Origin of the sequence: Candidatus Photodesmus anomalopis (assembly GCF_000731785.2) — a bacterium.
Classification (GTDB): Bacteria; Pseudomonadota; Gammaproteobacteria; order Enterobacterales; family Vibrionaceae; genus Vibrio; species Vibrio anomalopis.
Map to the genome: position 1 here is coordinate 1 of NZ_JGVJ01000015.1, position 57,311 is coordinate 57,311.

Here is a 57,311-nt window from a genome sequence, read left to right on the forward strand (position 1 = left end):
TATTAAAGAGCTTGCTTTCTTCTTTTACTAGAAAGAATCAAACATTCTAGCTAGATCCAACTCTGTGTCAAATACTTTTTATAAAATTTATATATGTAAATAAATTACTTTATTTAAAATAGCTATTATATGTTTTTTAGCTTCTGAATTACTGCCTTTGTATGAGGCTTTATCCCTCTCCAAAATAGAAAACTTGGTAGCTGTGAGCGGATTCGAACCGCTACGCCTTAACGGCAAGTGATTTTGAATCACTCATGTCTACCAATTCCATCACACAGCTAAACTTACAGTCATCCCCTATTTTTTTACTATACTAGTATAAAATATATAGAAATTAATGATGAATAAAATAATATAGCCTCAAGTGCTAATACTTTTACATACCAACTTGAGGAATTATATGTAATCACTAAAATATTACAATAGTAAAGCAAAATGATTCTCTTTAAAATTTTGCTTTCTTTTACACTAAATTTTATTGAATTATAGTATCTTTACTATACCTGTTAAATGATCTTTTAAATATGAATAAAATAAATTCACTTCCTCCTGCTGGATTGATACGTCGTTTGGGAGCACTTTTGTATGATTCTCTCATTATTCTTGCGATTGAAATTATTGCAGCTGGTATCGTTATTGCAATTATTTTTGCATTGCATTCTTTAGAGATAGTACACTATGGTGAATATGGTGATCCTGCAGGGTTGTTAGATAAACATCCTATATTAAGTCAATTGTTTGCAATTTATTTAAGCATAATATGGATCTGCTTTTTCCTTTTTTTTTGGGTAAAAACAGGTCAAACTTTAGGCATGAAAACTTGGAGAATACAATTGCGTAACCAAGATGGGAGAAGTGTAATTACAATTTCACAAGCTTTTATTCGATTAGCTACATCTGTGTTTGGTATTGCAAATTTTTCTATGCTTTTTAACATGCAACAACAAAGTTTTCATGATGTTCTCTCAAAAACCCAAATTGTGGTATTAAAGGATTAATATGCTTTGGTAATTTTACTATTTAAATTTAGCTATATAATCAATATTCCTTCTTTCTTTTTTATATATTTTTCTTTAATAAAATTATAGCTACAAGTAAAAACATAACGTTAGGTGCAATTGCAGCAAAAACTGGTGGAATAGAATAAACTAAACTGAAAGGAGAAAGAAATTCACCCGAAATATAAAAAATAAATCCTGCAATTATTCCAAATAGCATCTTTGTTCCCATGGTAACGCTACGCAATGGACCAAAAATAAATGAAAAAGCCATTAACATCATAACTGCAATAGTAAAAGGCTGACTTCCTTTTCTCCAAAGTGCTAATCTATAATGCGAAGAATCTTGTTCTGAATTTTCTAGATAAGTTATGTAATGATATAAGCCACTAAAAGATAATTCTTCAGGTTTCATGGTTACCACTGCTAACTTATCAGGAGAAAGAGGGGTATTCCAATGATAAATTGGTAATATTTTTTTTGAAATATTGCTTCCATTACGCATATCAGTAATTTGAGCATCCTTCATTTCCCATGTATCATCATTGCTAATGAAGTTAGCTTCCTTTGAAGATATAACTAATGTGAGATGTTTTTTATCATCAAATTTCCATATTTTTAAATTATGAATTTTATTAAATTCTACTTTACCCATAAAAATAAAGTCGTTACTATCTCTGGCCCAAACAGCAGTACGCAATAAAATTAAATTACCACCAGAAATTGCAATCGCTCTTAAATCACGAGCCATTTTTTGTGCTTGTGGGACTCCCCATTGACTAAAAATAGTCATAATAAACATTAATGGTACAGCGGTTTTAAGAACTGATACACCAATATTTAGCTTAGAAAACCCTGCAGCTTGCATAACAACTAATTCAGAATTTTCTGCAAGGACTCCAAGACCAATTAATGACCCAAGCATCACTGCCATAGGAAAAAACATTTCTAGATCACGAGGAATACTTAGTATTACAAATAATAAAGCTTGCAATAAATCATAGTTTCCTTCACCTACTTTTTTTAATTGTTCTACATATTTAATAATACTAGATAAACCAATAAAAGTGATTAGTACAAGCAAAATGCTTGTACTAATTGTTTTGCCAATATATACATCTATGATTTTAAACATGTATTTAAATTACCCTATCTATCTTTATTTTATCTTTAAGTTTTCTTACTAATACAGTATCCATACAATTTAGTACTACAGCAGAAACTAAAAGCCCAAAATTAATTGGCCACATACCAACAAAGATAGGAATAGATCCCTCTTCAATCGCTGATTTAATAGCACTGACTGATAAAAAATAAGTTAAATAAATTAATATTGCTGGTCCTATTTTTACAAAACGTCCCTGACGAGGATTTACTGAAGATAAAGGAATAGCTAATATTGTTAATAAAGGAACAGACACTACTACTGATAAACGCCATTGCAACTCAGCTTGAGCCTCTGCTGTAGAGTTAGATATAAGGTCTAACGTTGGAATTGCTTTCCATTCTTTTCCTTCAGTTTGTATAACACGTCGTCCTATTATCCCCTCGTATTCATCAAATTCAGTAATATGATAATCAAGATGATTTGGTATCCCTTCATAGCGTGTTCCTTCATACATAGTAATCATATAACGACCATCATCAGTAATTTTGATATCACCAAAATTAGAGAATATTATACTTGGCAAAATTGAATTTTTTGGACGAATCTGAGCAACAAAAACATTTTTTAATTTTTTATCTTGAATATCATCAATAAAAACTACTGAAAACCCATCAGAAATACGATGAAAACTTCCTTTTCTTAAAAGATCTACACTATTCCCTGATATGTATTGCTCCATTAATTCTGCTTCTCTATTTGCACTCCATGGTGCTAACCAAAATGAATTAAATGCAGCTATACAACCAGTAATAATTGATAAATATAATGCAGAACGCATTAAAAAATGATTACCAATACCCATTGAATTCATAACAATAATTTCGCTTGAAGTATATAAACGACCAAAAGTTAATAAAATACCGAGATACAAGCTAAATGGTAACATGAATAATCCAACTGCTGGCATGTTAAGAGTAACAATTGATAGAATCATTTTAGCAGGAATTACTCCATCTGATACTTCTGCTAAAACCTGTATAAATTTTTGACATAGAAAAACTAAAAAAAAGATAAAAAATATTGAAAGTTGGCTTTTAAATGTTTCATAGGTCAAATATCTAATAATAATCACAATGAAAGTACCTACATAAAACTTGTTTTTTAAACATTAAATCACTATATTTCTAAATCTTCAGTTTTGTTAGTATTTGCTAGCTTAGATTCTTGCTTAAGTACTGTGCTGGTTTATAGTATTTAGAATAAAAGTATTATCTAACATTTAGTTCTATTTGTCTTTAAGATGTCGGAGTAAGTAATGAAGTTTAGCGTTAAAAGTGAAAGTCCAGAAAATCAATGCAGCGCATGTATCATTGTTGGTGTTTTTGAACAATGTCATCTTTCTTTAGCAGCTCAACAAGTAGATAGAATAAGCGGAAATTATATTAGTTCCTTACTTAATCATGAAGATTTAAAAGGTAAACTAGGAGAAACGTTACTTTTATATAATGTACCATCTCTACTTTCAAAACGAGTTTTACTTGTTGGTTGTGGAAAAAAGTCTGATCTTGACCAATACCAGTATAAAAAAATCATCCAAAAGATGATCCAAAAATTAAATAAGATAGGTTCAAAAGAAGCTATATGTTTTTTAACTGATCTTTCTGTTAAAAAGCAAAATACTTACTGGAAAATCCGTCAAGCAATTGAAACTATTCAAGATAATCTTTATTCATTTGAAAAATTTAAGACTACTATACCAAAATTTTCACATCGATTAGGTAGATTAGAATTTAACGTATTGAATTCTAATGAATTAGTAGAAGCTGAAAAAGCAATGACTCATGCTCTTGCTATTGCTTCTGGAATAAAAGCATCAAAAGATCTTGGTAACATGCCACCAAATATTGCAAATCCAACGTATTTATCTTCTCAAGCTCTCAAGATGGCTAGCAAGTATGATAATATTATTACAACTATTATTTCTGAAAACGAAATGAAAGAACTAGGGATGGCAGCTTATCTTGCTGTCGGTTATGGTTCTAAGAATGAATCTAGCATGTCTATTATAGAATATAAAGGGAATCCTAATGCTAAGGCAAAACCAATCGTGTTAGTAGGGAAAGGACTTACTTTCGACTCTGGAGGTATTTCTCTCAAACCAAGTGAGAAGATGGATGAAATGAAGTATGATATGTGTGGTGCTGCCTCTGTGTTTGGTACAATGAAAGCATTAGCGAGATTGGATTTACCAATCAATGTAGTGGCTATTCTCGCTGGTTGCGAAAATATGCCTAGTAGCGACGCTTACCGACCTGGCGATATACTTACTACAATGTCAGGTCAAACAGTGGAAGTACTAAATACTGATGCTGAGGGCCGACTAGTACTTTGTGATGTACTCACTTATGTTCAACGTTTTGATCCTGACTGCATAATTGATATAGCGACCTTAACAGGTGCATGTGTGATTGCACTCGGTCATCATGTTAGCGCTCTAATGTCTAACCATCATCCTTTAGCTTGTGAATTGATAAGTGCTTCTGAACAAGCAAATGATCAAGTATGGCAACTCCCAATCTTAAATGATTATCAGGAACAGATTAAAAGCAAATTTGCAGATATTGCTAATATTGGTGATCGTTCTGCTGGGGCTATTACTGCTGCTTGTTTTTTATCTAGATTCACTAAAAAGTATCATTGGGCACATATTGATATAGCAGGTACAGCTTGGAAATCAAAAGGTTCAACCGGTCGACCAGTATCTATGCTTGTTCAATTCTTACTAAATCGTTCTAAAGCAGTGAACAAAAAATAGATTATATCTAGCTAGTTTAAAAACTTAGGGAATCGACTACTACTTCAGCAATGTTTATTCTCTAATTTATAATTTTTTTTACCAGTATCTTGTACTTACTTACATACTTTTAAATTTAGGAAGTTTTATTTCTAAGCTAGCTTTCAAAAAAGTAAGTTATATTAATACTTATATAGTATATATTATTAATATCTCCTTTCTAGAACTTTTAAAATAAAACTATTCTATTGGATTAAAATAATATTGAATTCTATGGAAAAAATATATAAACCAGAGTTAATTGAAGAAACTTTATATACCAATTGGGAAAAAAAAGGCTACTTTAAGCCACATGGTGACACTTCAAAAGATTCTTTCAGTATTGTCATACCGCCACCGAATATTACTGGAACTTTACACATAGGTCATGCATTTCAAACTACCATCATGGATACTTTAATTCGATATCAACGTATGAAAGGGAAAAATACCCTCTGGCAGGTTGGTACTGACCATGCTGGTATTGCTACTCAAATGATTGTTGAACGTAAAATTGCCAGAGAAGAAAACAAAAATAAATATGACTTTGATCGTGAAGATTTCATAAAAAAAATATGGGAATGGAAGAAAGAATCTAGCTCCACAATCACTGAGCAACTACGTCGACTTGGAGCTTCTGTAGATTGGGATCGAGAACGTTTTACTATGGATAAAGGCTTCTCTGAAGCTACAAAAGAAGCCTTCGTACGTCTTTATGAAGATGATCTTATCTACCGAGGTAAACGTCTGGTTAATTGGGATCCAAAACTATGTACAGCAATCTCTGACCTTGAGATAGAACATAAAATTCAAAAAGGTTATATGTACTATTTCCGTTATCCGTTAATAAATAGAACAATGACAAAACATAGTCAAAATTATGTCATTGTGGCGACAACAAGACCAGAAACTATATTAGGTGATACTGCTGTGGCAGTTAATCCAAAGGATTTTCGTTATAAAGATCTAATTGGTAAAAAAATCTTGCTTCCAATCACTAATCGATTAATTCCTATTATTGCTGATGATCATGCTAACATGAAAAAAGGTACAGGTTGCGTAAAAATTACACCAGCACATGACTTTGATGATTATGAAGTTGGACAACGTCATAATTTACCAATCATTAATATCTTAACTTTAAATGCCTGTATTAGAACTTCATCTGAAATTTTTACAACTGATGGAAAAAAAAGTAGTGTATATAATACTGAACTTCCAAAACAGTATCATGGAATGGAACGTTTTTCTGCACGAAAAGCCATTGTTTCAGAACTTAAACATTTAGGTTTAGTTGATAAAATCGAACAACATGACATAACAATTCCATATGGTGACCGCAGTGCTGTAGTTATCGAACCAAGACTTACTAATCAATGGTATGTTCGAACAAAATCTCTTGCTAAACCTGCTATTAAAGCAGTAAAAAACGGTCAGATTCGATTTTTTCCTAAACAGTATGAAAATATGTACTTTTCTTGGATGGAAAAACTTCAAGATTGGTGCATTTCTCGTCAACTTTTGTGGGGACACCGTATCCCTGCATGGTATGATAGTCAAGGAAAAGTGTATGTTGGTCGCACTGAAAATGAAGCAAGAAAAAAAAACAATCTTAATTCTTCTATCATATTACAACAAGACAATGATGTCCTTGATACTTGGTTTTCTTCTTCTCTTTGGATATTTGCTACACAAGACTGGCCCCAAAATACTGAAAACTTCAGGATGTTCTATCCTTCAAACGTTCTAGTATCAGGTTTTGATATCATATTTTTTTGGGTTGCACGAATGATTATGATGAGCTCGTATTTTATTAAAGATAAAAATAATAATTCGCAAGTACCTTTTAAAGTAGTTTATATGACAGGACTTATACGTGATGAAAACGGTCAAAAAATGTCTAAATCAAAAGGTAATGTTCTAGATCCAATAGATATAATTGATGGAATCAGTTTAGAGTCTTTAGTAAGTAAACGTTGTGATAATCTTATGCAAACTAAACTAGAAAAAAAAATAGAAAAAAATACACGGCAAACCTTCAGAGAAGGTATTACTCCTTACGGTACCGACGCATTACGTTTTACCCTTGCAGCGATAGCTAATACTGGCCGTGATATTCACTGGGATATGAATCGTCTTAAAGGTTATCGTAACTTCTGCAATAAACTATGGAATGCTGGCCGTTTCGTATTAATGAATGTAAAACATAAAGATTATAATTTTAAAAAAGATAAAAAATTTGAATATTCATTGACTGATAAATGGATTCAATCTCAATGTGAAATAACAACAAAAAATTTCACTTCGCACATAGATAACTATCGTATAGACCTAGCCGCTAACAGTCTATATGAATTTATCTGGAATCAATTTTGCGATTGGTATCTGGAATTCATTAAATTTGTTTTAACAAAAGGACAAGAAAGAGAAAAAGAAGCAGCACGTTATACCCTAATTACAGTGTTAGAAAAAACACTCCGTCTTACTCATCCTATTATGCCTTACATTACAGAATCCATATGGAAAAACATCAAACCACTTATGTATGGCATTGAGGGAGATACTATTATGCTTCAAAATTTCCCTCAATATGAAGATTCAAAATATAATCAAGAGGCAATTAATAATACTGAATGGATAAAAAAATTTATCATTAGCATCCGTAATTTACGTTATAAATATAAAATTTTACCAAATAAAAAACTACATGCTATTATGAAAATTAATCCAGGAGAAAAAAAATATTTAGAAAATAATCAAAATTTATTATTATCATTTTCTAAATTAAAGAAAATCGAACTTATTAATGAACACGATAAGCTCCCTCCATACGTAACAACAATGCTTATTGGTAAATCTGAATTATTTATTGTAATGGAAAATCTTACTGATAAAAGGAAAGAACTTATAGAACTAAATAGTAAAATGGAAAAAATCCAAATTAAAATTAAACACATTGAAAAAAAATTGGACAATACAAATTTTCTTTCAAAGGCACCAAAGGAAATTATAATAAAAGAAAGAAAAAAACTTAAACATTATGAAGAAACAATAATAAAACTTAAAGAGCAAAAGATAGTTATTAATCAAATAATAACTGTATAACTGTTTTTTTAATCTGCCAACTTGAACTTGCACTGTAGTTTAATAATGAAATATGATGAATTTACGAACATACATATTGTTTATGACGTTAGTTCTCCAAAATATTTTTGTTTTAAACTGGATTAAAAAGATAGAAAAAACCGATATCAAGTTTCTTTTAACTTTATTAAGAAATTTGATTAATGTTGTTTTTTTTACACTAATATCAACTCAAATCTTAGCCAAATCAGACAAATCTTTACAAGATGAATGCTGTTCCAACAAACAATGTGTAAATGCTAAATTGCCATTGATAGACTCTAATACATCATCAATTCAAATTGAAGCTAATTCATTAGAAGCTTTCAATCAAAATAAGGTAAAGTATTCTGGAAATGTTGTTATTGTTCAAGGTAACAAGCAAATTAAATCAGATACTGTAACATTATATGAAATAAATAAAAGGATTGTGGCACAAGGCAATGTTAATATTAACGATGGTAAATTAGATATTTTTTCTGATAAAGTAGTTAATTATTTTGATACTGATTTTATGCTAATGGAAAACAATAAATACAATTTCCTATGTAAACCAGGACGAGGAGAAGCTTATAAAATATCAAAGATAGATAAAAGCACCTACATCATGGAAAATGCTTATATAACCTCTTGTTCAGAAAAAAATAATACTTGGAAATTAAATGCATCACGAATCGTGATAGATCAAAATAAAGAAGAAGCTACTTTTTACCATCCTCGATTTAAAATTTATAATTTTCCTATATTCTACTTACCAATCCTAACTGTACCTATTAGCAATACTCGAAAGACTGGTTTTCTATATCCAAATATTTCTTACGGTTCCAAAAATGGATTCACAATAGAAACTCCAATTTACTGGAACCTTTCAGAAAACTATGACTTAGAAACTACATTAATACATATGACAAAGCGTAATTTACAATTTAATAATAAATTTCGTTATTTATCTACATTTGGTTCAGGAACCATACACTTGGAATTTTTACCAAAAGATAAAAAACATCCAGAAAAAAAGAAGCGTTGGGGGCTACTTTATAAACACGAAGGCAACTTCCAACAAGATTGGAAATTAAAATTTAATTACTTAAAAATAAGCGACAATAATTATTTCTCTAATGTAAACTCAAATATTGGCAACCAAGAAAATAATCAAATTCAAGAAAGCAAAATAAGTTATTATTCAGATAAGTGGGATATTTCATTGCTAATACATAACTTGCAACCATTTACTGAAAATGATATTCCATATCGCATAATCCCTCAGTTTAATTTTAACTACTATGCACCAATGCTAATGAAATTTTTAGATTTTGATCTAACGGGACAAATATCAAAATTTAATGCTAATAATAAAAAAGCCCCATCGACAATACGCATACATATTGAACCAGGGTTAAAGGTACCAATTAGTAATAGCTGGGGTGTTTGGATTACTGAAGCACGATTACTCGGAACATATTATCAAGAGAAAACAGCTCCCTCTGCTCACTTAAAGAGACAAAAGAAACAAATTACTCGGCTTATACCGACATTTAAAACTCGTGGAAGTATTATTCTTGAACGTCATATGAAAACCTTTAAAAATTACATACAAACCTTAGAACCAGAAATTCAGTACTTATATATACCAGAGAAAGAAAAATCTAATAGTTCTTATGACACGACCTTTCTACAAACCGACTACTATCATCTTTTTCGAAATAGAAACTTTAGCAGTATTGATAAAATTGTTGGAAGTAACCAATTTAGTTATGCTGTATCTTCACGATTTTTTAATAATTCTTATAAAGAACGTCTAAATATTTCGTTAGGTCAAATTTTTTATCTGAAGAAAAACTTTACTAATGTTCAGTCAAATATAAGTTCTTCTCACTATTCTAGTTTATCTGCTACAATGGATTTTAACTACGATGATAATTTATTCTATCATAGTAATTTTCAATACGATACGAATAGTAAAAAAATTCAATTAAGCAATTTTACTTTAGAATATCAATTTAATAATGGATACTTACAAACTAGCTATCGTTATATTAAACCTAGTTATATTGAAAAAATTCTTGCCTATGGCTATTCTAAAGACAGATTAAAAGAGTTAAGTCAATCTAAAATATCACAACTAGGATTACTCACTGCATATCAAATAAATCATAAATGGCAGGCCAATGCACAATATTTTTTCGATCTTACAACCAAGCAAGCATTAGAATGGCTTACAGGTCTAGGCTATCATTCAAATTGTTGGTATGTTGCTCTTACATATAGCAAAGAACTAAAAAATCAAAAAACTAAGAACAATAAAAAACCTAAATATGAAGACCGTTTCAATCTTAAATTTGGTATTTTGGGGTTTGGAACAAACTCTAATTTGAAGTTAAATAACAGAATTATTGGTAATGAATTTACCAGTAGATTAGGTTATAGTCATCCATTTTTATTGAAGCAATCTACAACTTAATTTTTTTTTATACCCCATAAATATTTTATCACAGGAGTACATCATATTGTGGAAATACATATTCTTTAGCTTTATTTTTCTTGCTAAAATAACGTTAGTAACTGCACAACCTGTTGAGCTAGACAAGATCAAAGTCATTGTTAATGAAGGTATAATACTCCAAAGTGAAGTTAATAAAAGACTTAAAATACTGAAGAATAGCATCAAAAAAGATAAAGATACAAAATTTCATTTTCAAAAAAAAACTTCAATTGAGCAAATACTAGAAGAACTAATTATTGAAACAATTCAACAACAAGAAGCTAAACATATTGGAATAAGCATAAGTAATGACTATTTAAACGATGTGATTACTAACATTATCAAAAATAATCGATTTAACATAAACAATCTAACTGAAAAAGACCTAAAAGAACAAATTCAAAAGAATCTTATGATAAAAGAAGTACGTAATATATTAATTCCTCGTCGTATCAAGATATTACCTATTGAACTCAAAAACTTAATTGCTTCACTTTTAAATGAAAGGGAAGAATTAGCTCAATATAAAATTATTCATATTCAACTTTGTTTTAACAAACAATTAAATAAAGAACAAATTCAAAATAAAGCAAAAATGTTACTTAACCAGCTGAAAAAAAGCACACAACCAAAATCTACATTTTATGGCTGTTCAAAAGAACCTCAAGTAATAAAAAATAATAGAGGATGGATAGGTATAAAAGAAATGCCAACTATATTTGCTAATCAAATTAAACAAGCGAAAATAAATAAAGGAACTATAATTGGACCATTCCAAAGTAGTATTGGTTTACATATATTAAAAATAGAAGATATAAAAGACCCTAATCAAGTTATTGTAACTGAAGTAAATGCTCGTCATATTCTCATAAAACCAACATTAATCTCTGATGATGATGAAATCAAAAGAAAACTTAACGGATTTATCTATAAAATTAAAACAGGAAAAGCAAATTTTGAGAAACTTGCTCGAGAACATAGCCAAGACCTAAATTCTTCTGCAAACAATGGTGAGCTCGGATACCAAAGTACTGAATCATACTTGCCTGAATTTCAAGATAAAATTAAATTATTACCTATCGGTCAAATCAGTAAACCATTTAAAACTACGCATGGTTGGCATATCTTAGAAATATTAGATCGAAGAAAAACCGATCATACCGAATTATCAATAAAAAATAAAGCCCATCAAATTTTATTTGAACATAATTTTAACTTAGAAACACAGGAATGGTTACGAGAGATTTATGCAAATTCTTTCATTGAAATAATTCAGGATAAATATGAGCATTAAACGTATTATTATTACATCAGGAGAACCTGCAGGTATTGGTCCAGATCTTGCGTTATTCCTTTCGACTGAAAATTGGTCACATCAACTAATTATTTGTGCAGATAAGACTTTATTATCTAAACGTGCTCAATTATTGGGTATTGATGTGAATCTAATCAATTATGAAAGTAATATGAAACCTATTATGCAAAAAGCTGGTTCTTTAATTGTGGATCATATCCCCCTAAATGATATTGTTATTGCAGGGAAAATTAATCCAAACAACAGTTGTTATGTATTAAATATATTAGAAAAAGCTATTTTAGGTTGCATGAATAATGAATTTGACGCTATTGTTACCTGCCCTGTACATAAAGGAGCAATTAATCGTTCTGGTTTTTCCTTTAGTGGACATACTGAATTTTTAGCAGAAAAATCTAATACATCACTAGTTGTCATGATGTTGTCAACTAAAGGTCTTAAAGTTGCGTTAGCCACTACGCATATCCCATTATCTCAAGTATCTAAAACATTGACGAAAGATAAATTAGAAAAAACTATTCGTCTTCTTAACAGAGAATTAATTAAAAAATTTAGGATAAAAAGCCCTTCCATTTATGTATGTGGACTAAATCCACATGCAGGAGAAAATGGATTTCTTGGCAGAGAAGAAGTTGAGATGATTATCCCAACATTAGAAAAGATTCGTCAAAAATATGCAATTAATTTAATCGGACCTTTACCAGCTGATACAATTTTTAATGATAAATATCTAAAAAAGGCAGATGTTATACTTGGTATGTACCATGACCAAGTACTCCCTGTATTAAAATATAAAGGTTTTTCTCGTTCAGTTAATATTACTCTTGGTCTTCCTTTTATAAGAACTTCAGTTGATCACGGTACTGCACTTGAATTTGCAGGGAAAAGAAAAGCAATTAATATAAAAAGTCTTAGGACAGCAATTAAATATGCAGTAAATTTAGGGGAGAATCATCTTAAGATATGAAAAAAAAAATATACCTAGGACATAAAGCTCAAAAACGTTTTGGACAACACTTTTTAAAGGATCCTCATATTATTAAAGATATAGTTTCCTTAATAAATCCAAAATCAGAAGAAAATTTAGTAGAAATAGGTCCTGGCTTAGGTGCTATTACAGAAGCGATTAACCAAAAAATTAATTCTTCTTTTACCGTAATTGAACTTGATGATAGTCTAGTTCAACGCTTACGTAATCATCCTACGTTATCAAATAAATTAATCATATATCCAACAGATGCAACATGTTTTAACTTTGCTAGATTAATAAAAAAAAATAAAAAATTGCGTATCTTTGGTAATTTACCATATAACATATCCACTCCCTTATTATTCCATTTATTTAAATTTCATACCAATATTCAGGATATGCATTTCACATTACAAAAAGAAGTCGGAGATCGACTAACTGCGAAACCAGGTAGCAAAGCATATGGCCGATTAACTGTAATGGTGAAGTATTACTGTCAGCAAATACTTCCATTATTAAATATCCCATCAACATCATTTTTCCCTGAACCAAAAATTGATTCAGTATTTATTCAATTAGTATTACATGAAAAATCACTAAATTCAGAAAATAATCTTATTTGGCTAGATAAACTTTGCCGTAATGGTTTTAATCAAAGACGAAAAACTATCCGAAATTGCTATAAAGAATTACTTGATATAAAAGCATTTAAAACATTAGGTATCAATCCAGATATGAGACCAGAAAATTTAACCTTAGAAGAATTTATAGCAATGGCTAATTGGGCAAATTTAAACTGCAAATTAAACAATTAGATTTTTATTTATCCTTACCCAATTTTTACTAGGTAAGTGATTTTATTACATAGCATTTTATAATGTTTATTACCTGTCTAATTTAATATCTCTACTATATTTTTTGGAAAATATCATGTCTAATTACATTATAGGTGATATTCAAGGTTGCCTAAACGAACTTAAGTTACTAATCAAAAATATACCATTAGATTTTAATCAAGATACATTATGGTTTACAGGAGATCTTGTAGCACGAGGACCTAATTCTCTAGAAACCCTTAGATTTATAAAAAATTTAGGGAATAAAGCTAAAGTAGCTTTAGGAAATCATGATTTGCATTTACTAGCTATATACCTTGGCATAAAAAAAATGAAAAGACAGGATAATATTGCTGCTATTTTTTCGGCAAAAGATAAAGAAGAATTAGTGAACTGGCTGCGAACTCAATCTTTAATGATAGAACATGATGAGTTTATTGTATGCCATGCTGGGATTTCACCAGAATGGAATCTTTTTACAGCAAGAACAGCTGCCAGAGCAGTAGAAAAAGAACTTAAAAAAAAAAGCTGGTCTTGGATTATAAAAAACATGTATAGAAACACCCCAAATTCTTGGAGCAATACTCTAACAAAAAGTGAACGATACAGATATATAATTAATGCATTTACTCGAATGAGATTTTGCTATTCTGATGGAAAACTTGATATGAATCATAAAGCTTCACCAAATAAAGTAAAAAACAAAAAACTTAGCCCCTGGTTTAAACTTCCATCAAGACAACATTTAAATAAAACCATTCTATTTGGCCATTGGTCAACATTAGAAGGTTATAAAGATAATAACGTAATCAGTTTAGACACAGGTTGTGTGTGGGGAGGAACTTTGACAATGCTTCGTTGGGAAGATAAAACGTTCTTTATGCAAAAATCTATAAAAAAAAACACGTGTCACGTGTAATACTTTTAATTGAAAATAGATGGATAAATTTAGTACCTTTTTTTTGAAAAAAATGAGCATTTAGTGTGCTTATATATTACGTTCTAAAATTAAAAATGTCATATCATAAGAATTTCTTTTATCTGCAAAATGGTTTTTTTTATAAACTATACTCCACCCTGTTCCCCAATCTGGAAAGTAAGCATCTCCATGAAGATTACAATTTACATGTGTTAAATATAACCGTTGAGCTCTAGATAAATAAGATTGATAAATAGAAGCACCACCAATAATCATAACCTCATTAACATTTTCACCTAACACTTCTAAAGCCTCATCAAGTGAAAAAGCAGTTAATACCCCTTCTATCCTTAATTTTTTATCACGAGTAAGTACAATATTTTTTCGTTCAGGTAATACATACCCAATAGATTCAAAAGTCTTTCTTCCCATAATAATGGGTTTACCAATAGTACATCGCTTAAACCAAGAAAAATCAGCAGGAAGATACCAAAGCATTTTATTAGCATTTCCAATAGTTCGATCATTGGTTATTGCAGAAATCATGCTAATTAACATTAATATTTTTTTTATTAACCTAATTCTTAATAAAGATTTAATTAACTGAATTTTCTTTAGAAACAGTTCTTATTTCAGAAAATAATTCCCCTAATACATTAGCTAATTTACTACAAAGTTCTTTAGTCCCTTGATTTTTAAGTGAAGAAATTTTAAAATAGTTCCCCTGCCAATTTAACCTTTCTAAGATACCCTGAACCTTTTTATTAACTTCTTTTTTTGGTAATAAATCGACCTTATTAAACACTAACCAGCGTGGTTTATTTACTAATTTTTTACTATACTCTCGAAGTTCATTAATGACCATCAATATGTCTCTTTCAGGTTGAGATTCATTAATAGAGTCTATATCAATCATATGTAACAGTACTCGGCAACGTTCAAGATGCTTCAAAAAACGAATACCTAAACCTGCACCATCAGAGGCACCTTTTATCAAACCAGGCAGATCTGCAATAACAAATCTATTCTTAGAAGAAAGATTAACTACACCTAAGCTAGGAATTAATGTAGTAAATGGATAATCTGAAACCTTTATTTTAGCTGAAGATACTGAGCGAACAAAAGTTGATTTACCTGAATTTGGCAATCCTAACATCCCTACATCAGCTAAAAGAAGAAGTTCTAAACGAAGCTCTCTTATCTGACCTTTAGTACCTAAAGTTCTTTGATATGGTACACGATTAACTGAAGATTTAAAACAAGAATTACCTAAACCGTGTAAGCCTCCTTTAGCGACAATAAGTTTTTCACCATGTTCAATCAGTTCTCCAATAATTTTGTTACTGTAAACATCAACAATACGTGTTCCAATGGGAACGCGTAATATCTTATCTTGTCCACTTTTACCAGTACAATTTCTGGAACCACCATTCTTTCCATTTTCTCCTAAATAAAAACGTTGAAAGCGATAATTGCTTAGTGTATTGAGGCTTTTATCAGCAAGGATATAAATATCACCACCATTGCCACCGTTACCGCCATCAGGTCCTCCCTTAGCAATAAACTTTTGACGCAAAAAACTGACGGCACCACTACCACCTGAACCAGCTTCAACTTTCACTATTGCTTCATCAACAAATTTCATTTTTTATACTCGAACTTTTAATAAGTTCAATACTTTTAAAAATCTATAACTTTATTATTATATAACCTGCATAAAAAAAACCCACCTAAAATTAGGCAGGGTTTTAGTTAATCTAAATAACAATAAATCTAAAAAGATTCAATGCTAATAAATTTTCGTTTTTTAATACCTTTAATTCCAAATTTAACCTTACCACAGCTAAGAGCAAAAAGAGTATGATCCCTACCAATACCAACATTTATACCAGCATGAAATTTAGTACCACGTTGACGAACTATAATACTACCTGCTGATACATACTCACCACCAAAACGCTTTACACCAAGACGCTTGCTTTCTGAATCTCGACCATTACGTGTAGAACCTCCAGCCTTCTTATGAGCCATCTCTTCTAAACTCTCCTAGTTAGTAAAATATCAATTAATCAATATCAGTAATCTTTACTTCTGTAAACCATTGACGATGACCTTGCTGCTTACGAGAATGCTTACGACGACGGAACTTAACAATTTTAATTTTATTATCACGACCGTGCTGTAATACCTCTGCAAATACTTTAGCACCTTGAATAATAGGAGTACCAATAGTGATACCTTCACTGCTATTAGACACTAATAGGACGCTGTTAAACTCTAAAGTAGAACCAGATTTAGCATCTAATTTCTCTAAGCGAAGAGTTTGTCCTTTAGTTACACGGTGCTGCTTACCACCAGATCGGAAAACAGCGTACATAATTTAAATTACCCCGCTTTAAAATCTACCTAAAAAACACCTACTAGAATAATAGGTACGCACTGAACCTGAACGATTTTACAGAAATATGGTTCTTGTGACAAGCTATATTTTTAAAAAAAACTGCTGAAAAATGAATTGTATAAAAATTAGAAATTACTCAACTGTAGTAAGGTGTGAATAAAACATCTTTAGTGTATTATTTACTAGTTACTAGCAAAATAATACATAATACTATATCAAAATCTAACTTTAATCTGGATTTATAATGGATTTTAAAGATATCCAAATGCTTACTGCTAATGATATGGCAATAGTCAACCAAATTATTCAAAAACAATTGAATTCTGATGTAACCTTAATAAAACAACTAGGATACTACACATTAACTGGTGGTAAACGTCTGCGTCCTATGTTAACAATCTTATCTAGTAAAGCTCTTGGTTACAAAGGGGAAAGTCATACAATATCAGCTGCATTTATAGAATTTATCCATACTGCTACACTTTTACACGATGATGTAATTGATAAATCAAATATGCGTCGTGGTAAGGAAACAGCAAATTTTAGATTTGGCAATGCTGCTAGTATTCTTGTTGGTGATTTTATTTATACTCGTGCATTTCAAATGATGACTGAATTGGGATCTTGGAAGATCATAAAATTAATGAGCAATGTTGTAAATATTATTGCCGAAGGCGAAGTTCAACAATTAATGAACTGCAATAACCCTAATATAACTGAGGAAAATTATATGAAAGTAATTTATTCTAAAACCGCACGTTTATTTGAAGCAGCGACGCAAATTGGTGCTATTTTAAATAACGCTCCCCATTCTATAGAAATAGCATTAAAAAAATATGGAAAATACTTAGGTGCTGCCTTTCAATTAATTGATGATGTAATTGACTATACTTCTAGCAATATAGATATGGGTAAAAATACAGGAGATGACCTTTCAGAAGGGAAACCAACATTACCCCTTTTACACGCTATGAAAAACAGCACACCAGAGCAAGCTTATATCATTCGTCAGGCTATCGAAAAAGCTAATGGAATCAAAAAATTAAATGAGATCTTAGTGACTATGAAAAAAACCCGCTCCTTAGAGTATACAAGGAAAAAAGCACATAAGGAAGCGAATAAAGCTATAGCTGAACTATCAATTTTACCTGAATCCATGCATAAAGAAGCCCTAATACAGCTTGCTCATATTTCAGTTAATCGTAAAAAATAAAATAATTAACAATTAACAAAATCAATTCCGATTTTAATATCGTTATTTAATGTTTCTAACATTCCATTTAATAAATGTTTTTCATAATTATTTAATTTCCCATAATCTAAAAATGATTCAATACCCTCTTTACCCAATTTTACTGGTTGAGCAAAAAATTGTGCATGCTTCCCTTTTCCCTCTACATAGGCACATTCAATTATATTTTTTTCTCCTTGGAGTGCTTTAATAAGTTTTAAACAAAAACGACATGCAGCTTCTGCCATAGAAAGAGTAGCACTGCCACCAGAACATGCCTTTGCTTTCACCACTTCAGTACCAGCTTGTTGAATTTTTCTTGTTAACATTTCGGATTCTTCTTGGGTAAAATCAACACCCTTTACTTGAGAAAGCACAGGCAATATAGTACTATCTGAGTGTCCTCCGATAACTGAGACATCAATATCACATGGATCTCTACCTTTTAAGCTAGAAATAAAAGTTTCAGAACGAATTACATCTAATGTTGTTATACCAAATAAACGACGCCTATCATAACCCCCAACTTTTTTAAAAATTTCTGCAACAATTGGTACCATCATATTTATAGGATTAGTGATAATACCTAAGAAAGCTTTTGGACAGACTTTTGCAATCTCTTCAGCTAGAGAACTCACAACACTCGCATTTACATTAAAAAGAGCAGAACGTCCCATACTTGGATTACGATAAATACCTGCTGCAATTAAAATAATATCAGCATCTTTAAGTGCTTTTGTTATGTCTCCTTCAGAATACCCATTAATGGATATCAAAGTTGGAATATGACTTAAATCTACTGCTACACCAGATATTACTGGATTAATATCATATAATGCTAAATTTGAACCTGATGGAAGATGCTTTTTAAGCAACAATGCTAATGCCTGACCAATACCACCAGCAGCACCAATAATAGTTATTTTCATACACCTTTTCTCCATTATACTAACAAATTATCATCTTCTCTTGACCTTAGAAAGGTATATATTAATAAACCATCAACTAATAAATTAAAACAGATTTAACTAGAAAATATTTTAAATCTGACACCTATATTACAAAATAAAGAAATCGGTAGACAATATATGTTATAACTATCCATTATTTTTATATCAAGTTTTATGAAAGCATTTTAATTTTTAAAAGTGGTATTTTTATGACTAAACACCTATTCACTTCTGAATCTGTATCAGAAGGTCATCCAGATAAAATTGCAGACCAAATTTCTGATGCTGTTCTTGACGCTATTTTGACACAAGATATCAAAGCTCGAGTGGCTTGCGAAACCTATGTCAAAACAGGAATGGTAATGGTTGGTGGTGAAATTACGACCTCTGCCTGGGTTGATATTGAAGAAATTACTCGTCAAACTCTTCGAAAAATTGGTTATATTCATTCTGATATGGGGTTTGATGCTGACTCTTGTGCAATCTTAAATACTATTGGAAAACAATCTCTAGATATTAGTCAGGGAATTGATAAAGCGGTTCCTAAAAAACAGGGTGCTGGTGACCAAGGCATTATGTTTGGTTATGCAACCAATGAAACAGAAATGTTCATGCCAGCTCCAATTATGTACTCTCACAGATTAGTAAAAAAACAAGCTCAAGTTCGCAAAAATGGAAAACTTAATTTTTTACGTCCTGATGCTAAATCTCAATTAACATTCCAATATTATCAAAACAAAATTATTGGTATTGATACAGTTGTTCTTTCTACTCAACACTGTGATTCAGTTTCATCATCGTGTCTCCATGAAGCAGTAATGGAAGAGATCATTAAGCCTACTCTTCCCTCTGAATGGATTAATAAAAATACTAATTTTCTGATCAATCCAAGTGGACGATTTGTTATAGGTGGTCCAATGGCTGATTGTGGTTTAACGGGTCGAAAAATTATCGTTGATACTTATGGAGGTGCAGCTCGTCATGGTGGTGGTGCTTTTTCTGGCAAAGATCCATCGAAAGTTGATCGTTCAGGAGCATATGCAGCACGTTATGTTGCTAAAAACATCGTTGCAGCTGATCTTGCTGAACGCTGTGAAATTCAATTATCCTACGCCATTGGTATTGCTAATCCTACATCTATTATGTTAGAGACATTTGGTACAGAAAAAGTACCTAAAAAAACTATTATTGAAGCAATACATCAACACTTTGATCTACGCCCGTATAGTTTACAAGAAATGTTACACCTTTTACAACCAATTTATAAGGAAACTTCTGTATATGGTCATTTTGGTCGTGAAGAATTTCCTTGGGAATCAATTGATAAAGCACCTCTACTTAAACAATTTGCAACTACAAGATAAGTATTTATATGTTTATATAAATACTTATGGATAGAGTACTAACTAATTTTTTCATTAAGAACAAAAAAACTAATACCTGATTAGTCTATTTAAAATAATGTGGAGAAAGTCGTGATAAAACTTGGAATTGTAATGGATCCTATTAAATTTATTAATATAAAAAAAAACTCTACTTTCTTCATAATGCTAGAAGCACAACGCTATGGTTGCCAAATCTATTATATGGAAATGAATGATCTATATTTTGAACAAGGTATAGCTATGGCAAATAGTAGAATACTCACACTGCAGGAAAATCTTAAAATTTGGTATACATTCCATTCAAAACAAACTATTGAACTATCTGAACTTAATATCATTTTAATGAGAAAAGATCCTCCATTTAATACTGAATACATTTATGCAACGTATATTCTAGAACACGCAGAAAGAAAAGGTACATTAGTAATTAATAAACCACAAAGTTTACGCGACTGTAATGAAAAAATATTCACCACTTGGTTTCCAGAGCTAACTCCCGCTACACTAGTCACTAGTTCATCTGAAAAAATAAAAGCATTTCAAAAAAGACACGGTGAAATTATTTTAAAACCTCTTGATAGTATGGGTGGTGCCTCTGTATTCCGAATAACAAAAAATGCGTTGAACTTGCCAGTAATTATTGAAATTCTTACTAAGAATGGAAACAATTATGTAATGGCACAAGCTTTTATACCCGAAATTGCTAATGGGGATAAACGAATTTTAATAATTAATGGTGAAGTAATCCCTTATTGTTTAGCACGTATTCCTGCTTATGGAGAAATAAGAGCTAATTTAGCTATCGGAGGTATTGCTGAAGCAAGAACACTAAATGAGACTGATATTAAGATAGCTGAAAGTGTTTCACCAGTATTAAAAGAAAAAGGTTTAATATTTGTAGGACTAGATATTATTGGGGACAAGTTGACAGAAATCAATGTTACCAGTCCTACCTGTATTAGAGAAATTGAGTTAGCATTTAATATCTCTATTACTAGGAAATTTATGGATGTTCTTCTAAGCTTAATAGAGAAGCAAGGTTAACACTATTTATAACTTTATTGAAATACAGGCAACTACGATTTACATTTAATCTGAAATTTAAGAATCGTACTTGATATCAATATAGACAAAAATAATCAATTAGTTTACAATGACTTTCTTTTTTATAGAAAAGGTCAGTGTTTATCTTTACGTTAATCTATAATGGATTGTGGTATATATCTTTGAAAACGATTCTAAGAACCTAAAATGAATAGCTCCATCGCACTATTTACTATTTTCTCTTACCGTTATGTAGTTAAGCTTTCTTAAAATATTATAAATATTCAGTTTATGACTTATTGTAAGATATTTTATATTGTACTGACACTTCTCATTTTAGATTAAACAAACTTAAAAAAAGAATATGTCTAGAACAGTGATAGCTTTTGATTTTGGAACTAAAAACATTGGTACTGCTATTGGTCAGGACGTAACACATACTGCTTCTCCATTACAAGCGTTGAAGGCTAATAATGGTATTCCAAATTGGAATGAGATCGATAAACATATCAAAACTTGGAAGCCTAATCTCTTAGTTGTTGGCTTACCTATTGATCTGTACGATAAAGACTTAAGTAATCTAACTTTGAAAACGAAAAGGTTCGCAAAATACATGCAAAATTACTTTAAATTGCCTGTTGAACTTCATGATGAAAGATTTTCAACTACTGAAGCACGATCATTACTATTTGATAGTGGTGGTTATAAAGCACTAAGTAAAAATAATGTGGACTGTCAATCAGCGGTGATTATTCTAGAAAGCTGGTTTGAGCATAATTAATTCGTTGAGAAATTTTTAACTAGACACATTGTTTTAAAACAAGTCGTTTTCTATTAGATATTTTAGACTTAAATATCATTTTTTTACTATTAATAACTACAATAAACAAAATTAATATTGCTAGTTTTTACATTTCTTAAGATCTATGGTCAATATAAAAAAAAATATCCAAAACATCACCTCAAACATTCAAAGTGCCCAAAAAAAATTTGGACGTTCTCAAAATTCAGTGCAACTTCTTGCAGCTAGTAAAAGTAGAACTATCAATGAAATTTTGGATGCTATACGGGCTGGTCAAAGAATCTTTGGAGAAAGTTACGTACAAGAAGGCGTGGATAAAATAGTTTTTTTTCAAAAAAAATATCTAAAGTTATCGCTAGAATGGCACTTTATTGGTAATATTCAATCTAATAAAACTAATCAAGTTTCAAAAAATTTTGATTGGGTACATACTATCAGTCGCTCTAAAATAGCTCAAAGACTTAATGATCAACGACCGAAAGGAATGAAACCAATTCAGGTGTTAATACAAGTTAATACTAGCAACGAAAGAAATAAATTCGGCGTTACTGATACAGAAATATTTCCTCTAGCTAAACTGATCTCATCGTTACCAAACCTCAAATTAAGAGGCCTTATGTCAATTCCACATAATAAATCTGAGTATCAATCACAATTTAGTAGTTTTTTAAAATTGGTTAATTTGAAAAAAAAATTAAATCTTAAATATCCATTTCTAGATACTTTATCTATGGGGATGAGCAATGATATGCATGCTGCTATTGCAGCTGGTAGTACTATAGTTCGCATTGGCACAGCAATCTTTGGTATTCGCAATTATGATTGAAACAAAACATATTTAATAAATACTTTTTAACCATTATTTTATAACTAACTTCTGTTTATCAAAAAAACTTAATTAATTCAGTAGCTAATAAGCAAGAAATGCTTGATTTTCTTTATATTCAACATCATATTAATACCGAAAAAAATCAGTGCTAACTGAATGTACTAATATTTTAGTCTTTAAAATAAAACTCAACTCATTCAAGTAACCATAGTTGCATGCTAAAGAACAGTATTAATCCTTTAGTAAATTCATCCATTAAAATGATCAATTTTTGAAAAAGCAATGCAAACTATAAGTACTCGTACCAAAGAAGTGAAAAAAAATGTTTTAATTTTACAATATTTGTAATAAAACAAACTAATTAATTACTTAAGGAACCTTTATGAATTCAATGAGTTTTCTAACCTCCACCTTGTTTGATCTGTACATCATGGTAATAATTTTACGAATTTGGTTACAAGCTTCTCATGCTGATTTTTATAATCCCTTTTCTCAGTTCATTGTAAAATCTACTCAACCTGTTGTTGGTAAACTACAAAAAATTATTCCATTTATGATAGGTAATATCGATATAACAACTACACTTTTTGCTTATTTACTATGCGTGCTAAAACTAATGATCCTCACTATAATCAGTAGTTCTACTATACACTTTAGCAGTACATTACTATTACTTGGAATAGCATTATTCATTAAAACAGCAGGTAGTCTTCTATTCTGGATATTGCTTATCTGTACAATACTAAGCTGGGTAAATAAAAATCATGGACCTATAGAACACGTATTTTATCAGTTAACAGAACCAATGCTTATGCCAATTCGTCGTATTATCCCTATAATCGGTGGTTTTGATTTAAGTGTATTAGCGTTATTTATTGGATTACAATTCGCAAACTTCTTCATGGGAGATATAATAGGTCCAATTTGGTATCGACTATGAATACGAAAATAACTTAAAAACTGGACAAAATATAAAACTTTCCGAAATTATAGACACTATAAAAAAATTGATTAGTTATTTACATTTTTATTTAAAAAAAATTAATGATAACAAATCAACACATTGATATTTTAAATTACTAATGAAGAAAACATTCACTTATAAGAGAAAAAACTAGAATATTAAACAAATATTGTATATTAAAAAATAATTTTATAATAAAGTGAGTATTAAAATACATGAATAAAATTGTACTAGCTACAGAAAATCAAAATAAAATTTACGAGCTTATTGATTCATTAAATACATTTGGATTTGATGCTATTTCACAAAGTAAATACAATATTTCTAAAGCAGAAGAAACAGGAACTACTTTCATCGAAAATGCAATTATTAAAGCTCGTCATGCTTCTAAAGCAACTAATCTACCCGCTATTGCAGATGATTCTGGTTTAGAGGTAGACTGTCTTAAAGGTGCTCCGGGAATTTACTCAAGCCGCTATTCTGGTAAAAATTCTGAAGACAAAGAAAACGTACTAAAATTACTAAAAGCAATGAAAAATATACCAGAACATAAGCGAACTGCTCGATTTCACTGTATATTATTATTCCTTCGTCATGCAGATGATCCTGCACCAATTTTTTGCCATGGAATATGGGAAGGAATGATTTTAAAACAAGCTCAAGGGGAAAATGGTTTTGGTTATGATCCTATTTTCTTCATACCAGAAGAAAACTGCACCTCAGCTGAATTAAAATTAAACAAAAAAAACCAACTTTCTCATCGTGGTCAAGCACTGAAAAAATTGCTATTAGCTTTTACTAAAAAATATCATGTTAAAAACTCTAAAAAAATCTCTTAATAAGCTAGCTTTTCCAACACTTAGTCTATATGTGCATATTCCTTGGTGTGTAAAAAAGTGCTTATATTGCGATTTTAATTCGCATGTTTCTAAATCTAATATTCCAGAACAAAAATACATTATTGCTTTACTTGAAGACCTTGACAAAGATATTGAAAGATATCAGCTTAACCAAAATCAATACTTAATTCATTCAATCTTTATTGGTGGTGGAACGCCAAGTTTAATGTCTATTGAAAGTATCAAAAAATTAATTATAGGAATTAAAAGGCGTATTCCATTTAAATCTAATATAGAGATTACTATAGAAGCTAATCCCAATATTCTTGAAATAGAACGTTTTTCTGGATATTTAGACTCAGGTATTAACCGCATTTCAATAGGTATACAAAGCTTTGAATCAAAAAAGCTAAAATATCTTGGACGAACTCATAGACTAGAAGAAGCTGTCTATGCTGCTAGTTTAGCAAAAAAATTAAATTTTAAAAATGTAAACTTAGATTTAATGTATGGATTGCCAAAACAAAATGTAGAACAAGCACTATCAGATTTAGACAAAGCAATTCAATTTCATCCAACACATTTATCTTGGTACCAATTAACTATTGAACCAAATACAATTTTTTACTATAAAAAACCTTATTTACCTCATGACCATATATATGATATTTCACAACAAGGACATGATAAACTAACTAAATCAGGTTATACTCAATATGAAATATCAAGCTATAGTAAAATAAATTATCAATGCCAACATAATCTTAATTATTGGCGATTTGGTGATTACTTAGGCATAGGTTGTGGTTCACATGGAAAACTTACTTTTGAAAATGGTCTAATAATTCGCACAATTAAAATCAGGAATCCAAGAGACTATTTGACAAGATTAAATAATAAAGTTCAATTATATTTATCTAAGGAATTAAAAGTTGAAAATAAAGATAAACCATTTGAATTTTTTATGAATCGCTTCAGGTTAATAGAAGATTGCCCAAAACAAGATTTTACTGATAAGACTAAACTCGATATCAAAACAATCCAAAATCCTATTGATTGGTCCTTAATGGAAGGATATTTAACAGAAACAAGTACACACTGGAAGCTAACTAAAAAAGGTCAACTTTTCTTAAATGATCTTCTCATAGCTTTTATATAAAAAATAATTGATTAATATATTCTATTTGTAGTAGAGCAATCTCAATTTATCCTTTTATACTTTATCTCTAAAATTTTATGTCCTAAACGCTGACTACGCACTTCAAATTTAGTTACTGGACGTTCACTTGGATGAGCAATATAGTTATTGTTTTCAGATAAATTTAAAAAACCAGGAATAACATCCATTATCTTAATTATATATTCAGCGTAGTTTTTCCAATCAGTTAATATATGTAAAATGCCGATCCCTCTTTTTAATTTTAATCGACATGTCTCAGCAAACATAGATTTAATAATACGACGCTTATGATGACGACGTTTATGCCAAGGATCAGGGAAAAACAGCTGAAGTCTATCCAAACTATTATTAGGAATCATATAGGACATCACTTCGATTGCATCATAATGCATAATTCGTAAATTAGTCAACCCAGCATCACGTGCAGAAGAAAGACATGCGCCCACACCAGGAGCATAGACTTCTATACCAAAAAAATTTTTCTCTAATTCATTTTTAGCCATTGCAACTAATGATTTTCCCATTCCAAATCCAATTTCTAAGATAACAGGATTATAATTGCCAAATACTTGATTCCAATCAAGAAAGCAATTTTGATAATTAATTCCCATTACAGACCAACATTCCTTAATTGCACTTTGTTGAGACTTAGTTAAACGACCTCCTCGACACATAAAACTATGTACTTTTCGTATTCTTTTTCCATTTTTGAAATACTCATTTGTAATTACTTTATTTACCATAATTTAGTACTTGATTCTTATCTCATAAAAAATTTAATTGTATTGAACAATATTGAAAATCATTATAGTCTAATTTGAAAAACATCGGAAAACCTTTGTTTAGCTAATTAATTATAATTCGATCGGAAACCTTAAAGATAATAATCATATAATTACCCATATATATTTATATATCTTATAAATAAACACCTAAAAATGACCCATTTTTCACAATCTATCTTAGAATGGTATTGCAAGTTTGGTCGAAAAAATCTGCCTTGGCAAAAAAACAAGACTGACTATACTGTTTGGTTATCAGAAATTATGTTGCAACAAACTCAAGTATCTACTGTCATTCCCTATTATATTCGATTTATAAAAACCTTTCCAAATCTTATAAAGTTAGCTAATGCTGAACAAGATATAGTTCTTCATTTATGGAGTGGACTAGGCTATTATTCTAGAGCTATAAATTTACATAAAACAGCAAAAATTATACAGAAAGAATATAATGGACAATTTCCAAAGAATATAAAAGCAATAAATGCACTGCCTGGTATAGGTCGTTCAACCGCTGGTGCTATAATTTCTTCAGTATATAATAAAACATATCCAATTTTAGATGGAAATATTAAACGAATACTAACTCGTTGCTTCGCAATTAAAGGATGGCCAGGAGAAAAAAAGATAGAAAATACTTTATGGAAATATGCTGAAAAGTATACACCTCAAAAAAATACTGATAAATATAACCAAGCAATGATGGATATAGGAGCAATGATATGTACACGGGCTAAACCTAAGTGTCTATTATGTCCAATAAATCAGTATTGCATTTCTTATAAAAAAGGCAATCCATTAAATTATCCAAGCAAAAAAATAAAGAGAGAAAAATCAGTAAAAAAGGTTTATTTTACAATACTACAATATAAGAATTTAGTGTGGTTAGAACAACGTCCAACTAGTGGAGTTTGGGCAGGGTTATTTAGCTTCCCTGAAGCTAATAACCCTAAAATTGAAAGTCAACTAGATTCGTATAAAATATCTTATAAAGATATTTTACAACTTACTAAGTTAATTTCATTCAAACATACTTTTTCTCACTATCAACTTTATATTACACCAAGTTTAGTAAAGTTATCTACATTGCCAATATGGAAAATTGAAGTTCATAAAGGGATTTGGTATGACTTGCTGAAACCTAAAAAAATTGGATTAGCAACTCCAATAAAATATTTATTGGAAAGGTTGCCTTGCGAATAATTTCGGTTTATAAGAGGAATAATTATGGGGCGCATTATTTATTGTATTCGACTTAAAAAAAATGCAGAGGGAATGGATTTTCAACTTTATCCTGGTGAACTAGGAAAACGGATTTTTGAAAATATTTCAAAAGAAGCTTGGTCACTTTGGAAAAATAAACAAACTATGATAATTAACGAAAAACAACTTAACACGATGAATTTAAAACATCTTAAATTATTAGAATCAGAAATGGTTGATTTTTTATTTAAAGGAAAGAATATATCTATTAAGGATATACAGAGTATCAAAAATCAATAAAGGAAACTAAAGCACATTTTAGAGCAAATAATTTAAAACTTTTAAAAAAAATGTTGACTAAAGAAAAGAAAATTCGTTTAATATCTGCGTTTCTAGGCATATTTAAAATATGCAAATTTTAGTCAGAATATTATATAAAATTAGTTTTCTTACGAGATCTGTCTATTAGGTGAACAACAGTTTTTGTTGAGGTGCCTGTTTATTGTACATGTTTTGCCTCGATAGCTCAGTCGGTAGAGCAGAGGACTGAAAATCCTCGTGTCGGTGGTTCAATTCCGCCTCGAGGCACCATCATTTTCAGATAGATAAAATTGTTAACTGATAGCTTGTATTTATTATTCCTGTTCCTCCTTAGTTCAGTTGGTAGAACGGCGGACTGTTAATCCGTATGTCGCAGGTTCGAGTCCTGCAGGGGGAGCCAACCTTTTTCGATAAGCAATATTCAGCTATTGAGATTAAATTAATAGTTTACATGAATATATAAAATTAACATTTTACGATTGATTCCTTTTATTTCATTCTTCCTTCCTAAGGATATTTATCGATTTAATAATTCTGCTTCTCGGTTAAGAATAAAAAGCTTATCTTTCATTTTTAAATGACAAATCTTAGCAAGTTCACGAACATTGTGGCTATTATATTTTTCAGTAGAAACTGGCGACAATATTTCAACAATCACATAACCGTTATTCCAACGATTTAATCTAATCCCAGTAGTAGAAGTACATACAATAGGAATGATAGGCACACCAGCAAGAACTGCAGCATGAAATGCTCCCATCTTAAATGGAAGCAGTCCTCGACCACGAGAACGAGTTCCTTCAGGGAATATCCATACAGAAATATCACTATACTTTATTCGCTTAACTATCTGATTGATAATATACCTTGCTTTTGAATGATTAAAACGGTCAATTAAAATATTTCCTGCAAGCCAATATAACTGACCGAATAAAGGGATCCAAACTAAACTTTTCTTACCAACTGTTACTACTTTTGGTGTTACAGCTGAAGAAACAGTAACCATATCCCAATTATTTTGATGATTAGCAATATAAATACACTGACCACGAGAATAAGCATTTTTAGGCATACGCAAATCGATTTTAATACCAAAAATCTTAGACATTTTGCTAAAACAACGACCAAAATTAAATACATGGTTAGGATTACGTGGATTTAATAAACAATAAGCACAACCAAATATAAAAATCAAAGGTAAACAAAACATCATGATAAAAATACGAAATATTGCAATCATTTCTTTTCCTTAAAAATAAAGATAACAAAGCCAATTTGCATAACAAACAATACTCAATCTATCTATAATAACTGTGATTGTAATAATTTATGTAAAGTAAATTATTCATCATTAAAACGCTCAATATTTGCACCAAGCAATGATAATTTATCTTCGATATTTTCATAACCTCGATCAATATGATAAATACGATCAACAATAGTTTCACCTTGAGCAACACAGCCTGCAATTACTAAACTAGCCGAAGCACGTAAATCAGTTGCCATTACTTGTGCACCGCTGAGCCTATCAATATCACCACAAACAACTGTATTACCTTTAATTTCTGCCTTGCCCCCCATTCGAATAAGCTCTGGTATATGCATAAAACGATTCTCAAAAATATTCTCAGTAATCACCCCACCAACTTTCGCTAACATATTTAATAATGTAAACTGCGCCTGCATATCAGTTGGAAAACCAGGATATGGAGAAGTATGAATTATTACAGATTTTAAACGACGGTTAGTCATATTAATACTAATCCAATTTTTACCAGACTCCACTAAGGCACCTGCTTCTTCTAATTTAGATAGAACCCCTTCTAATAAACAAGGATATGTATTACGACATATAATTCTACCACTAGATACAGCAGCCGCCACAAGAAATGTCCCAGTTTCAATTCGATCAGCAACTACAGAATGCTTTCCTCCAGAAAGTTTATTTACTCCTTCAATTAAGATACTTCTTGTACCTGAACCTACAATTTTGGCACCTAAAGTATTTAAAAACATTGCTGTATCAACAACTTCTGGTTCACAGGCTGCATTGTCTAACACTGTTTTCCCCTTTGCTAAAGTAGCAGCAGACATGATAGTAATTGTTGCACCAACACTTACTTTATTCATGACAATATGAGTTCCTTTCAATCGCCCATGTACATTTGCTTTAATGTAACCATCTTCAAGAGTAATTGTAGCGCCTAATTGTTTTAAACCATAAATATGTAAATCGACTGGACGAGCACCAATTGCACAACCACCAGGTAAAGATACTTGACCTTGACCAAAACGAGCTAAAAGTGGACCTAATACCCAAATAGAAGCACGCATAGTCTTCACTAAATCATAAGGAGCGCAGTACCAACTAATTTTACTTGAATCAACATATACAGAATCATTCCATTCTACCTTAGCACCTAATTGCCTAAGCAATTCTATAGTAGTATCAATATCACGCAAATGAGGAACATTACTTACTTCAACAGGTTCTTCTGCCAAAATAGAGGCAAATAAAATTGGTAATGCTGCATTTTTTGCACCAGAAATAATCACCTCACCGTCTAATGGTTCATCTGAACCTTTTATTCTAAACTTTTCCACTAATTAATGCCTGATAAGCAGTTTAAAGTACTGTAATTTACCCATTCATCTGGAGTAAAAGTTTTAATGGAAACAGAGTGAATATCATTATTTTGGAAATACTTAATGAGAGGAAAATAAATTAATTGTTGCCTCTTCACTGAAGTCATACCACTAAACCGAATATCAATAGCAATTACTTCATAATTACGATCCTGACCATTTACATGTACCTTTTCAAGGTTTAGGCTCTCTTTTAATAACTGTTGAACTTTCATTCTATCTATGCACATCTCTAAACCTATTTAATTTTTAATATGCTTATCTACTATAAAATCAATTTTATTTATTCGGAATAAAGTATTTAACTGTTTAGAAACAAAACTAAGCAATATATGACAGTTTTTTTTCTTTGCATGCTTTATTAAGTGAAGTAACATAACCATACCAGTAGAATCAATCTTAGCTACTTGCTCCAAAGAAATTTCTAAATTTTCAACTTGAAAATTCCATGATTTAATAAAATACCAAAGAGAAGGAACAGTATCATGGTCTAGTATACCAAGCAATTTAATATAACTATTACTAAATTGTCTCCATTGAGGATGAGAAGTCATTATACTTTAAGTCTCAAGCTGTATACGCTGCTCTGCTAGCTCACTAAGCTGTTCAGCTACATTAATTAAACCATTTTTACGAATTTTACTACTCCATTCGGTTCTTTTGCTTGATAATAAACTAATACCTTCAACAATAATATCAAATACACTCCATTCACCTGAATTTAAATCTTTACGCAATCTAAACTGAAACTCAATAGTAGGATGGGAGATATCAAACATTTTGATTTTAATACCAATTATACGCTTTTCATTATCTAAATTTGGTGATGGTTCTAGTACAATTTTTTGATCTGCATATTGTGTTAAAACTTGAGCATACAAAGTAACTAAGTACTTGTGAAACGCTGTTACAAAAATATGTAAATCTTGAAGATTTATATTTTTTAATTCTGAACCGATTAATTTAAATGATGCATATCGACTATTAACATAAGGCATTAACTCTTCTTCAACAATGATTTTTAAGTGTTCAGGATTTGTATGAATTTTATTTTGTTCAACCTTAAGTCGACTAAACAGACGTGAAGAAACTAGATCTATCATCTGATAAGGATTCGTTTTATCAATTATTATGTTAATTTTTCCTAATGCTGAAAACGTCAACACCAAACAAATAATCAAACAAAGTTTTTTATGCATTTCTTACTTCTCCTTTTCAATAGAATAAAGAAAATGACTAATTAAATCTTCTAAAACTAACGCTGAATTAGTATCTTCAATTAAATCACCATCAACTAAAGTTTTTTGACCATCAAAAAGAAAACCGGGAAACAAACCTATATATTGATCACCAATTAAACCAGAAGTTAAAATTCTAAGGCTTGAAGTATCTGAGAACTGGTTATATTGAGAGTTAATCTCCATCGAAACTACAGGAATTAAGGTGTTAACATCTAAATATATGTCTGCTACTCGTCCTACCACTACCCCAGATACTTTAACTGGAGAACGAACTTTTAAGTTACCAATATTTTCAAATTTCGCTTTCAAAGTATATACATCTTTTGAATCTATCCCTGTGAAATTAGCAAGTTGAACAAACATCAATAAAATTGCACAACTTCCTATCAATATAAAACTACCTACTAATAGCTCCACTTTACGTATCTGTTTCATAATTAATTCCTAAACATCAATACCGTAAGTCCAAAATCCAATACTAAAATAGCTAAAGATGAATGAACTACAGTACGAGTCGTAGCATGACCAATTCCCTCAGAAGTTGGATTCGAATCATACCCATTAAATAAAGCAATCCAAGTTACTGTAACTGAAAAAATTAAACATTTTATTAAACTTTTACCAAGATCTTTAGTTAATTCTATCGAAGATTGAATCGCTGACCAAAAACTAGCATGATCCATTCCCTGCCAATAAACACCTACTAATTGAGCGCCCCATATACCTACTACTACAAAAATCATTGCTAAAAACGGCATTGAAATCAAACCTGCTAAAAAACGGGGAGCAATAATATATTTTAGTGGATCTACTGCCATGATTTCTAAGCTAGATAACTGGTCAGTAGCTTTCATTAAACTAATTTCAGCAGTTAAAGCCGAGCCAGCTCTACCAGCAAACAATAAAGCCGTTATAACTGGACCAAGTTCTCGCAATAAAGATAAAACTACCATCTTCCCTAAAACACTTTCTGCACCATAATCAACTAAAACCATATAACCTTGAAAACTTAAAACCATACCGATAAATAATCCAGCTACTACTATAACTGCAATAGACTGAACACCAACAATGTAAAGTTGTTTAATAAGCAATTCTGAACTTTTCCCTATTTTTTTGATCGATAAAGGAATTACTGCACCAAATAACATTAAACTAGCACGACCAAATGTTCTACAAATAGAAATAGTTCTTTGACCAATATAAGAAAGAAATTGGAATAAAACTAGCATGATTGAAACAGATCCTTTTCAATATTAATAGCAGTATGATAGGAATATGTTAATGAGGAATTCATGAAGATCCCTTGTAAAAAATTTTGTACATACATATTAGAATTGTTTCTAAGTTCTTCTGGAGAACCTTTAGCAATTACTTTTCCATCTACTAATAGATAAACCCAATTAGCAATACTCATAACTTCAGCAATATCATGAGAAACTAACACTGATGTCATACCAAGAGCATGGTTTAAACTATAAATTAACTTCATCAACACAGCCATCATTATAGGATCTTGACCAACAAAAGGTTCATCATACATAATTAAGTATGGATCAAGAGCAATGGAACGAGCTAATGCGACACGACGAGCCATCCCTCCTGATAATTCATTTGGCATGAGATTAGCAACAGGACGGAGACTGACTGATTCTAGTTTTAAAAGTACTAATGTTCGAATCAATTCTTCATCAAGCTGAGTATGTTTTCTAAGTGGAAAAGCAATGTTATCGAAAACACTAAGGTCTGTAAAAAGTGCATTAGATTGAAATAACATACTCATTTTTTTACGTACTTGATAAAGTTTATTTCTGCTTAAAGATGGAATATTTTCATTACAAAACCAAATTTCACCAGAATCAGGAATCAACTGTCCAGCAATGAGACGTAATAAAGTAGTTTTTCCAATACCAGAAGGTCCTATAAGTGCAGTAATTTTACCTTTAGGAATATTTAAGCTAATGTTATCTAATATTTTTTTTTCAGACGATGAAAAAGATAAATTTCTTATTCTAATAAGATTGCCTACTTGCATAAGGTCCATTTTTCCATCTATCCTTTCTATGTTTTAACACACATGAAAATTGACAATCACAAACGCATTAAGATAAAGTCGGTAAAAATCTTTAAATAAGAAGGTTCTTAACTAATAAAAACTTAAAAGTTTACTATTAGGAGTAATAGTTTCATAAAGACCTTCTTTAATTTGCTTAAGCATAATGTCATAAGTAAAATGAATCATTATTTTTATTGAGTTTAAAATTAGTATGATTAAAACTATCCTACTCCTCATGATTGCTTTTCTTTTTTTAATATGGAGCGCAGATAGATTGATCTCTGGAGCCTCTAATTTAGCCAGAAATGCTGGAATTTCTCCGCTTGTAATTGGCACTACTATCCTAGCAATTGGTTCATCAGCTCCTGAAATGGTATTATCTGCTACAGCTGCTCTAGATGGAAAAACTGATACAGCAGTAGGTAATGTACTTGGTTCAAATATAACTAATATTGCTCTCATACTAGGTCTTACTGCAATGATAAAACCTTTATCTATTAAAGATTCTATGATACGTCAAGAATTCCCATTAATGATGCTAGCAATCATCGTAGCAGGCGTAATCCTTTGGGATAATTACTTAAGCTTTTATGAAAGCATATTGTTGTTTTGTATGTTCAGTACCTTCATAGTAATAGTGTTACATACTAATCGTAAAAAAAAAGATAACAATGCATCATTTAAGAAAAAAGAACTTAAAATTCCTAAAAAAACTCATAGTATACGATCTATAGTATGGATAGCTATTAGCTTAATAATACTACCAATTTCAGCAAATAATTTGATTCATAACGCCTTAATTATCGCTAAATACTTAGGTATGAGCGATCTGGTTATAGGTCTTACTATCATTGCAGTTGGCACTAGCCTTCCAGAGCTTGCTACATCGCTAATGGCCGGAATTAAAAATGAAACGGATATGCTTGTTGGAAATATAGTTGGGTCCAATATTTTTAATATTTTAGCTGTTTTAGGCACTCTTGGAGTTTTAAACCCTTCTATTTTAAATGAATACGCAATGAAACGAGATTTTTGGATAATGCTTGGACTATCACTATTGTTTATCATAATGGCACTCGGTAAATCGCGTAGTATTAATTTTATCTCAGGCACTTTGCTATTTATTCTATTCGTTAGTTATCAAATTTATTTAATTATAAACATACACATATAGCTTAGTTCATGGAGAAATTTTATGTCATCTACTACTTTTGATTACTGTAAAATAGCTAAACAGGTTTTAGCAACAGAAATTGCAACACTAAAACAACTTGAAAATAATTTTGATTGTGCATTTATTGCAGCATGTAACATGATTTACTCGAATCAAGGGAAAATTGTAGTTATGGGAATAGGAAAATCTGGTCATATTGGAAATAAATTAGCATCAACTCTTGCTAGTACTGGAACACCAGCTTTTTTTGTTCATCCAGGTGAAGCTGCGCATGGAGATTTGGGCATGATTGATCCTGAAGATATTGTCCTAGTACTTTCTAACTCTGGAGAATCTAAAGAAATTCTTTCACTTTTTCCAGTATTAAAACATTTAAATATTCGAGTTATTAGCATAACAAGTAAACCAAATTCCAACATAGCGCAATTATCTAATATTCACCTAAAAACAACAGTACACAAAGAAGCATGTACGCTAGGGTTAGTTCCAACATCTAGCACAACAGCAACTTTAGTAATGGGAGATGCTCTTGCAGTAGCACTACTAGAGGCTCGTGGATTTACTGCTAAAGATTTTGCCTTATCTCATCCAGGAGGTATGTTAGGAAGAAAACTGTTACTAAAACTATCCGATATAATGCATTCAAATGAAGAACTTCCGATGGTAACAGCAAATACACTAATCTGTGAAGCTTTAATTGAAATTACTCAAAAAGGATTAGGTATGACAACTATTACTGATCAAAAAAAACATTTGCTTGGTATATTTACAGATGGTGATTTACGTCGTATTTTTGATAAACGCATTGATATTCATCATACTACTATTGGTGAGGTAATGAATAAAAATCCAATTAGCATCCATCCTAATACGCTAGCTTTAGAAGGGCTAAATTTAATGCAGAAAAAAAATATTAACTCACTAATTTTATGTGATAAAAATAACCTTATAGGAGCTTTAAATATGCATGATCTCCTAAAAGCAGGGATAATATAATGAAAATAGTCAAAACTCTTTATGGTTCAGTAGAAGAAAAACTCATTAAAATCGCAAAACAAATTGAATTGCTAGTTTGTGATATAGATGGAGTATTTTCTAATGGCTTGATTTATATGAGTAATAATTTTGAAGAAATAAAAACCTTTCATGCCAGAGATGGATATGGAGTTAAATTATTGATGAATATTGGCGTTGAAATCGCTATCATAACCACTCGACAATCTAAAATTGTCGAAGAACGTATGAAAGACCTCGGTATTGTACATGTTTACCAAGGACGGGATAATAAGCTTGAAACATATCAAAGTATATGTAAAAAACTAAACTTGGATTCAACAAAAATAGGATATGTTGGTGACGATCTAACTGACTTGCCCGTAATGCAGAAAGTAGCATTGTCAATTTGCGTAGCTGATGGACACCCATTACTTGCAAAACATGCAAATTACATAACTAAAATGAAAGGTGGATATGGTGCTATTCGTGAAGTATGTGATTTAATTCTCCAATCACGTAATAAATTAAATATATAAGGCTTTAGTGTATGAACTTATCTCATATTGTTTACATTATACTAATTTTATCAGCCTCTTACTCAATTTATTATTTATTCGAAAAAAAAGAAGAAAAAATTAATAGGTACATAACTTCAAATAAACAAATACCAATGTTTCGTAGTAAGAATATGGAAAATATCTTTTATACAGAAGAAGGAATTCGTAGTCATATCATCACTTCTAAACATCTTAAGTATTTCCCTAAAAGTGGTGAAACTGAATTTGAATTTCCTGTTTTAAAAATATATAAAAATGGGCAAATTCAGGAATGGGAAATTAGCTCAGATAAAGCATTGTTATATGAAAACCGAATACTTACCTTATATGATAATGTTCTAGCAAAAAATTTACTTGTTCAATCAGTATTTGATGTAATGTCAACAAAAGAACTAAATATTGAACTTAATAATAAAAATTTTTGGTCGCATGATCACGTAGTATTTATTGGTCAAAAATTTAAAATAGAGGGACAAGAGATGAAAGGAAACTTTATAAAAAACACTGCAATTCTTTCTAAAAAAGTAAAAGGTCAATATGAATTTTTTATATCTTAGCCTTTTTTCACTTTTCTTATTATTAATACCAAACGGTACTACAAGTGCACTTTTAACTAATCAAAATCACCCTGTTTATATTAATTCTAATAGTCAACGATTAGATATGCAAAGTAACGAAGTTACATTCCTAGGAGATGTTAAGCTTAAACAGGGTGACCTTAGTATTCATGCAGAAAAAATCATTATAATTTTAGATAAAGATAATAGTACCATTCAAAAAATTGAAGGTTATGGAAACTTAGCAACATTCTCTCAACTTAGAGATGATGGTAAAATTCTATATGGAGAAGCTGAGGAATTATATTACAATATAATTGATAATCAACTTATTATTAGCGAACGTGCAATGCTATCACAAGAAAATAGTATTATTCGTGGAAATAAGATCTATTATAATATTGCTAACCAAAAATTAGTTGTTAATGGCAATATTAATAATCGAGTCAGTACAACACTTCAACCTAAAATTATAAAAAAATAAATTAATGGCAATTTTAAAAGCAGAACATTTAGCTAAAAAGTATAAAGAACGCCAAGTAGTATTTGATGTTAGCCTACAAGTAGAATCTAAACAAATAGTTGGATTACTAGGTCCAAATGGGGCTGGCAAAACCACTTCTTTTTATATGATTCTTGGATTAGTTTCTAGAGATGAAGGGAAAATAACTATTGATGGAAAAGATATCAGTCTTCTCCCAATTCATAACCGTTCTAGAATGGGAATAGGTTATCTTCCGCAAGAAGCCTCTATTTTTCGCAAACTAACTGTGGAAGATAATATCATGGCTATATTGGAAACCTGCAAAAATATGACTAATGAAGAATATCAAGATAAACTTGAAAATTTATTAGAAGAATTCCAAATTCAACATATTCGAAAAATTCTAGGTATGGCTTTATCTGGTGGTGAGCGTCGTCGAGTAGAAATAGCTCGCGCGCTAGCAGTAAATCCACAATTTATTTTGCTTGATGAACCATTTGCTGGTGTTGATCCAATTTCAGTTATTGATATAAAAAAAATTATTAAATACCTAAAAAATAGAGGATTAGGTGTACTTATTACTGATCATAATGTACGTGAAACTCTAGATGTATGTGAAAAAGCATACATAGTTAGTCAAGGACATTTAATTGCAGAAGGGACACCAACAGATATTTTAAATAATACTAAGGTAAAACAAGTGTATTTAGGAGAACAGTTCCGTCTATAATTCAATCAAAATAAAATAATATATAGATTAAGTGAAAAATACTAAATGAATCCTTCATTTACTCGATAATATTGAACTTGATGATATTGAAGCTGTGAGAAAGCGAATAAAGCAATAGTGTTACTTTTATAAAATTAATAATATTCAAGTGATCTTGCGTATTGAAAAAAAATAGCCGAAGCTATACTACTATATCAATCATCGATTGTATACATGCAGAAGCAACCAATGAAAATATGTATGCTTCTATTGACTTACTTGTAGATGTAGATAAACTTATTAAGCAGCTCAATAAATCAAAATTAAACAATTAGTAATCACTAACTTTTCAGTTACCTGCTATTTTCATAGATTCTACTAGAATAGAGCCAGTTTGAATCTTTGAACGCGTGTCCACATCGTTACCAATAGCAACAATATTTCTAAACATGTCTTTCAAATTACTTGCAATTGTTATTTCTGAAACTGGATGTTCAACTTGCCCATTTTTCACCCAAAAACCAACAGCTCCTCGAGAGTAATTACCAGTAACAATATTTACACCCTGACCTATTACTTCAGTAACTAACAAACCTGTATCTAATTCTGTTAGCATTTGAGATTTTTTTTTCTTATTAATGCATTGTATAAACCAATTATGAATACCAGCTGTATGTCCAGTCTCAATCATATTCATTTTACGAGCAGAATAACTTGATAATAGGTAAGTCATTAAGATACCATTACTAATAATCTGGCAATTTTTAGTATATAAACCTTCATTATCAAATGGTTTAGAGCCTAACCCTCTTAAAACATGAGGATCTTCTGAAATGTTAAACCATTTTGGAAATATCTGTTTACCAAGATAACCGAGCAAAAATGAAGATTTTCTATGCAAACTTTCGCCACTAATAGCTCTTGCTAAGTGAGCAATTAATCCTGAAGCAATATCAGCGGAAAACATTACTGGATATGTACCAGTAATTAGTTTTTTAGCACCCAAACGATTTACTACTTTAAAAGCTGCCTCTCTACCAACAATTTCTGGCGCTAATAAATCACTTTTATGACGGGCAATACTATAACCATAGTCACATTCCATTTCCGAGTTCTCCCCTTGAGCAATTATAGAGCAACTCATTTGATATTGACTAAATAGATAACTTGCAATTAAATCATAACTATTCCCATAAACTTTAATACCGTAGCAAACATCAAAATTTGCACCATTACTTTGCTTAATTTTATCATTATAAGATAAGGCTTTTTTTTCTGCTGTAATTGCAATTTTAGATGCAGAATTAGGATCTAATATATCTGGACAAAATAAATCAAGTTCTGGAATATTTTGAACCATTAGCTCTTTTGAAGCTAAACCTGAATATAAATCCTCAGAAGTATATTGAGCAATATCTAATGCTGCTGCTATTGTCATTTGAATTGCTTTCATACTTAATTCAGATGTCGATGCGCTCCCTTTTCTTTTTCCTTTATAAACAGTAACTTTAAGAATAGAATCATTCATAAATTCAATATTTTCTACTGCACACATCAGACTAGAAACACTTAAACCTGTTGATTTTGTAATAGTAACTTCACAGGCATTAGCGGTTATTGAAGCGATCTTTAAAGCTTTTAAAGCTATTAATTCTAATTCAATACGTTGCTGAGTAATTTGTTGTTCTAAATCCATATTAAATCTTAATATTTATTTTAATTATTTTAATTAGAATAACATGTACTACAATATAACAGAACATATATTCTATTGTACTTTATTATTAATCATTTAATTAACTTAACAAAGGGATAGTTATCTAAAAAAATAATATAGAATATTAACTGAGTATAAACAGGTTAAGGATAGCTAATGAAACTTAAATCATATCGATTTGGTTAAAAATATGCATTTAAAATACTTGAAAACTGTGCTTTAATCATTCTCCCCAACAAGTTAGTAACCTTTGTTGAATACCAAAATGATCTAAAATACGAGCAACTATAAAATCAATTAAATCTTCAATTGATTGAGGTTGATGATAAAAACCAGGAGAAGCAGGCATAATTGTGATTCCCATTTTCGATAATTTATGCATATTTTTTAAATGTAAAGTTGAAAAAGGTGTCTCACGAACTACTAACAATAATTGACCTTGTTCCTTAATAATCACATCAGCAGCACGTTCAATTAAATTTTCAGACATTCCATATGCAATGGCTGCAACGCTACCTACAGAACATGGACAAATAACCATTTTTTTAGGTGCTCCAGAGCCTGATGCTACAACTGAAAACCAATCATTTTTACCAAAAATTTCTAAATTTTCTAAAGAGCAGTTGAGATATTTAGAGAAGGCCTGTTTGGTTATTTGAGTTTTATTCGATAATTTTAGATTGTGTTCAGATTCTAAGACTACTCTTGCTGCAGATGAAATTAATAAATAAACTTTATAATTAGCAAGCAACAAGTATCTAAGTAAACGCAAGCCATAGCAAGCACCTGACGCACCTGTAAATGCTAAGGTAATAGATTTTGTTTCATTAAACACAAATTTTAATCCACTATTTCCTAAACCTGCTTCAGTTTAAAAGAAGTTAAGCCAATAAATTATTTTAGAACAACTGATTATCCTTTGTTACTTAAAACGCGATCTACAAATTCAATATATGCCATTTTAGCTTTGTCTCCAGATCGAAAACCAGCCTTTAAAACGCGTGTATACCCACCATTTCGGCTAGAAAATCGTGGAGCTAATTGATTAAATAGCTTAGCAACTATTGCCTCATTACGAATACGTGCAAAAGCAAGACGCCGACTAGCCAAATCTCCTTTCTTAGCTAAAGTAACTAAAGGTTCGATTATGCAACGTAATTCTTTAGCCTTCGGCAAGGTAGTTTTAATAATCTCATGATGAACAAGAGAAGTAGCCATATTTCTAAACATAGACTTACGATGGCTACTAGTACGGTTAAGCCGACGTCCACTCTTTCTATGACGCATATCTCTATCCTTATAAAATTATTCTTAATTAATCTTCAGCAATAGATGCTGGTGGCCAATTCTCAAGGCGCATACCAAGAGATAGCCCACGTGATGCAAGTACATCTTTGATCTCTGTAAGAGATTTCTTACCAAGATTAGGAGTTTTCAGCAATTCAACTTCGGTTCGTTGTACAAGATCACCAATATAGTGTACTGTTTCGGCCTTTAGACAATTTGCAGAGCGAACTGTTAACTCGAGATCATCTACAGGACGCAATAATATAGGATCAAATTCTGGTTTTTCTTCTTTTTCTTCAGGAACTCTCAAATCACGTAGATCTACAAATGCATCTAATTGCTCAGCTAAAATAGTAGCTGCACGACGGATAGCCTCTTCAGGTTCTAAAGTGCCATTTGTTTCCATATCAATAACTAACTTATCTAAATCTGTTCGTTGCTCTACACGAGCTGCCTCCACTGAATAGGCAATTTTATCTACTGGACTGTATGTCGCATCTACTAATAATCGGCCTATCGGACGCTCTTCTTCAGAATGAATACGAGCAGAAGCGGGTACATAGCCACGACCACGCTCAACTTTTATTTTCATAGAAATTTGAGAATTCTCATGAGTTAAGTGGCAAATAACATGCTCTGGATTAACGATTGAAACATCAGTATCATGAGAAATATCACTCGCAAAAACTGGGCCTAAACCTGACTTATTTAAAGTAATAAAGACTTCATCTCTACCTTCAGAAATAGCTATAGCAAGGCCTTTAAGATTAAGAAGAATCTCTAGAACATCTTCTTGTACTCCTTCCTTAGTGCTATACTCATGAAGAACCCCCTCAATTTCTACCTCTGTTACAGCACAACCTGGCATTGACGACATAAGAATACGACGCAGTGCATTCCCTAAGGTATGCCCAAAACCTCGCTCTAATGGCTCAAGCGTTACTTTTGCATGTGTCGCATTAAATTGTTCAATATCAACAAAACGCGGTTTAAGAAACTCTGTTACAGAACCCTGCATTGTGTTCTCTCCAATTTCAATTCTTAACCTTACTTCGAATAAAGTTCAATGATTAATTGCTCATTAATATCAGCAGATAAATCAGAACGCTCAGGCATACGTTTGATCGTACCTTCCATATGTTTAGAACTAACCTCAATCCAGTTTATTTTTTCACGCTGTTCACAAACTTGTAAAGCTTCCTTAATACGAGATTGCTTTTTGGCTTTGTTGGAAACTGATACAACATCACCAATCATAACTTTAAAAGAAGGAATAGTAACATTTTTATTATTTACTAAAACAGCTTTGTGACTAACTAATTGACGTGCTTCTAAACGAGTTGACCCAAATCCCATACGATAAACTACATTATCAAGACGAGTTTCAAGGAGTCGAAGTAAATTTTCACCTGTATTCCCTTTAAGACGTGCAGCTTCCTTATAATAATTATGAAATTGTCTCTCTAAAACACTATACATACGTCGAACTTTTTGTTTTTCACGCAACTGAATGCCGTATTCAGATAACCGAGAACGACGGGAACCATGCATACCTGGTGCATTATCAATTTTACACTTAGTATCAATCGGTTGAATACCAGATTTTAGAAATAGATCAGTACCCTCACGACGACTAAGTTTTAACTTAGGACCTAAATATCTTGCCATTATTTTCTCTTCCACACATTCCTAAGAATTTTCACACACGACGTTTCTTAGGAGGACGACAACCATTATGAGGGATTGGTGTAGCATCAACAATATTAGTAATGCGAAAACCAGCAGAATTCAGCGCACGAACAGTAGATTCGCGACCTGGACCTGGACCCTTAACCATAACTTCTAAGTTTTTTAAACCATATTCTTTTGCCATTTCTGCACAACGTTCAGCAGCAACTTGTGCAGCAAAAGGTGTAGACTTACGAGAACCACGAAAACCAGAACCGCCAGCAGTTGCCCAAGCCAAAGCATTGCCCTGACGATCCGTAATAGTTATAATCGTATTATTGAAAGATGAATGAATATGCGCTATTCCATCAGATACTTGTCTGCGTAAACGCTTAAAAGTACGAGTTGTTTGTTTTACCATTGTAATCTCTATTTTTTTAATTCTGATTATTTTTTTATCAGTTTCCGCGGACCCTTTCGAGTACGAGCATTAGTTTTAGTACGCTGTCCACGTAATGGTAGACCTCGACGATGACGAAGACCACGATAACACCCAAGATCTATCAAGCGCTTTATGTTCATTGATATTTCACGACGTAGATTACCTTCTACAGTATACCTTGCTATACAATCACGAAGTTTATTGATCTGAACTTCACTTAGTTCACTGATCTTCACATTTTCAGCAATACCCATTTCAGCTAAAATAGCCTGAGAGCTCGCTTTACCAATACCATAAACTGCAGTTAAAGCAATCTTAGTATGTTTTTGATCAGGAATATTAATGCCTGCTATACGAGCCATTACCTTTACCCCAAAACTTATCCAGTAAAAAAATATTCGAAGCAGTCCATCTAGGACAATCTACGAATTACTAATTAAAAAAAGGAAAAGAAGCCGAGTAATATACTCAACACTACCTTATATTTCAAGTAAAAAAATTGCTAAGTTAACCCTGCCGTTGCTTGTGTCTTGGTTCAATACAAATAACACGAACAATACCGTTTCGCTTAATTACCTTACAATTACGACAGATCCTTTTAACAGAAGCTCGAACTTTCATTTGATAAAACTCCGTAATTAAATCTAAATTAACGACTATAGCCTTTTAAATTTGCTTTTTTTAATACAGAATCATACTGTTGTGACATGAGATGAGTCTGTACTTGTGCCATAAAATCCATAATCACAACTACTACAATAAGCAAAGACGTTCCACCAAAATAAAAACGCACATTCCAAGCAACCATCATAAACTCAGGAATTAGACAAATAAAAGTAATGTACAAAGCTCCAACAAGCGTTAAACGTGACATTACTTTATTAATATATCTAGATGTTTGTTCTCCCGGACGAATACCAGGTAAAAATGCACCAGATTTTTTTAAGTTATCTGCAGTTTCACGTGGATTAAAAATCAAAGGTGTATAGAAAAAACAAAAGAATATTATCGCCGTTGCATATAACATCACATATAAGGGTTGTCCTGGACTCAAAGCAAAAGATATAGTACTCAACCAAATAGAACCATGGAGAGATTGACCAAACCATTGGGCTAATGTTCCCAAAAATAAAATAATACTTGAAGCAAAGATCGCAGGTATAACACCAGCCATATTCACTTTTAAAGGCAGGTGACTACTTTGAGCAGCGAAAATCTTACGACCTTGTTGACGCTTAGAATAGTTAACAACTAAACAGCGTTGACCACGCTCAATGAAAACAACGAAATATATCACAGCGAAAGCCAATATTCCTATCAAAAAAAGAATCAGAACATGTAATTCACCTTGACGTGTTTGCTCAATTGTTTGTCCTACTGCTGAAGGAAGTCCAGCAACAATTCCTGAAAAAATTAACAAAGAAATACCATTGCCAATTCCATGCTCTGTAATTTGTTCACCTAGCCACATTAAAAACATAGTTCCAGTTACTAAACTTATAGTTGCAACTAAAGTAAAAACAGCTTGATTGATTACAACAAGACCATCAACCATATTTGGTAAACCAATTGCAATACTAATGGCTTGGAGTGTTGCCAAGAGAAGTGTAGTATAACGTGTATATTGGCTAATCTTTCTTCGACCTATTTCTCCTTCCTTCTTAATTTCTGACAAGGTTGGATAAAGTACAGTCAACAATTGTATAATGATTGAAGCAGAAATATAAGGCATTATGCCTAACGCTAAAATTGATGCTCGAGCCAGAGCACCACCAGAAAACATATTAAACATTTCAATGATAGTTCCCTTTTGTTGCTCAAATACATCGCTAAGAACAACCGCATCAACACCTGGAATCGGAATAAAAGATCCTGCCCTAAATACTAACAATGCACTAATTACAAAAAGCAACCGTGATTTCAACTGATTAATATTAGTCAAATCTTTGCCTATTTTTTTTAGCATTCATACCTCATTTAACAGTGATTACTCCACTTTACCACCTAACGATTCAATTGCTACTCTTGCACCTTTAGTTACGCGTAAACTTTTAATAGTTACTATTTTAGTAAGACTACCAGAAAGAAAAATTTTAACAAACCGAATATTTTTAGCAATTACATTAGCACTTTTAAGAGTGTTAAGATCAATTACATCGTCAGCTACTTTCTCTAATTCAGCTAATCGAACCTGAGCAGAAAATAAACTTTTACGAGAAGTAAAACCAAATTTAGGCAGCCGCTTTTTTAAAGGCATTTGTCCACCTTCAAAACCTGCAGGAATACTAGCACCGGAACGTGACTTTTGTCCTTTATGACCACGACCACTCGTTTTTCCAAAAGTAGAACCAATTCCACGCCCTACACGCTTCTTAGAATGTTTAGAATTAGGCATAGGAGATAGCCTATTTAATCTCATACTAATCGCTCCTCAACCTTAAGCATATAATAAACTTTTTTTATCATACCGCGAATAGATGGTGTATCTTCAAGTTCTACTGTATGATTTATTTTTCGTAAACCTAAACCCTTAAGGCAAGCTCTATGATTCGGTATCCGTCCAATCAAACTTCTAATTTGTGTCACTTTTATAGTTCCCATAAGATAACCTTTCTATTTATCCAAAAACTTTTTTAACAGTTAGTCCACGCTTTCTAGCAACCATTTTAGGAGATTTCACATCTAACAAACCAGAAACTGTAGCACGAACAACATTAATAGGATTAGTGGAACCATATGATTTTGCTAATACATTATGCACACCAGCCACTTCAAGTACTGCTCTCATTGCACCACCTGCTATTACACCAGTGCCCTCTGAAGCAGGCTGCATGTAAATTTTAGAACCTGAATGACGCCCTTTCACTGCATGAAACAGAGTGTTTCCTTTAAGTGCAATAGTAACCATATTACGGCGAGCTTTTTCCATCGCTTTTTGAATAGCAGCTGGTACTTCTCGAGCTTTACCATACCCGAAGCCAACGCGACCGATACCATCACCAACCACTGTTAGTGCAGTAAAACTCATAATTCTACCACCCTTAACCGTTTTAGAGACACGGTTAACAGAAATTAATTTTTCTTGTAAATCATTTAGTTGTTGTTCTTTAGCCATATGTAATAAACCTACTACCTTAGAATTTGAGACCAGCTTCACGGGCAGATTGAGCTAATGCTGCTACTCGACCATGATATCGAAAACCAGAACGGTCAAATGCAACGGTAGAAACACCTTTTTTAAGAGCTCGCTCTGCAACTATTTTCCCTACTATTTTAGCTACACTGATATTACCTGTGTTATTTGTAACTTGATTACGAACTGATTTTTCTACAGTAGAAGCTGAAGCTATTACTTCAGAACCAGTTGATGCAATAATCTGGGCATACATATGACGAGGAGTACGGTGTATCATCAAACGAGCTACTTTTAACTCTAAAATTTTTTTACGCGAACGCATAGCTCGACGAATACGAGATGATTTCTTATCCACAGTATAACCTCTCCTCTATCAAATAATAATTACTTACTTCTTCTTAGCTTCTTTTGTACGAATCATTTCGTCTACATAACGAATTCCTTTACCTTTATAAGGTTCAGGTTTTCGGTAAGAACGAATATTGGCTGCAACCTGGCCTACTAACTGTTTATCACAACCAGTAATAACAATTTCTGTTTGACTTGGACATTCTATTTGAATTTCTTTAGGAAAGATATAATTTAATGGATGTGAAAAACCAAGCATTAAAACTAACCGATTACCTTTTACAGAAGCTCGATACCCAACTCCTTTTAGAAGCAGTTTTTTTTCAAATCCATTAACAACACCGATAACCATATTATTTACTAACGCACGAGCTGTGCCTGCTTGTGCATTGGCATAAGTTAAATCTGTGTTCTTTTCATGCACAGAAAAAATTAACTTATTATTATCTTCCTTAAAAACAGCAACAGCAGTATTTATCATATAGGCCAATTGACCCCTATTGCCTATTATAATAATCTTTTGACCATTAAGATTTACCTTCACTCCATTCGGAATGATAACAGGCATTCTAGCAACACGAGACATAATTTACTTTCCTCAAGCGACATAGCACACAATTTCACCACCAAGACCTACTTCGCGAGCAATGCGATCAGACATTAATCCTTGAGAAGTGGATACAATAGCCACACCTAAACCACCCATTACTAATGGAAGTGCATTTTTTTTCTTGTAAACACGTAAACCAGGACGTGATACACGCTGTATCTGTTCAATTACTGGACGAGTTCGAAAATATTTAAGTATAATCTCCAGCTCAGACTTTATTGATTTTTCAATGTTGAAATCAATAATATAACCCTCAGTTTTAAGCAACTTAGCAATTGCTATTTTAAACTTTGAAGATGGTATTTTCACTGACAATTTGCTTGCTGCTTGAGCATTACGAATTCGAGTTAACATATCAGAAATAGGGTCTTGCATGCTCATAATTTTCACTCCAAATGAATTAAATAAGAATTACCAACTAGCTTTATGAAGACCTGGAATCTCGCCTTTCATACAGGCTTCTCGAACCTTAAGACGGCTTAACCCAAATTTACGTAAATAACCATTGGAACGACCAGTTCGATTACAACGATTGCGTTGTCGTGTTGGACTTGAATCGCGTGGCAATAATTGTAACTTTAGCACTGCCTTCCAACGTTCTTCATCTGAAACATTTAAATCTCTAATAATAGACTTGAAACAAGAACGCTTAGCGGCAAACCTTGCTACTAACCTAGCCCGCTTAGCTTCACGAGCTTTTATCGATTGTTTAGCCATAAAAGTAACATCCTTAGCTTAAATTGCGCTTACGTAATGGAAAATTTAAAGCAGCTAGCAAAGCATAACACTCATCATCAGTTTTAGCAGATGTAGTTATAGAAATATCAAGCCCCCGAACACGATCAACCGTATCGTAATCAATTTCAGGGAAAATAATCTGCTCACGTATACCTATGCTATAGTTTCCCTTTCCATCAAAAGATTTAGAACTAACACCCCGAAAGTCACGAACACGAGGAAGGGCAATTGAAATCAAACGTTCGAAAAACTCCCACATACGACTACCTCGTAATGTTACCTTACAACCAATTGGGTAACCCTCACGAATCTTAAAACTAGCAACGGATCTATGCGCCTTGGTCATAATCGGTTTCTGACCAGAAATTTTGGCCATATCATGCACAGCATTTTCTAGTAGCTTTTTATCATTACTTGCCTCCCCAACACCCATATTTAGAGTGATTTTTTCAATTCTAGGGACCTGCATAACGCTAGCATAATCAAACTTTTTAGTGAGTCTATTAACTACAGATGATTTGTAGTAATCATGAAGTTTCTCCACATTCCAACTCCAAATTTTATTAATTAGGAAGAATTTCGCCATTTGATTTAAAGAAACGAACTTTCTTATTATTTTCAAAACGAAAACCGACACGATCCGCTTTACCTGTAGCTATATTAAAAATTGCTACATTAGAAATATCAATAACTGCTTCTTGTCTAACAATGCCACCTTTCTGACCTCGATCTAATATAGGTTTTTTGTGTTTTTTCATAAAGTTAACACCTTCAACTATGATTTTACCATTCGTAAAAACTTTAGTTACCTTCCCCTTCTTTCCTTTATCTTTTCCAGTAAGAACGATGATTTCATCATTACGACGAATTTTATTTGCCATTTATAAGTACTCCTACAAAACCTCTGGAGCTAGAGAAATAACCTTCATAAATCTCATATCAGCGCGAAGTTCACGCGTAACTGAACCAAAAATACGTGTGCCGATTGGTTGCTCTGTATTATTATTTAACAATACACAAGCGTTGCGATCAAAACGAATAATGGAACCATCATAGCGACGAACACCCTTCCGTGTTCTAACTACTAACGCTTTAAGAACATCACCCTTTTTTACTTTACTACGAGGGATTGCTTCTTTAACTGTAACCTTAATAACATCCCCGATATGCGCATAACGACGACGAGAACCACCCAATACTTTAATGCACATTACTCTACGAGCTCCAGAGTTATCTGCAGCATCGAGTGTACTTTGCATCTGGATCATGTCCATACTCCACTAATGTAATATTTTAAATATACCCACTTTTTCTGCAAGTAACAATTCGTTCCTAAATCAGATAATAGGAAAATAGCTAGGCTATATCATCATTTTTAATGAATTGGTAATGCAACTAATCCAAGCTGACTGGATCACGCTAAGTGGCCACAAAAAAAACTATAAATAAACTACGCTATACTTTTTTGGTTTTAAAAACTTTAATTAATGTCCAAGACTTCATTTTAGATAGCGGACGACATTCTGCTATCTCAACTTGGTCATTAAAATTGCATTCATTATTTTCATCATGTGCTTGCACTTTTGTGGTACGTTTAACAAATTTACCATAAATTGGATGCTTTACCATTCGCTCAATGGCAACAACGATAGATTTATCCATCTTATTGCTAATAACATAACCCTTCTCAATACGTTTTTGTTCGTTCATTTTAGCTGCCTGCCTTTTCAGTTAAAACGGTTTTAACACGCGCGATATCACGACGAATACTTTTTAAAGTATCAGTTTTTTTTAACTGATTAGTCGCTGCTTGTATACGTAAATTTAACTGAGAACGCAACATACCAAAAAGTTCAGACTTTAGTTCTTCAATACTTTTTTTACGAAGTTCACTTGCTTTCATGATATGACCTGTTTACTTATAAACATAGTTTTAAATGGCAATTTTCGAGCAGCAAGTCGAAAAGCCTCACGAGCTAATTCTTCAGAAATACCAGACATTTCATACATTACTTTACCAGGTTGAATTTGCGCTACCCAATACTCAACATTACCTTTACCCTTACCTTGACGAACCTCAAGAGGTTTTTCTGTAATTGGTTTATCCGGAAATACACGTATCCAAATTTTGCCTTGACGTTTAATATGACGCGTCATTGTTTGACGAGCAGCTTCAATCTGACGAGCAGTCAATCGGCCACGTCCTACTGCTTTTAAAGCAAAGTTTCCAAAATTTATACTAGTACCCTTTGCTAAACCACGATTTCGGCCAGTTTGGACCTTACGAAACTTAGTGCGCTTGGGTTGTAACATTTTTTAACTCCTTATTTACGACCTTTACGCTGCTTTTTATTAGATTTATCAGTTTTTTTATCTAACATGGTAATTGGCATGCCACCTAAAATCTCACCTTTAAAAATCCAAACCTTAACTCCAATAACACCATATTGAGTTTTACTAGAAGAAAGTGAATAATCTAAATTAGCACGCAAAGTATGTAAAGGAACCCTACCTTCACGATACCATTCAGAACGCGCAATTTCAGTACCACCTAATCGACCGCTCACCTCTACTTTAATACCTTTAGCACCTAATCGCATAGCATTTTGTACTGCACGTTTCATAGCACGACGAAACATAACTCGACGCTCTAATTGAGATGCAATACTATCAGCTACAAGCTGAGAATCAAGTTCAGGTTTACGTACTTCAGCAATATTAATTTGAGCTGGAACACCAGTAATTTTAGCTACAGCTGTTCTTAGCTTTTCAACATCTTCCCCTTTTTTTCCAATAACAATACCTGGACGAGCAGTATGAATGGTTACGCGAATACTTTTAGCTGGGCGCTCAATAACTATACGTGAGAGAGAAGCTTTTTCTAGTTCTTTAGATAAAAACTTGCGCACCTTAAAATCACTATCTAAGTTACCAGCAAAATCTTTAGTATTAGCAAACCATGTAGCATTCCAATTCTTAACAATACCAAGACGGATACCATTTGGATGTACTTTTTGACCCATTATTTCCTCTCCTAGTTACTTTGTCGATCAGCTACAATAATGGTGATATGGCTTGACCGCTTAAAGATGCGATCCGAACGACCCTTTGCTCTAGGCATAATGCGCTTTATAATAGGACCTTCATCTATAAAAATTTTAGCAACATTCAAATCATCAATATTTGCATTTTCATTATGCTCTGCATTAGCAATTGCTGATTCAAGCACTTTCCTGATTAATCCTGCGGCTTTTTTATTGCTAAAGGTTAAAAGTTCTAAAGCTTGAGCTACAGCTTGTCCTCGTATTTGGTTAGCTACTAAACGAGCCTTTTGAGGAGAAATATGAGCAAAGTTATGTTTAGCTAGTGCTTCCATTGCTATTTCCTTCCTTTAACGCTTTTTAGCTTTCTTATCTGCAGAGTGACCGCGATAAGTCCGAGTTGGTGAGAATTCGCCCAATTTATGGCCCACCATTTCCTCAGTTATAAAAACTGGAACATGTTGACGACCATTATGCACAGCAATAGTCAAACCAATCATTTTTGGAATAACCATAGAACGACGAGACCAAGTTTTAATAGGTCTTTTCCCTGAACTTTCTACCGCTTTCTCTACCTTTTTCAACAAATGTAAATCAATAAAAGGCCCTTTCTTAAGAGAACGTGGCATGCTGATTCCTCTTCACTATTATTTATTACGACGACGCACAATATACCGGTCAGTGCGTTTGTTTTTTCGGGTCTTGAAGCCCTTTGTTGGTACACCCCAAGGTGAAACTGGATGACGACCTCCAGATGTTCTCCCCTCACCTCCTCCATGTGGATGGTCAACTGGATTCATCACTACACCACGCACAGTAGGACGAACACCACGCCAGCGCTTAGCACCTGCTTTACCTAAAGCTCGCAGCATATATTCAGCATTACCAACTTCGCCAATTGTTGCACGTCCATCAGAAAGTACTTTCCGAATTTCTCCAGAGCGCAATCTAATAGTAACATATAAACCATCACGAGCAATAATCTGGGCATAAGCACCAGCAGAACGAGCAAGCTGAGCTCCTTTTTTAGGCTTCAACTCAATACAATGAACAACGGTACCAACTGGAATATTGCTCATTGGTAAAGCATTACCTACTTTTATTGGAACATTGAATCCTGATTGAATTTCATCACCTTTCTTGATACCTTTAGGTAAAATAACATAACGACGCTCACCATCTTTGTATAATACTAGAGCAATATTAGCACTGCGATTAGGATCATATTCTATACGCTCAATTTTTGCCGGAACATTATCTTTATTACGTTTGAAATCAATTAAACGGTAGCGACGTTTATGTCCACCACCAATATGACGCACTGTAATACGACCTTTATTATTACGACCGCCAGTCTTAGAATTTTTTGCTAATAAAGGTTTATATGGGTTACCTCTATGTAACTCCGAATTAACAACTTTGACAACGTGACGACGACCAGGGGAAGTCGGCTTACACTTAATAATAGCCATTCTAAACTACTCCAGTTATTTATTTCGCAGCACTGCTAGTAAAATCAATATCCTGACCTTTCTCTAAGAGAACATAAGCCTTCTTAACATCAATACGACGACCTTGACGTTTTCGCTTACCTTTTATTATAAGAGTATTTACACACCTAACCTTTACTTTAAATAACTCTTCTACAGCTAACTTAATTTCTTTTTTAGTCGAATCTTTAGCAACCTTAAAAACAATAGTTCCAAACTTTTCTCCTGCAATAGTTGCTTTTTCAGAGATATGCGGAAATCGTATAACGTTTAAAATACGCTCTTCAGTAATCATGCTAACATTTCCTCAACTTTCTTGAGAGCCGAAACAGTTATCAAAACTTTATCAAAAGCTATTAAGCATACAGGATCAATACCAGACACATGAGATACACCAACCTCATAAAGGTTACGAGCAGACAAAAACAAATTTTTATCTATCTTATCAGTCACTATAAAAATATTACTTAAATTAAGTATTTTGAGTTTAGCAATCAATTCCCTCGTCTTTGGGAAAGGTATAGAAAAAGTATTAATAATTACTAATCGTTTTTGACGAACAAGCTCAGAAAAAATACTTCTCATTGCACCACGATACATCTTCTTATTGACTTTTTGACTATGGTCTTGCATTTTTGCTGCGAAAGTAACACCACCTGACCGCCAAAGTGGACTACGAATAGTACCAGAACGAGCGCGCCCTGTGCCTTTTTGACGCCAAGGTTTTGCTCCACCACCAGAAACTTCTGAACGTGTCTTTTGAGCACGAGTGCCCTGACGAGCACCGGCTTTAAATGCAACAACAATCTGATGTACCAAAGCCTCATTGAAATCACATCCAAAAATCGCTTCAGAAACAGTTAATGTATCACCACCTTTAACTATCAATTCCATTACTATACTACCCCTCTCTAGACGTCATAGTTTTGTTTAATAGCTGGTTTTACAATAACATCAGCACCTATTGAACCTGGTACTGCTCCCTTAATAAGAAGCAAATTACGTTTAATATCAATACGTACGATATCTAAATTTTGCGTCGTTACACGAATACATCCAGTATGACCTGCCATTTTTTTACCTTTAAAGACACGACCTGGAGTTTGACACTGTCCAATAGAGCCAGGTGCACGATGAGATAAAGAATTACCATGACTCATATCTTGAGTGCGAAAATTCCAACGTTTGACAACACCTTGAAAACCTTTCCCCTTAGATTTTCCAGTAATATCTACTTTCTTATACTTTCTAAGTAATTTCAAATTTAGTTCATCGCCTAATTTAAATAACTTTTGATCTTTTAAACGAAATTCCCAAAGAGCGCGACCAGCTTCTATACCTGATTTTGCAAAATGACCAGCTCTTGGTTTAGAAATACGACTACGTTTCTTATCACCAGTCGTTACCTGAATTGCAATATAGCCATCGTTTTTAAAAGTTTTAATTTGAGAAATACGGTTCGTTTCAACTTCTATAACAGTTACTGGTGTAGAAACACCTTCTTCCGTGAATATACGGGTCATACCTACTTTACGTCCAATCAGACCAATCATTCCTTTTATCCCTCTACTTTAACCTAGGCTGATTTGTACATCAACGCCAGCAGCAAGATCTAAACGCATTAAAGCATCAACAGTTTTATCTGTTGGTTCAACAATATCAATTAGACGCTTATGAGTACGAATTTCATATTGATCCCGAGCATCTTTATTAACATGCGGAGAAATAAGAACAGTAAAACGCTCTTTGCGAGTAGGAAGAGGAATAGGACCGCGAACCTGTGCACCAGTACGCTTTGCTGTTTCAACGATTTCTGCAGTGGAAGCATCAATTAATTTATAATCAAAAGCTTTTAGGCGTATACGAATACGTTGGTTCTGCATGATACAGAGCTCCAATAATTAAATGTACAATAAAGCAGCGGCGTAATAATTAAGTATTTATTAAAAATAAAAAACACCGATTGCGATTGATTCGATAGAATAACTGCAACATCCGAGCATAAAAAATATATAGGAATACGTTGCCAATTAATCTTCCTTGAATTGACCCTAAATAAAACTCTATCTAACAAATAAGCTATTTAAAAGACAATAAACACAGCTGGCCACAAACGCTAGCTGAGGCCAAACTAAATAAAATACTAGAACCAGGGAAGTCAGTTCTCTTTTTAATCAGACTACCTGATAAACTCACATCTGGATTAAACTAGTGTGCTGAATTATACAGATCACAATTTCACATGCAAGTGCTTGCTTTAAAAATAAACAAAATTATTTTTAAAGCAGCTAAAAACACTTATCAAGTCACATTATCTCAGCAGTTATAAAATTAGACTATACTAAACGTTGACGAAGAGCTTCAAATAAACAAATTCCTGAAGCAACTGAAACATTAAGACTTGTAATATTACCTACTGTTGGAATCTTAACAAGATCATTACAAGTTACACGAATTAGATGACGAATACCCTTTTCCTCTCCACCCACAACAATCGCTACAGAACCTGTCAATTTAGTATGATAAATATCACGTTTAGCGTTACTATCAGTACCAACAAAAAAAAACCCTTGATTTTGAAGCAATCGAATAGTACGAGCTAAATTAACGACTCTAACTAATCCTACTGTTTCAGCAGCACCACATGCAACTTTTTTTACAGTTGCCGTTATTGGTGATGTTCTATCTTTTGGAACAATAACTAATGGAACACCTGCAGCATCTGCATTGCGCAAACATGCACCTAAATTATGAGGATCTGTTATACCATCCAGTACTAAAATAAGGGGGTGTTTATGCTTCGATAAAATAAAAAACAAATCATTTTCATGAAATTCTTTAGTTTTTTTTATTCTAGCAACTATACCTTGATGTTTTGTATTACCTACTTTTGCATCCAAAGATCTACGGTTCATCTTTTGAATAGAAATAGAATATATTTTTATTTCATCTAAAAGATTAGAAATACGAATACTATAATTACCTTTCAAGATAAAAACCTCTAGCAATCGATCAGGCACTTTTTTTAAAACTGCTTTTATTGAATGAATTCCATAAATTAATTCGTTTTTATTACTCAATCTAATCACCATCTTTCACACTTGTCTACTTGATAGTAATAGGTTTGATTTCTTACTAATACCTATCATTTACTTTCCCTTAACCAATTTTAAAGTAATCTTGCTGTGCTCTGAATCAATTGATAAAATCTTCACCTTCACTATATCACCTAAGCGGTAATTTATACCAAAATTCTTACCTATCAAGCTTTGATTAAGCAAATTAAACTTGTAACAATCATTAGTTAAGCAAGAGATATGTACTAAACCATCAATATACAATTCATCTAATCGAACAAAAAACCCAAAATGCGTTATATGAATAATTATCCCATTAAATTCTTCTCCAATATAATCTTTTATATACTCAGATTTAAACCAATCAGAAACCATTCTGTTAACATTATCAGCACGTCGCTCTGTCATGGAACATTGTGCGCTATAAAAGTTTATATCGCTAGATGAATAACGATAGTAACTATTGGTAAGGGTATTATTTTCTTGAGAAAGAATATATTTAATCAAACGGTGCAATACTAAATCAGAATAACGTCGAATGGGAGATGTAACATGTACATACACTTTTAATCCTAATCCAAAATGACCTGTATTGTTTGAGCTATATACTGCCTGTTTCATAGAACGCAATAAAACACTTTGGATTAGCTCTTTATTTTTATGATTGGCTATTTTACTGATTAAGTTAGCATAATCCTTAGAAGATGGCTTTAAACCTCCTGTTAAATTCAAACCTAATCTATCTAAAAAAATACGTAATTCCTTTAAATTAATATTATCTGGAGAGTCATGAATACGAAACAGAACAGGTATTTTAGATTT

Annotated in this window: 72 protein-coding genes, 3 tRNA genes and 1 pseudogene (1 of these 76 running past the window's edge); 27 read left to right on the plus strand and 49 right to left on the minus strand. The window is 32.0% G+C overall.

Translation table 11 applies throughout. The features are described from left to right. Window positions 1-194: 194 nt before the first annotated feature. A tRNA-Leu gene (locus tag CF66_RS03620) sits at window positions 195-280 on the minus strand. Window positions 281-524: 244 nt separating this feature from the next. Between CF66_RS03620 and CF66_RS03625 the strand changes: the two genes are divergently transcribed. After that, a complete protein-coding gene (locus CF66_RS03625; protein ID WP_034411713.1) occupies window positions 525-998 on the plus strand; it encodes an RDD family protein in 474 nt (157 codons plus the stop codon). A gap of 61 nt (window positions 999-1,059) precedes the next feature. Here CF66_RS03625 and lptG read toward each other — a convergent pair whose 3' ends face one another. Then, window positions 1,060-2,133, minus strand: a complete 1,074-nt coding sequence (lptG, locus tag CF66_RS03630; protein WP_034411715.1) for an LPS export ABC transporter permease LptG — start codon at window positions 2,131-2,133, stop codon at window positions 1,060-1,062. 4 nt (window positions 2,134-2,137) lie between these two features. Further along, window positions 2,138-3,238, minus strand: a complete 1,101-nt coding sequence (gene lptF, locus CF66_RS03635; protein ID WP_016503909.1) for an LPS export ABC transporter permease LptF — start codon at window positions 3,236-3,238, stop codon at window positions 2,138-2,140. A gap of 183 nt (window positions 3,239-3,421) precedes the next feature. On the opposite strand from lptF, the gene pepA reads away from it, so the two are divergent. The 7 genes from pepA to CF66_RS03670 all read left to right on the plus strand — a co-directional run bounded on the left by pepA (window position 3,422) and on the right by CF66_RS03670 (window position 14,584). After that, complete coding sequence (pepA, locus tag CF66_RS03640) at window positions 3,422-4,921, plus strand: leucyl aminopeptidase (RefSeq protein ID WP_016503908.1); 1,500 nt, start codon at window positions 3,422-3,424, stop codon at window positions 4,919-4,921. A 252-nt stretch (window positions 4,922-5,173) separates the two neighbouring features. Then, window positions 5,174-8,044 carry a valine--tRNA ligase gene (locus CF66_RS03645; protein ID WP_034411717.1) on the plus strand — a complete coding sequence of 957 codons (2,871 nt, stop codon included), beginning with the start codon at window positions 5,174-5,176 and terminating at the stop codon, window positions 8,042-8,044. A gap of 82 nt (window positions 8,045-8,126) precedes the next feature. After that, window positions 8,127-10,523: an LPS assembly protein LptD gene (lptD, locus tag CF66_RS03650; protein WP_052541672.1), complete on the plus strand. Its 2,397-nt coding sequence runs from the start codon at window positions 8,127-8,129 to the stop codon at window positions 10,521-10,523. A 46-nt stretch (window positions 10,524-10,569) separates the two neighbouring features. Next, window positions 10,570-11,838 (plus strand): peptidylprolyl isomerase, encoded by a 1,269-nt coding sequence (locus CF66_RS03655; protein ID WP_052541673.1) that lies wholly within the window; start codon window positions 10,570-10,572, stop codon window positions 11,836-11,838. Next, window positions 11,828-12,826: a 4-hydroxythreonine-4-phosphate dehydrogenase PdxA gene (gene pdxA / locus CF66_RS03660; RefSeq protein ID WP_016503904.1), complete on the plus strand. Its 999-nt coding sequence runs from the start codon at window positions 11,828-11,830 to the stop codon at window positions 12,824-12,826. Before CF66_RS03655 ends, pdxA begins: the two co-directional genes overlap by 11 nt. Next, on the plus strand, window positions 12,823-13,644 hold the full coding sequence (rsmA, locus tag CF66_RS03665) for a 16S rRNA (adenine(1518)-N(6)/adenine(1519)-N(6))-dimethyltransferase RsmA (RefSeq protein WP_016503903.1): 822 nt from the start codon (window positions 12,823-12,825) through the stop codon (window positions 13,642-13,644). Before pdxA ends, rsmA begins: the two co-directional genes overlap by 4 nt. A 115-nt stretch (window positions 13,645-13,759) precedes the next feature. Continuing rightward, a complete protein-coding gene (locus CF66_RS03670) occupies window positions 13,760-14,584 on the plus strand; it encodes a symmetrical bis(5'-nucleosyl)-tetraphosphatase (RefSeq protein WP_034411719.1) in 825 nt (274 codons plus the stop codon). Between the two features lie 69 nt (window positions 14,585-14,653). Here CF66_RS03670 and folA read toward each other — a convergent pair whose 3' ends face one another. From folA to rplU, 4 genes and pseudogenes are all read right to left on the minus strand, one after another. Next, a complete protein-coding gene (gene folA / locus CF66_RS03675) occupies window positions 14,654-15,142 on the minus strand; it encodes a type 3 dihydrofolate reductase (RefSeq protein ID WP_016503901.1) in 489 nt (162 codons plus the stop codon). A 40-nt stretch (window positions 15,143-15,182) separates the two neighbouring features. Then, window positions 15,183-16,229: pseudogene (gene cgtA / locus CF66_RS03680) on the minus strand (Obg family GTPase CgtA); the annotation flags it as partial. 128 nt (window positions 16,230-16,357) lie between these two features. Beyond that, window positions 16,358-16,615 (minus strand): 50S ribosomal protein L27, encoded by a 258-nt coding sequence (rpmA, locus tag CF66_RS03685; RefSeq protein ID WP_016503899.1) that lies wholly within the window; start codon window positions 16,613-16,615, stop codon window positions 16,358-16,360. Between the two features lie 34 nt (window positions 16,616-16,649). Then, the gene (rplU, locus tag CF66_RS03690) at window positions 16,650-16,961 is read right to left on the minus strand and encodes a 50S ribosomal protein L21 (protein ID WP_016503898.1); all 312 of its coding nucleotides are present in this window, start codon (window positions 16,959-16,961) and stop codon (window positions 16,650-16,652) included. Between the two features lie 268 nt (window positions 16,962-17,229). Here rplU and ispB point away from each other — a divergent pair, with 268 nt between their 5' ends. Beyond that, window positions 17,230-18,198, plus strand: coding sequence for an octaprenyl diphosphate synthase (ispB, locus tag CF66_RS03695; RefSeq protein ID WP_034411728.1), 969 nt, complete (start codon window positions 17,230-17,232; stop codon window positions 18,196-18,198). A 5-nt stretch (window positions 18,199-18,203) separates the two neighbouring features. Here ispB and mdh read toward each other — a convergent pair whose 3' ends face one another. After that, window positions 18,204-19,145, minus strand: coding sequence for a malate dehydrogenase (gene mdh / locus CF66_RS03700; RefSeq protein ID WP_016503896.1), 942 nt, complete (start codon window positions 19,143-19,145; stop codon window positions 18,204-18,206). A 230-nt stretch (window positions 19,146-19,375) separates the two neighbouring features. On the opposite strand from mdh, the gene metK reads away from it, so the two are divergent. The 7 genes from metK to hemW all read left to right on the plus strand — a co-directional run bounded on the left by metK (window position 19,376) and on the right by hemW (window position 26,188). Further along, window positions 19,376-20,530 (plus strand): methionine adenosyltransferase, encoded by a 1,155-nt coding sequence (gene metK / locus CF66_RS03705; RefSeq protein WP_034411730.1) that lies wholly within the window; start codon window positions 19,376-19,378, stop codon window positions 20,528-20,530. A gap of 111 nt (window positions 20,531-20,641) precedes the next feature. Beyond that, window positions 20,642-21,595: a glutathione synthase gene (gshB, locus tag CF66_RS03710; RefSeq protein WP_016503894.1), complete on the plus strand. Its 954-nt coding sequence runs from the start codon at window positions 20,642-20,644 to the stop codon at window positions 21,593-21,595. 364 nt (window positions 21,596-21,959) lie between these two features. Further along, the gene (gene ruvX / locus CF66_RS03715; RefSeq protein ID WP_016503893.1) at window positions 21,960-22,376 is read left to right on the plus strand and encodes a Holliday junction resolvase RuvX; all 417 of its coding nucleotides are present in this window, start codon (window positions 21,960-21,962) and stop codon (window positions 22,374-22,376) included. A gap of 145 nt (window positions 22,377-22,521) precedes the next feature. Next, window positions 22,522-23,223, plus strand: coding sequence for a YggS family pyridoxal phosphate-dependent enzyme (locus tag CF66_RS03720; protein WP_016503892.1), 702 nt, complete (start codon window positions 22,522-22,524; stop codon window positions 23,221-23,223). Window positions 23,224-23,608: 385 nt separating this feature from the next. After that, window positions 23,609-24,166, plus strand: coding sequence for a YggT family protein (locus CF66_RS03725; RefSeq protein WP_016503891.1), 558 nt, complete (start codon window positions 23,609-23,611; stop codon window positions 24,164-24,166). Window positions 24,167-24,405: 239 nt separating this feature from the next. Continuing rightward, a complete protein-coding gene (gene rdgB / locus CF66_RS03730; protein ID WP_016503890.1) occupies window positions 24,406-25,029 on the plus strand; it encodes an RdgB/HAM1 family non-canonical purine NTP pyrophosphatase in 624 nt (207 codons plus the stop codon). Next, window positions 25,001-26,188, plus strand: coding sequence for a radical SAM family heme chaperone HemW (hemW, locus tag CF66_RS03735; RefSeq protein WP_052541674.1), 1,188 nt, complete (start codon window positions 25,001-25,003; stop codon window positions 26,186-26,188). The genes rdgB and hemW overlap by 29 nt, the downstream gene beginning before the upstream one ends. Before the next feature lie 41 nt (window positions 26,189-26,229). Here the strand turns inward: hemW and trmB are convergent, their stop codons facing one another. Further along, window positions 26,230-26,952, minus strand: a complete 723-nt coding sequence (trmB, locus tag CF66_RS03740; RefSeq protein ID WP_016503888.1) for a tRNA (guanosine(46)-N7)-methyltransferase TrmB — start codon at window positions 26,950-26,952, stop codon at window positions 26,230-26,232. 195 nt (window positions 26,953-27,147) lie between these two features. Here trmB and mutY point away from each other — a divergent pair, with 195 nt between their 5' ends. The 4 genes from mutY to CF66_RS03760 all read left to right on the plus strand — a co-directional run bounded on the left by mutY (window position 27,148) and on the right by CF66_RS03760 (window position 28,915). Then, on the plus strand, window positions 27,148-28,194 hold the full coding sequence (mutY, locus tag CF66_RS03745; RefSeq protein ID WP_034411733.1) for an A/G-specific adenine glycosylase: 1,047 nt from the start codon (window positions 27,148-27,150) through the stop codon (window positions 28,192-28,194). 24 nt (window positions 28,195-28,218) lie between these two features. Then, entirely contained in the window at window positions 28,219-28,494 is a 276-nt protein-coding gene (locus CF66_RS03750; RefSeq protein ID WP_016503886.1) for an oxidative damage protection protein, read from the plus strand. A gap of 215 nt (window positions 28,495-28,709) precedes the next feature. Further along, window positions 28,710-28,785: transfer RNA gene (locus CF66_RS03755), tRNA-Phe, on the plus strand. 54 nt (window positions 28,786-28,839) lie between these two features. Continuing rightward, window positions 28,840-28,915, plus strand: a tRNA-Asn gene (locus CF66_RS03760). A 117-nt stretch (window positions 28,916-29,032) separates the two neighbouring features. On the opposite strand, the gene CF66_RS03765 is transcribed toward CF66_RS03760, so the two are convergent. The 8 genes from CF66_RS03765 to CF66_RS03800 form a co-directional block, all read right to left on the minus strand. After that, entirely contained in the window at window positions 29,033-29,755 is a 723-nt protein-coding gene (locus CF66_RS03765) for a 1-acylglycerol-3-phosphate O-acyltransferase (protein ID WP_034411735.1), read from the minus strand. A gap of 101 nt (window positions 29,756-29,856) precedes the next feature. Next, on the minus strand, window positions 29,857-31,119 hold the full coding sequence (murA, locus tag CF66_RS03770) for a UDP-N-acetylglucosamine 1-carboxyvinyltransferase (protein WP_016503884.1): 1,263 nt from the start codon (window positions 31,117-31,119) through the stop codon (window positions 29,857-29,859). Then, window positions 31,119-31,391, minus strand: a complete 273-nt coding sequence (locus CF66_RS03775) for a BolA family protein (protein WP_016503883.1) — start codon at window positions 31,389-31,391, stop codon at window positions 31,119-31,121. The genes murA and CF66_RS03775 overlap by 1 nt, the downstream gene beginning before the upstream one ends. 12 nt (window positions 31,392-31,403) lie before the next feature. Continuing rightward, window positions 31,404-31,715: an STAS domain-containing protein gene (locus CF66_RS03780; protein ID WP_034411737.1), complete on the minus strand. Its 312-nt coding sequence runs from the start codon at window positions 31,713-31,715 to the stop codon at window positions 31,404-31,406. Between the two features lie 6 nt (window positions 31,716-31,721). Beyond that, window positions 31,722-32,360 carry an ABC transporter substrate-binding protein gene (locus tag CF66_RS03785; RefSeq protein WP_016503881.1) on the minus strand — a complete coding sequence of 213 codons (639 nt, stop codon included), beginning with the start codon at window positions 32,358-32,360 and terminating at the stop codon, window positions 31,722-31,724. Between the two features lie 3 nt (window positions 32,361-32,363). Continuing rightward, entirely contained in the window at window positions 32,364-32,837 is a 474-nt protein-coding gene (gene mlaD / locus CF66_RS03790; RefSeq protein ID WP_016503880.1) for an outer membrane lipid asymmetry maintenance protein MlaD, read from the minus strand. A 2-nt stretch (window positions 32,838-32,839) separates the two neighbouring features. Then, a complete protein-coding gene (mlaE, locus tag CF66_RS03795) occupies window positions 32,840-33,634 on the minus strand; it encodes a lipid asymmetry maintenance ABC transporter permease subunit MlaE (protein ID WP_016503879.1) in 795 nt (264 codons plus the stop codon). Next, complete coding sequence (locus tag CF66_RS03800) at window positions 33,628-34,437, minus strand: ATP-binding cassette domain-containing protein (RefSeq protein ID WP_034411794.1); 810 nt, start codon at window positions 34,435-34,437, stop codon at window positions 33,628-33,630. Before CF66_RS03800 ends, mlaE begins: the two co-directional genes overlap by 7 nt. A gap of 232 nt (window positions 34,438-34,669) precedes the next feature. Here CF66_RS03800 and CF66_RS03805 point away from each other — a divergent pair, with 232 nt between their 5' ends. From CF66_RS03805 to CF66_RS04745, 7 genes are all read left to right on the plus strand, one after another. Then, on the plus strand, window positions 34,670-35,632 hold the full coding sequence (locus tag CF66_RS03805; RefSeq protein ID WP_034411741.1) for a calcium/sodium antiporter: 963 nt from the start codon (window positions 34,670-34,672) through the stop codon (window positions 35,630-35,632). A gap of 21 nt (window positions 35,633-35,653) precedes the next feature. After that, on the plus strand, window positions 35,654-36,628 hold the full coding sequence (locus CF66_RS03810; protein WP_016503876.1) for a KpsF/GutQ family sugar-phosphate isomerase: 975 nt from the start codon (window positions 35,654-35,656) through the stop codon (window positions 36,626-36,628). Next, window positions 36,628-37,164, plus strand: a complete 537-nt coding sequence (gene kdsC / locus CF66_RS03815) for a 3-deoxy-manno-octulosonate-8-phosphatase KdsC (protein ID WP_034411743.1) — start codon at window positions 36,628-36,630, stop codon at window positions 37,162-37,164. Before CF66_RS03810 ends, kdsC begins: the two co-directional genes overlap by 1 nt. A gap of 11 nt (window positions 37,165-37,175) precedes the next feature. Beyond that, window positions 37,176-37,742, plus strand: coding sequence for an LPS export ABC transporter periplasmic protein LptC (gene lptC / locus CF66_RS03820; RefSeq protein WP_016503874.1), 567 nt, complete (start codon window positions 37,176-37,178; stop codon window positions 37,740-37,742). Further along, entirely contained in the window at window positions 37,723-38,226 is a 504-nt protein-coding gene (gene lptA / locus CF66_RS03825; RefSeq protein WP_016503873.1) for a lipopolysaccharide transport periplasmic protein LptA, read from the plus strand. Before lptC ends, lptA begins: the two co-directional genes overlap by 20 nt. Before the next feature lie 4 nt (window positions 38,227-38,230). Further along, a complete protein-coding gene (gene lptB / locus CF66_RS03830; protein WP_016503872.1) occupies window positions 38,231-38,956 on the plus strand; it encodes an LPS export ABC transporter ATP-binding protein in 726 nt (241 codons plus the stop codon). Between the two features lie 161 nt (window positions 38,957-39,117). Next, entirely contained in the window at window positions 39,118-39,270 is a 153-nt protein-coding gene (locus tag CF66_RS04745; protein ID WP_155993933.1) for an HPF/RaiA family ribosome-associated protein, read from the plus strand. A gap of 14 nt (window positions 39,271-39,284) precedes the next feature. Here the strand turns inward: CF66_RS04745 and pmbA are convergent, their stop codons facing one another. The 32 genes from pmbA to rnr form a co-directional block, all read right to left on the minus strand. Further along, window positions 39,285-40,631 carry a metalloprotease PmbA gene (gene pmbA / locus CF66_RS03840; RefSeq protein WP_034411745.1) on the minus strand — a complete coding sequence of 449 codons (1,347 nt, stop codon included), beginning with the start codon at window positions 40,629-40,631 and terminating at the stop codon, window positions 39,285-39,287. A gap of 244 nt (window positions 40,632-40,875) precedes the next feature. Next, entirely contained in the window at window positions 40,876-41,487 is a 612-nt protein-coding gene (locus tag CF66_RS03845) for a flavin prenyltransferase UbiX (RefSeq protein WP_016503871.1), read from the minus strand. A gap of 77 nt (window positions 41,488-41,564) precedes the next feature. Then, entirely contained in the window at window positions 41,565-41,939 is a 375-nt protein-coding gene (gene rplQ / locus CF66_RS03850; protein WP_016503870.1) for a 50S ribosomal protein L17, read from the minus strand. A 28-nt stretch (window positions 41,940-41,967) separates the two neighbouring features. Next, the gene (locus tag CF66_RS03855) at window positions 41,968-42,957 is read right to left on the minus strand and encodes a DNA-directed RNA polymerase subunit alpha (RefSeq protein WP_016503869.1); all 990 of its coding nucleotides are present in this window, start codon (window positions 42,955-42,957) and stop codon (window positions 41,968-41,970) included. Window positions 42,958-42,986: 29 nt separating this feature from the next. Beyond that, on the minus strand, window positions 42,987-43,607 hold the full coding sequence (gene rpsD, locus CF66_RS03860; protein WP_016503868.1) for a 30S ribosomal protein S4: 621 nt from the start codon (window positions 43,605-43,607) through the stop codon (window positions 42,987-42,989). A gap of 31 nt (window positions 43,608-43,638) precedes the next feature. Continuing rightward, window positions 43,639-44,028: a 30S ribosomal protein S11 gene (gene rpsK, locus CF66_RS03865; RefSeq protein ID WP_016503867.1), complete on the minus strand. Its 390-nt coding sequence runs from the start codon at window positions 44,026-44,028 to the stop codon at window positions 43,639-43,641. 26 nt (window positions 44,029-44,054) lie between these two features. Continuing rightward, complete coding sequence (gene rpsM, locus CF66_RS03870) at window positions 44,055-44,411, minus strand: 30S ribosomal protein S13 (protein ID WP_016503866.1); 357 nt, start codon at window positions 44,409-44,411, stop codon at window positions 44,055-44,057. A gap of 145 nt (window positions 44,412-44,556) precedes the next feature. Further along, window positions 44,557-44,670, minus strand: a complete 114-nt coding sequence (gene rpmJ / locus CF66_RS03875; RefSeq protein ID WP_016503865.1) for a 50S ribosomal protein L36 — start codon at window positions 44,668-44,670, stop codon at window positions 44,557-44,559. A 28-nt stretch (window positions 44,671-44,698) separates the two neighbouring features. Next, on the minus strand, window positions 44,699-46,015 hold the full coding sequence (gene secY / locus CF66_RS03880) for a preprotein translocase subunit SecY (RefSeq protein ID WP_034411750.1): 1,317 nt from the start codon (window positions 46,013-46,015) through the stop codon (window positions 44,699-44,701). Between the two features lie 21 nt (window positions 46,016-46,036). Continuing rightward, window positions 46,037-46,468 carry a 50S ribosomal protein L15 gene (rplO, locus tag CF66_RS03885; RefSeq protein ID WP_034411752.1) on the minus strand — a complete coding sequence of 144 codons (432 nt, stop codon included), beginning with the start codon at window positions 46,466-46,468 and terminating at the stop codon, window positions 46,037-46,039. Beyond that, on the minus strand, window positions 46,465-46,650 hold the full coding sequence (rpmD, locus tag CF66_RS03890) for a 50S ribosomal protein L30 (RefSeq protein WP_034411754.1): 186 nt from the start codon (window positions 46,648-46,650) through the stop codon (window positions 46,465-46,467). The genes rplO and rpmD overlap by 4 nt, the downstream gene beginning before the upstream one ends. A 16-nt stretch (window positions 46,651-46,666) precedes the next feature. Next, entirely contained in the window at window positions 46,667-47,164 is a 498-nt protein-coding gene (rpsE, locus tag CF66_RS03895; protein ID WP_016503862.1) for a 30S ribosomal protein S5, read from the minus strand. 19 nt (window positions 47,165-47,183) lie between these two features. Next, the gene (rplR, locus tag CF66_RS03900) at window positions 47,184-47,540 is read right to left on the minus strand and encodes a 50S ribosomal protein L18 (protein ID WP_016503861.1); all 357 of its coding nucleotides are present in this window, start codon (window positions 47,538-47,540) and stop codon (window positions 47,184-47,186) included. A gap of 33 nt (window positions 47,541-47,573) precedes the next feature. Then, window positions 47,574-48,119, minus strand: a complete 546-nt coding sequence (gene rplF, locus CF66_RS03905) for a 50S ribosomal protein L6 (RefSeq protein ID WP_016503860.1) — start codon at window positions 48,117-48,119, stop codon at window positions 47,574-47,576. Window positions 48,120-48,131: 12 nt separating this feature from the next. Beyond that, window positions 48,132-48,524: a 30S ribosomal protein S8 gene (gene rpsH, locus CF66_RS03910; RefSeq protein ID WP_034411757.1), complete on the minus strand. Its 393-nt coding sequence runs from the start codon at window positions 48,522-48,524 to the stop codon at window positions 48,132-48,134. A gap of 30 nt (window positions 48,525-48,554) precedes the next feature. Continuing rightward, window positions 48,555-48,860, minus strand: coding sequence for a 30S ribosomal protein S14 (gene rpsN, locus CF66_RS03915; protein WP_016503858.1), 306 nt, complete (start codon window positions 48,858-48,860; stop codon window positions 48,555-48,557). A 13-nt stretch (window positions 48,861-48,873) separates the two neighbouring features. Further along, window positions 48,874-49,425 (minus strand): 50S ribosomal protein L5, encoded by a 552-nt coding sequence (gene rplE / locus CF66_RS03920; protein ID WP_016503857.1) that lies wholly within the window; start codon window positions 49,423-49,425, stop codon window positions 48,874-48,876. A gap of 19 nt (window positions 49,426-49,444) precedes the next feature. Continuing rightward, complete coding sequence (gene rplX, locus CF66_RS03925; protein WP_016503856.1) at window positions 49,445-49,762, minus strand: 50S ribosomal protein L24; 318 nt, start codon at window positions 49,760-49,762, stop codon at window positions 49,445-49,447. 12 nt (window positions 49,763-49,774) lie between these two features. Further along, a complete protein-coding gene (gene rplN, locus CF66_RS03930; protein ID WP_016503855.1) occupies window positions 49,775-50,149 on the minus strand; it encodes a 50S ribosomal protein L14 in 375 nt (124 codons plus the stop codon). 187 nt (window positions 50,150-50,336) lie between these two features. Beyond that, window positions 50,337-50,591, minus strand: coding sequence for a 30S ribosomal protein S17 (gene rpsQ, locus CF66_RS03935; RefSeq protein ID WP_034411760.1), 255 nt, complete (start codon window positions 50,589-50,591; stop codon window positions 50,337-50,339). Window position 50,592: 1 nt separating this feature from the next. Next, window positions 50,593-50,784: a 50S ribosomal protein L29 gene (rpmC, locus tag CF66_RS03940; RefSeq protein ID WP_034411762.1), complete on the minus strand. Its 192-nt coding sequence runs from the start codon at window positions 50,782-50,784 to the stop codon at window positions 50,593-50,595. Then, window positions 50,781-51,194 (minus strand): 50S ribosomal protein L16, encoded by a 414-nt coding sequence (gene rplP / locus CF66_RS03945; RefSeq protein WP_016503852.1) that lies wholly within the window; start codon window positions 51,192-51,194, stop codon window positions 50,781-50,783. The genes rpmC and rplP overlap by 4 nt, the downstream gene beginning before the upstream one ends. Window positions 51,195-51,205: 11 nt before the next feature. Beyond that, window positions 51,206-51,904, minus strand: coding sequence for a 30S ribosomal protein S3 (gene rpsC / locus CF66_RS03950; protein WP_016503851.1), 699 nt, complete (start codon window positions 51,902-51,904; stop codon window positions 51,206-51,208). Between the two features lie 11 nt (window positions 51,905-51,915). Beyond that, window positions 51,916-52,257: a 50S ribosomal protein L22 gene (rplV, locus tag CF66_RS03955; RefSeq protein ID WP_016503850.1), complete on the minus strand. Its 342-nt coding sequence runs from the start codon at window positions 52,255-52,257 to the stop codon at window positions 51,916-51,918. A gap of 15 nt (window positions 52,258-52,272) precedes the next feature. Further along, the gene (rpsS, locus tag CF66_RS03960) at window positions 52,273-52,551 is read right to left on the minus strand and encodes a 30S ribosomal protein S19 (protein WP_016503849.1); all 279 of its coding nucleotides are present in this window, start codon (window positions 52,549-52,551) and stop codon (window positions 52,273-52,275) included. A gap of 18 nt (window positions 52,552-52,569) precedes the next feature. Then, a complete protein-coding gene (rplB, locus tag CF66_RS03965) occupies window positions 52,570-53,394 on the minus strand; it encodes a 50S ribosomal protein L2 (protein WP_016503848.1) in 825 nt (274 codons plus the stop codon). 19 nt (window positions 53,395-53,413) lie between these two features. Then, a complete protein-coding gene (gene rplW / locus CF66_RS03970; RefSeq protein WP_016503847.1) occupies window positions 53,414-53,707 on the minus strand; it encodes a 50S ribosomal protein L23 in 294 nt (97 codons plus the stop codon). Beyond that, window positions 53,704-54,306 carry a 50S ribosomal protein L4 gene (gene rplD, locus CF66_RS03975; RefSeq protein WP_016503846.1) on the minus strand — a complete coding sequence of 201 codons (603 nt, stop codon included), beginning with the start codon at window positions 54,304-54,306 and terminating at the stop codon, window positions 53,704-53,706. The genes rplW and rplD overlap by 4 nt, the downstream gene beginning before the upstream one ends. Before the next feature lie 17 nt (window positions 54,307-54,323). Continuing rightward, on the minus strand, window positions 54,324-54,965 hold the full coding sequence (rplC, locus tag CF66_RS03980; protein ID WP_034411765.1) for a 50S ribosomal protein L3: 642 nt from the start codon (window positions 54,963-54,965) through the stop codon (window positions 54,324-54,326). A gap of 18 nt (window positions 54,966-54,983) precedes the next feature. After that, window positions 54,984-55,295: a 30S ribosomal protein S10 gene (rpsJ, locus tag CF66_RS03985; RefSeq protein WP_001181007.1), complete on the minus strand. Its 312-nt coding sequence runs from the start codon at window positions 55,293-55,295 to the stop codon at window positions 54,984-54,986. 453 nt (window positions 55,296-55,748) lie between these two features. Beyond that, complete coding sequence (rlmB, locus tag CF66_RS03990) at window positions 55,749-56,492, minus strand: 23S rRNA (guanosine(2251)-2'-O)-methyltransferase RlmB (RefSeq protein ID WP_241761345.1); 744 nt, start codon at window positions 56,490-56,492, stop codon at window positions 55,749-55,751. Between the two features lie 69 nt (window positions 56,493-56,561). Further along, on the minus strand, window positions 56,562-57,311 hold the 3' portion of the coding sequence (rnr, locus tag CF66_RS03995) for a ribonuclease R (protein WP_052541675.1). It continues 1,446 nt past the right edge of the window; only the last 750 of its 2,196 coding nucleotides appear in the window; its start codon lies beyond the right edge, outside the window — the gene reads right to left on this strand; its stop codon occupies window positions 56,562-56,564.

Coding starts and splice junctions, on each gene's coding strand:
- mlaE (WP_016503879.1), bottom strand. CDS start 33,634: ATGCTAGTTTTATTCCAATTTCTTTCTTATATTGGTCAAAGAACTATT.
- CF66_RS03670 (WP_034411719.1), top strand. CDS start 13,760: ATGTCTAATTACATTATAGGTGATATTCAAGGTTGCCTAAACGAACTT.
- rplD (WP_016503846.1), bottom strand. CDS start 54,306: ATGGAATTGATAGTTAAAGGTGGTGATACATTAACTGTTTCTGAAGCG.
- pepA (WP_016503908.1), top strand. CDS start 3,422: ATGAAGTTTAGCGTTAAAAGTGAAAGTCCAGAAAATCAATGCAGCGCA.
- rpsM (WP_016503866.1), bottom strand. CDS start 44,411: ATGGCTCGTATAGCAGGCATTAATATTCCTGATCAAAAACATACTAAG.
- rpsE (WP_016503862.1), bottom strand. CDS start 47,164: ATGGCTAAAGAACAACAACTAAATGATTTACAAGAAAAATTAATTTCT.
- rplO (WP_034411752.1), bottom strand. CDS start 46,468: ATGAGATTAAATAGGCTATCTCCTATGCCTAATTCTAAACATTCTAAG.
- rplV (WP_016503850.1), bottom strand. CDS start 52,257: ATGGAAGCACTAGCTAAACATAACTTTGCTCATATTTCTCCTCAAAAG.
- rpsN (WP_016503858.1), bottom strand. CDS start 48,860: ATGGCTAAACAATCGATAAAAGCTCGTGAAGCTAAGCGGGCTAGGTTA.
- rsmA (WP_016503903.1), top strand. CDS start 12,823: ATGAAAAAAAAAATATACCTAGGACATAAAGCTCAAAAACGTTTTGGA.
- rplB (WP_016503848.1), bottom strand. CDS start 53,394: ATGGCTATTATTAAGTGTAAGCCGACTTCCCCTGGTCGTCGTCACGTT.
- rpsQ (WP_034411760.1), bottom strand. CDS start 50,591: ATGAACGAACAAAAACGTATTGAGAAGGGTTATGTTATTAGCAATAAG.
- lptA (WP_016503873.1), top strand. CDS start 37,723: ATGAATTTTTTATATCTTAGCCTTTTTTCACTTTTCTTATTATTAATA.
- rplX (WP_016503856.1), bottom strand. CDS start 49,762: ATGGCAAATAAAATTCGTCGTAATGATGAAATCATCGTTCTTACTGGA.
- ispB (WP_034411728.1), top strand. CDS start 17,230: ATGGATTTTAAAGATATCCAAATGCTTACTGCTAATGATATGGCAATA.
- trmB (WP_016503888.1), bottom strand. CDS start 26,952: ATGGTAAATAAAGTAATTACAAATGAGTATTTCAAAAATGGAAAAAGA.
- rplF (WP_016503860.1), bottom strand. CDS start 48,119: ATGTCTCGTGTTGCTAGAATGCCTGTTATCATTCCGAATGGAGTGAAG.
- CF66_RS03625 (WP_034411713.1), top strand. CDS start 525: ATGAATAAAATAAATTCACTTCCTCCTGCTGGATTGATACGTCGTTTG.
- rpsH (WP_034411757.1), bottom strand. CDS start 48,524: ATGAGCATGCAAGACCCTATTTCTGATATGTTAACTCGAATTCGTAAT.
- CF66_RS03645 (WP_034411717.1), top strand. CDS start 5,174: ATGGAAAAAATATATAAACCAGAGTTAATTGAAGAAACTTTATATACC.
- rpsC (WP_016503851.1), bottom strand. CDS start 51,904: ATGGGTCAAAAAGTACATCCAAATGGTATCCGTCTTGGTATTGTTAAG.
- lptD (WP_052541672.1), top strand. CDS start 8,127: ATGACGTTAGTTCTCCAAAATATTTTTGTTTTAAACTGGATTAAAAAG.
- CF66_RS03810 (WP_016503876.1), top strand. CDS start 35,654: ATGTCATCTACTACTTTTGATTACTGTAAAATAGCTAAACAGGTTTTA.
- rdgB (WP_016503890.1), top strand. CDS start 24,406: ATGAATAAAATTGTACTAGCTACAGAAAATCAAAATAAAATTTACGAG.
- rplU (WP_016503898.1), bottom strand. CDS start 16,961: ATGTACGCTGTTTTCCGATCTGGTGGTAAGCAGCACCGTGTAACTAAA.
- CF66_RS03775 (WP_016503883.1), bottom strand. CDS start 31,391: ATGTGCATAGATAGAATGAAAGTTCAACAGTTATTAAAAGAGAGCCTA.
- rpmA (WP_016503899.1), bottom strand. CDS start 16,615: ATGGCTCATAAGAAGGCTGGAGGTTCTACACGTAATGGTCGAGATTCA.
- CF66_RS03855 (WP_016503869.1), bottom strand. CDS start 42,957: ATGCAGGGTTCTGTAACAGAGTTTCTTAAACCGCGTTTTGTTGATATT.
- rplP (WP_016503852.1), bottom strand. CDS start 51,194: ATGTTACAACCCAAGCGCACTAAGTTTCGTAAGGTCCAAACTGGCCGA.
- mlaD (WP_016503880.1), bottom strand. CDS start 32,837: ATGAAACAGATACGTAAAGTGGAGCTATTAGTAGGTAGTTTTATATTG.
- lptB (WP_016503872.1), top strand. CDS start 38,231: ATGGCAATTTTAAAAGCAGAACATTTAGCTAAAAAGTATAAAGAACGC.
- pdxA (WP_016503904.1), top strand. CDS start 11,828: ATGAGCATTAAACGTATTATTATTACATCAGGAGAACCTGCAGGTATT.
- lptG (WP_034411715.1), bottom strand. CDS start 2,133: ATGTTTAAAATCATAGATGTATATATTGGCAAAACAATTAGTACAAGC.
- rpmC (WP_034411762.1), bottom strand. CDS start 50,784: ATGAAAGCAAGTGAACTTCGTAAAAAAAGTATTGAAGAACTAAAGTCT.
- CF66_RS03765 (WP_034411735.1), bottom strand. CDS start 29,755: ATGATTGCAATATTTCGTATTTTTATCATGATGTTTTGTTTACCTTTG.
- folA (WP_016503901.1), bottom strand. CDS start 15,142: ATGTTAATTAGCATGATTTCTGCAATAACCAATGATCGAACTATTGGA.
- mutY (WP_034411733.1), top strand. CDS start 27,148: ATGACCCATTTTTCACAATCTATCTTAGAATGGTATTGCAAGTTTGGT.
- rplN (WP_016503855.1), bottom strand. CDS start 50,149: ATGATCCAGATGCAAAGTACACTCGATGCTGCAGATAACTCTGGAGCT.
- CF66_RS03725 (WP_016503891.1), top strand. CDS start 23,609: ATGAATTCAATGAGTTTTCTAACCTCCACCTTGTTTGATCTGTACATC.
- secY (WP_034411750.1), bottom strand. CDS start 46,015: ATGCTAAAAAAAATAGGCAAAGATTTGACTAATATTAATCAGTTGAAA.
- metK (WP_034411730.1), top strand. CDS start 19,376: ATGACTAAACACCTATTCACTTCTGAATCTGTATCAGAAGGTCATCCA.
- CF66_RS03800 (WP_034411794.1), bottom strand. CDS start 34,437: ATGCAAGTAGGCAATCTTATTAGAATAAGAAATTTATCTTTTTCATCG.
- pmbA (WP_034411745.1), bottom strand. CDS start 40,631: ATGGATTTAGAACAACAAATTACTCAGCAACGTATTGAATTAGAATTA.
- rplC (WP_034411765.1), bottom strand. CDS start 54,965: ATGATTGGTCTGATTGGACGTAAAGTAGGTATGACCCGTATATTCACG.
- rpsJ (WP_001181007.1), bottom strand. CDS start 55,295: ATGCAGAACCAACGTATTCGTATACGCCTAAAAGCTTTTGATTATAAA.
- rpsS (WP_016503849.1), bottom strand. CDS start 52,551: ATGCCACGTTCTCTTAAGAAAGGGCCTTTTATTGATTTACATTTGTTG.
- CF66_RS03780 (WP_034411737.1), bottom strand. CDS start 31,715: ATGACTTCTCATCCTCAATGGAGACAATTTAGTAATAGTTATATTAAA.
- rpsK (WP_016503867.1), bottom strand. CDS start 44,028: ATGGTAAAACAAACAACTCGTACTTTTAAGCGTTTACGCAGACAAGTA.
- hemW (WP_052541674.1), top strand. CDS start 25,001: ATGTTAAAAACTCTAAAAAAATCTCTTAATAAGCTAGCTTTTCCAACA.
- mdh (WP_016503896.1), bottom strand. CDS start 19,145: ATGAAAATAACTATTATTGGTGCTGCTGGTGGTATTGGTCAGGCATTA.
- ruvX (WP_016503893.1), top strand. CDS start 21,960: ATGTCTAGAACAGTGATAGCTTTTGATTTTGGAACTAAAAACATTGGT.
- CF66_RS03805 (WP_034411741.1), top strand. CDS start 34,670: ATGATTAAAACTATCCTACTCCTCATGATTGCTTTTCTTTTTTTAATA.
- CF66_RS03785 (WP_016503881.1), bottom strand. CDS start 32,360: ATGCATAAAAAACTTTGTTTGATTATTTGTTTGGTGTTGACGTTTTCA.
- lptC (WP_016503874.1), top strand. CDS start 37,176: ATGAACTTATCTCATATTGTTTACATTATACTAATTTTATCAGCCTCT.
- rpmJ (WP_016503865.1), bottom strand. CDS start 44,670: ATGAAAGTTCGAGCTTCTGTTAAAAGGATCTGTCGTAATTGTAAGGTA.
- kdsC (WP_034411743.1), top strand. CDS start 36,628: ATGAAAATAGTCAAAACTCTTTATGGTTCAGTAGAAGAAAAACTCATT.
- rpmD (WP_034411754.1), bottom strand. CDS start 46,650: ATGGGAACTATAAAAGTGACACAAATTAGAAGTTTGATTGGACGGATA.
- rplW (WP_016503847.1), bottom strand. CDS start 53,707: ATGATTACTGAAGAGCGTATTTTAAACGTTATACGATTTCCGCATATC.
- rplQ (WP_016503870.1), bottom strand. CDS start 41,939: ATGCGTCATAGAAAGAGTGGACGTCGGCTTAACCGTACTAGTAGCCAT.
- rpsD (WP_016503868.1), bottom strand. CDS start 43,607: ATGGCAAGATATTTAGGTCCTAAGTTAAAACTTAGTCGTCGTGAGGGT.
- CF66_RS03750 (WP_016503886.1), top strand. CDS start 28,219: ATGGGGCGCATTATTTATTGTATTCGACTTAAAAAAAATGCAGAGGGA.
- CF66_RS03720 (WP_016503892.1), top strand. CDS start 22,522: ATGGTCAATATAAAAAAAAATATCCAAAACATCACCTCAAACATTCAA.